This is a genomic window from Pseudomonas mandelii, assembly GCF_006438925.1.
GTDB lineage: Bacteria > Pseudomonadota > Gammaproteobacteria > Pseudomonadales > Pseudomonadaceae > Aquipseudomonas > Aquipseudomonas mandelii_C.
This window is the reverse complement of record NZ_RCZA01000018.1, coordinates 1-57,279: the sequence shown is the minus strand read 5'-3', so window position 1 is coordinate 57,279 and position 57,279 is coordinate 1. Positions and strand designations below refer to the sequence as shown.

At 58.1% G+C, this 57,279-nt stretch carries 50 protein-coding genes and 3 pseudogenes (1 of these 53 only partly in view); 19 read left to right on the top strand and 34 right to left on the bottom strand.

The window, feature by feature from the left end:
* The 13 genes from EAH74_RS30260 to yaaA all read right to left on the bottom strand — a co-directional run.
* Positions 1 to 146, bottom strand: the beginning of a protein-coding gene (locus EAH74_RS30260; protein WP_123365348.1) for a mannose-1-phosphate guanylyltransferase/mannose-6-phosphate isomerase. The gene continues 1,306 nt to the left of window position 1, outside the view; only the first 146 of its 1,452 coding nucleotides appear in the window; its start codon is at positions 144 to 146; the stop codon falls past the left edge of the window.
* Positions 147 to 251: 105 nt separating this feature from the next.
* Positions 252 to 905 (bottom strand): alginate O-acetyltransferase AlgF, encoded by a 654-nt coding sequence (locus EAH74_RS30255; protein ID WP_129438307.1) that lies wholly within the window; start codon positions 903 to 905, stop codon positions 252 to 254.
* A 17-nt stretch (positions 906 to 922) separates the two neighbouring features.
* Entirely contained in the window at positions 923 to 2,098 is a 1,176-nt protein-coding gene (locus tag EAH74_RS30250; RefSeq protein WP_140683836.1) for an alginate O-acetyltransferase, read from the bottom strand.
* A gap of 11 nt (positions 2,099 to 2,109) precedes the next feature.
* A complete protein-coding gene (locus tag EAH74_RS30245) occupies positions 2,110 to 3,675 on the bottom strand; it encodes an MBOAT family O-acyltransferase (protein ID WP_140683834.1) in 1,566 nt (521 codons plus the stop codon).
* Positions 3,676 to 3,983: 308 nt separating this feature from the next.
* On the bottom strand, positions 3,984 to 5,108 hold the full coding sequence (locus EAH74_RS30240) for a mannuronate-specific alginate lyase (RefSeq protein ID WP_140683833.1): 1,125 nt from the start codon (positions 5,106 to 5,108) through the stop codon (positions 3,984 to 3,986).
* A 7-nt stretch (positions 5,109 to 5,115) separates the two neighbouring features.
* Complete coding sequence (locus EAH74_RS30235; RefSeq protein WP_140683831.1) at positions 5,116 to 6,564, bottom strand: alginate O-acetyltransferase; 1,449 nt, start codon at positions 6,562 to 6,564, stop codon at positions 5,116 to 5,118.
* Between the two features lie 10 nt (positions 6,565 to 6,574).
* Positions 6,575 to 8,164: a mannuronan 5-epimerase AlgG gene (algG, locus tag EAH74_RS30230; protein WP_140683830.1), complete on the bottom strand. Its 1,590-nt coding sequence runs from the start codon at positions 8,162 to 8,164 to the stop codon at positions 6,575 to 6,577.
* Positions 8,165 to 8,190: 26 nt separating this feature from the next.
* On the bottom strand, positions 8,191 to 9,678 hold the full coding sequence (locus EAH74_RS30225) for an alginate export family protein (RefSeq protein WP_140683829.1): 1,488 nt from the start codon (positions 9,676 to 9,678) through the stop codon (positions 8,191 to 8,193).
* A complete protein-coding gene (gene algK / locus EAH74_RS30220) occupies positions 9,675 to 11,081 on the bottom strand; it encodes an alginate biosynthesis TPR repeat lipoprotein AlgK (RefSeq protein WP_140683827.1) in 1,407 nt (468 codons plus the stop codon). Before algK ends, EAH74_RS30225 begins: the two co-directional genes overlap by 4 nt.
* An 11-nt stretch (positions 11,082 to 11,092) precedes the next feature.
* Complete coding sequence (locus EAH74_RS30215; RefSeq protein ID WP_140683826.1) at positions 11,093 to 12,262, bottom strand: alginate biosynthesis protein Alg44; 1,170 nt, start codon at positions 12,260 to 12,262, stop codon at positions 11,093 to 11,095.
* Between the two features lie 35 nt (positions 12,263 to 12,297).
* Complete coding sequence (gene alg8 / locus EAH74_RS30210; RefSeq protein ID WP_430539809.1) at positions 12,298 to 13,779, bottom strand: mannuronan synthase; 1,482 nt, start codon at positions 13,777 to 13,779, stop codon at positions 12,298 to 12,300.
* Between the two features lie 210 nt (positions 13,780 to 13,989).
* On the bottom strand, positions 13,990 to 15,306 hold the full coding sequence (locus EAH74_RS30205; RefSeq protein ID WP_123365359.1) for a nucleotide sugar dehydrogenase: 1,317 nt from the start codon (positions 15,304 to 15,306) through the stop codon (positions 13,990 to 13,992).
* Between the two features lie 807 nt (positions 15,307 to 16,113).
* Complete coding sequence (gene yaaA / locus EAH74_RS30200; protein ID WP_140683823.1) at positions 16,114 to 16,893, bottom strand: peroxide stress protein YaaA; 780 nt, start codon at positions 16,891 to 16,893, stop codon at positions 16,114 to 16,116.
* A gap of 232 nt (positions 16,894 to 17,125) precedes the next feature.
* On the opposite strand from yaaA, the gene EAH74_RS30195 reads away from it, so the two are divergent.
* The 13 genes from EAH74_RS30195 to EAH74_RS30125 all read left to right on the top strand — a co-directional run bounded on the left by EAH74_RS30195 (position 17,126) and on the right by EAH74_RS30125 (position 29,813).
* On the top strand, positions 17,126 to 18,250 hold the full coding sequence (locus EAH74_RS30195; RefSeq protein ID WP_140683821.1) for a polysaccharide deacetylase family protein: 1,125 nt from the start codon (positions 17,126 to 17,128) through the stop codon (positions 18,248 to 18,250).
* 350 nt (positions 18,251 to 18,600) lie between these two features.
* Positions 18,601 to 19,995 (top strand): PhoH family protein, encoded by a 1,395-nt coding sequence (locus EAH74_RS30190; protein WP_140683819.1) that lies wholly within the window; start codon positions 18,601 to 18,603, stop codon positions 19,993 to 19,995.
* 258 nt (positions 19,996 to 20,253) lie between these two features.
* A complete protein-coding gene (gene moaC / locus EAH74_RS30180; protein WP_033061025.1) occupies positions 20,254 to 20,727 on the top strand; it encodes a cyclic pyranopterin monophosphate synthase MoaC in 474 nt (157 codons plus the stop codon).
* A complete protein-coding gene (moaD, locus tag EAH74_RS30175; protein WP_140683817.1) occupies positions 20,724 to 20,966 on the top strand; it encodes a molybdopterin converting factor subunit 1 in 243 nt (80 codons plus the stop codon). Before moaC ends, moaD begins: the two co-directional genes overlap by 4 nt.
* Before the next feature lie 3 nt (positions 20,967 to 20,969).
* Positions 20,970 to 21,422, top strand: coding sequence for a molybdopterin synthase catalytic subunit MoaE (gene moaE / locus EAH74_RS30170; RefSeq protein ID WP_046045949.1), 453 nt, complete (start codon positions 20,970 to 20,972; stop codon positions 21,420 to 21,422).
* Between the two features lie 309 nt (positions 21,423 to 21,731).
* Positions 21,732 to 22,508 carry an ABC transporter substrate-binding protein gene (locus tag EAH74_RS30165; protein ID WP_123365366.1) on the top strand — a complete coding sequence of 259 codons (777 nt, stop codon included), beginning with the start codon at positions 21,732 to 21,734 and terminating at the stop codon, positions 22,506 to 22,508.
* 234 nt (positions 22,509 to 22,742) lie between these two features.
* Positions 22,743 to 23,252, top strand: a complete 510-nt coding sequence (locus EAH74_RS30160) for a disulfide bond formation protein B (protein WP_140683815.1) — start codon at positions 22,743 to 22,745, stop codon at positions 23,250 to 23,252.
* Between the two features lie 816 nt (positions 23,253 to 24,068).
* Entirely contained in the window at positions 24,069 to 25,013 is a 945-nt protein-coding gene (cyoA, locus tag EAH74_RS30150) for a ubiquinol oxidase subunit II (protein WP_008147621.1), read from the top strand.
* 3 nt (positions 25,014 to 25,016) lie between these two features.
* On the top strand, positions 25,017 to 27,047 hold the full coding sequence (gene cyoB / locus EAH74_RS30145; RefSeq protein WP_123365368.1) for a cytochrome o ubiquinol oxidase subunit I: 2,031 nt from the start codon (positions 25,017 to 25,019) through the stop codon (positions 27,045 to 27,047).
* Between the two features lie 3 nt (positions 27,048 to 27,050).
* Positions 27,051 to 27,677, top strand: coding sequence for a cytochrome o ubiquinol oxidase subunit III (locus EAH74_RS30140; RefSeq protein ID WP_140683813.1), 627 nt, complete (start codon positions 27,051 to 27,053; stop codon positions 27,675 to 27,677).
* Positions 27,677 to 28,018 carry a cytochrome o ubiquinol oxidase subunit IV gene (gene cyoD / locus EAH74_RS30135; RefSeq protein ID WP_123365370.1) on the top strand — a complete coding sequence of 114 codons (342 nt, stop codon included), beginning with the start codon at positions 27,677 to 27,679 and terminating at the stop codon, positions 28,016 to 28,018. Before EAH74_RS30140 ends, cyoD begins: the two co-directional genes overlap by 1 nt.
* 11 nt (positions 28,019 to 28,029) lie before the next feature.
* On the top strand, positions 28,030 to 28,917 hold the full coding sequence (cyoE, locus tag EAH74_RS30130; RefSeq protein WP_095132943.1) for a heme o synthase: 888 nt from the start codon (positions 28,030 to 28,032) through the stop codon (positions 28,915 to 28,917).
* Positions 28,918 to 29,318: 401 nt separating this feature from the next.
* A complete protein-coding gene (locus EAH74_RS30125) occupies positions 29,319 to 29,813 on the top strand; it encodes a RidA family protein (protein WP_140683811.1) in 495 nt (164 codons plus the stop codon).
* 74 nt (positions 29,814 to 29,887) lie between these two features.
* On the opposite strand, the gene EAH74_RS30120 is transcribed toward EAH74_RS30125, so the two are convergent.
* From EAH74_RS30120 to EAH74_RS30105, 4 genes are all read right to left on the bottom strand, one after another.
* On the bottom strand, positions 29,888 to 30,592 hold the full coding sequence (locus tag EAH74_RS30120) for a hypothetical protein (RefSeq protein ID WP_076028557.1): 705 nt from the start codon (positions 30,590 to 30,592) through the stop codon (positions 29,888 to 29,890).
* A 137-nt stretch (positions 30,593 to 30,729) separates the two neighbouring features.
* Positions 30,730 to 31,245 carry a hypothetical protein gene (locus tag EAH74_RS30115; protein ID WP_140683809.1) on the bottom strand — a complete coding sequence of 172 codons (516 nt, stop codon included), beginning with the start codon at positions 31,243 to 31,245 and terminating at the stop codon, positions 30,730 to 30,732.
* A 64-nt stretch (positions 31,246 to 31,309) separates the two neighbouring features.
* A complete protein-coding gene (locus EAH74_RS30110; protein WP_140683808.1) occupies positions 31,310 to 32,827 on the bottom strand; it encodes a sensor histidine kinase in 1,518 nt (505 codons plus the stop codon).
* Positions 32,824 to 33,540, bottom strand: coding sequence for a response regulator transcription factor (locus EAH74_RS30105; RefSeq protein WP_140683806.1), 717 nt, complete (start codon positions 33,538 to 33,540; stop codon positions 32,824 to 32,826). The genes EAH74_RS30110 and EAH74_RS30105 overlap by 4 nt, the downstream gene beginning before the upstream one ends.
* Positions 33,541 to 33,691: 151 nt before the next feature.
* Here EAH74_RS30105 and msrB point away from each other — a divergent pair, with 151 nt between their 5' ends.
* From msrB to msrA, 3 genes are read left to right on the top strand one after another with little or no spacing between them, the layout of a single operon-like run.
* Positions 33,692 to 34,210 (top strand): peptide-methionine (R)-S-oxide reductase MsrB, encoded by a 519-nt coding sequence (gene msrB, locus EAH74_RS30100; RefSeq protein ID WP_140683804.1) that lies wholly within the window; start codon positions 33,692 to 33,694, stop codon positions 34,208 to 34,210.
* A gap of 42 nt (positions 34,211 to 34,252) precedes the next feature.
* Positions 34,253 to 36,028 carry a cytochrome c biogenesis protein DipZ gene (locus tag EAH74_RS30095; protein WP_140683802.1) on the top strand — a complete coding sequence of 592 codons (1,776 nt, stop codon included), beginning with the start codon at positions 34,253 to 34,255 and terminating at the stop codon, positions 36,026 to 36,028.
* Positions 36,029 to 36,059: 31 nt separating this feature from the next.
* The gene (gene msrA, locus EAH74_RS30090; RefSeq protein WP_140683800.1) at positions 36,060 to 36,767 is read left to right on the top strand and encodes a peptide-methionine (S)-S-oxide reductase MsrA; all 708 of its coding nucleotides are present in this window, start codon (positions 36,060 to 36,062) and stop codon (positions 36,765 to 36,767) included.
* A gap of 28 nt (positions 36,768 to 36,795) precedes the next feature.
* Here msrA and EAH74_RS30085 read toward each other — a convergent pair whose 3' ends face one another.
* The 4 genes from EAH74_RS30085 to EAH74_RS30070 form a co-directional block, all read right to left on the bottom strand.
* Positions 36,796 to 37,290, bottom strand: coding sequence for a GNAT family N-acetyltransferase (locus tag EAH74_RS30085; RefSeq protein WP_140683798.1), 495 nt, complete (start codon positions 37,288 to 37,290; stop codon positions 36,796 to 36,798).
* A gap of 43 nt (positions 37,291 to 37,333) precedes the next feature.
* Positions 37,334 to 37,738, bottom strand: a complete 405-nt coding sequence (locus tag EAH74_RS30080; RefSeq protein WP_140683797.1) for a GNAT family N-acetyltransferase — start codon at positions 37,736 to 37,738, stop codon at positions 37,334 to 37,336.
* The gene (locus EAH74_RS30075; protein WP_140683795.1) at positions 37,735 to 38,748 is read right to left on the bottom strand and encodes a sensor domain-containing diguanylate cyclase; all 1,014 of its coding nucleotides are present in this window, start codon (positions 38,746 to 38,748) and stop codon (positions 37,735 to 37,737) included. Before EAH74_RS30075 ends, EAH74_RS30080 begins: the two co-directional genes overlap by 4 nt.
* 75 nt (positions 38,749 to 38,823) lie before the next feature.
* A complete protein-coding gene (locus EAH74_RS30070) occupies positions 38,824 to 39,729 on the bottom strand; it encodes a LysR family transcriptional regulator (protein WP_123365378.1) in 906 nt (301 codons plus the stop codon).
* Positions 39,730 to 39,831: 102 nt separating this feature from the next.
* Here EAH74_RS30070 and EAH74_RS30065 point away from each other — a divergent pair, with 102 nt between their 5' ends.
* A complete protein-coding gene (locus EAH74_RS30065) occupies positions 39,832 to 41,007 on the top strand; it encodes an aspartate aminotransferase family protein (RefSeq protein ID WP_140683794.1) in 1,176 nt (391 codons plus the stop codon).
* An 8-nt stretch (positions 41,008 to 41,015) separates the two neighbouring features.
* Here EAH74_RS30065 and EAH74_RS30060 read toward each other — a convergent pair whose 3' ends face one another.
* The 12 genes and pseudogenes from EAH74_RS30060 to EAH74_RS30000 all read right to left on the bottom strand — a co-directional run bounded on the left by EAH74_RS30060 (position 41,016) and on the right by EAH74_RS30000 (position 53,679).
* Positions 41,016 to 41,270 (bottom strand): Txe/YoeB family addiction module toxin, encoded by a 255-nt coding sequence (locus tag EAH74_RS30060; RefSeq protein ID WP_140683793.1) that lies wholly within the window; start codon positions 41,268 to 41,270, stop codon positions 41,016 to 41,018.
* Positions 41,267 to 41,521 (bottom strand): type II toxin-antitoxin system prevent-host-death family antitoxin, encoded by a 255-nt coding sequence (locus EAH74_RS30055; RefSeq protein WP_134096615.1) that lies wholly within the window; start codon positions 41,519 to 41,521, stop codon positions 41,267 to 41,269. The genes EAH74_RS30060 and EAH74_RS30055 overlap by 4 nt, the downstream gene beginning before the upstream one ends.
* A 124-nt stretch (positions 41,522 to 41,645) precedes the next feature.
* A pseudogene (locus EAH74_RS30050) lies at positions 41,646 to 42,130 on the bottom strand (bleomycin resistance protein).
* A 25-nt stretch (positions 42,131 to 42,155) separates the two neighbouring features.
* The gene (locus EAH74_RS30045; RefSeq protein WP_140683791.1) at positions 42,156 to 42,659 is read right to left on the bottom strand and encodes an adenylate kinase; all 504 of its coding nucleotides are present in this window, start codon (positions 42,657 to 42,659) and stop codon (positions 42,156 to 42,158) included.
* 171 nt (positions 42,660 to 42,830) lie between these two features.
* Positions 42,831 to 44,753 carry an alkaline phosphatase D family protein gene (locus tag EAH74_RS30040; RefSeq protein WP_140683789.1) on the bottom strand — a complete coding sequence of 641 codons (1,923 nt, stop codon included), beginning with the start codon at positions 44,751 to 44,753 and terminating at the stop codon, positions 42,831 to 42,833.
* 309 nt (positions 44,754 to 45,062) lie between these two features.
* A complete protein-coding gene (locus tag EAH74_RS30035) occupies positions 45,063 to 45,284 on the bottom strand; it encodes a formate dehydrogenase subunit delta (RefSeq protein ID WP_140683787.1) in 222 nt (73 codons plus the stop codon).
* On the bottom strand, positions 45,281 to 48,169 hold the full coding sequence (gene fdhF / locus EAH74_RS30030; RefSeq protein ID WP_140683785.1) for a formate dehydrogenase subunit alpha: 2,889 nt from the start codon (positions 48,167 to 48,169) through the stop codon (positions 45,281 to 45,283). The genes EAH74_RS30035 and fdhF overlap by 4 nt, the downstream gene beginning before the upstream one ends.
* Positions 48,166 to 49,725, bottom strand: a complete 1,560-nt coding sequence (locus tag EAH74_RS30025) for a formate dehydrogenase beta subunit (protein ID WP_140683783.1) — start codon at positions 49,723 to 49,725, stop codon at positions 48,166 to 48,168. The genes fdhF and EAH74_RS30025 overlap by 4 nt, the downstream gene beginning before the upstream one ends.
* Positions 49,725 to 50,201, bottom strand: a complete 477-nt coding sequence (locus EAH74_RS30020; RefSeq protein ID WP_123365388.1) for a formate dehydrogenase subunit gamma — start codon at positions 50,199 to 50,201, stop codon at positions 49,725 to 49,727. The genes EAH74_RS30025 and EAH74_RS30020 overlap by 1 nt, the downstream gene beginning before the upstream one ends.
* A 729-nt stretch (positions 50,202 to 50,930) precedes the next feature.
* Complete coding sequence (locus EAH74_RS30015) at positions 50,931 to 51,242, bottom strand: DUF3077 domain-containing protein (protein ID WP_140683781.1); 312 nt, start codon at positions 51,240 to 51,242, stop codon at positions 50,931 to 50,933.
* Positions 51,243 to 52,162: 920 nt separating this feature from the next.
* A complete protein-coding gene (locus tag EAH74_RS30005; RefSeq protein WP_140683779.1) occupies positions 52,163 to 52,492 on the bottom strand; it encodes a hypothetical protein in 330 nt (109 codons plus the stop codon).
* Between the two features lie 278 nt (positions 52,493 to 52,770).
* Positions 52,771 to 53,679 carry a hypothetical protein gene (locus tag EAH74_RS30000; protein ID WP_140683778.1) on the bottom strand — a complete coding sequence of 303 codons (909 nt, stop codon included), beginning with the start codon at positions 53,677 to 53,679 and terminating at the stop codon, positions 52,771 to 52,773.
* A 254-nt stretch (positions 53,680 to 53,933) separates the two neighbouring features.
* Between EAH74_RS30000 and EAH74_RS29995 the strand changes: the two are divergent.
* A pseudogene (locus EAH74_RS29995) lies at positions 53,934 to 54,806 on the top strand (hypothetical protein).
* Positions 54,807 to 54,921: 115 nt separating this feature from the next.
* Positions 54,922 to 55,938, top strand: a complete 1,017-nt coding sequence (locus EAH74_RS29990; protein ID WP_140683776.1) for a DUF2971 domain-containing protein — start codon at positions 54,922 to 54,924, stop codon at positions 55,936 to 55,938.
* A 33-nt stretch (positions 55,939 to 55,971) separates the two neighbouring features.
* Here the strand turns inward: EAH74_RS29990 and EAH74_RS29985 are convergent.
* Positions 55,972 to 56,266 (bottom strand): annotated as a pseudogene (locus tag EAH74_RS29985) (hypothetical protein).
* Positions 56,267 to 57,279 lie beyond the last annotated feature (1,013 nt).

Below are 57,279 nucleotides of genomic sequence, written 5' to 3'. Positions count from 1 at the left end.
TCCATACCTTCGAACACCAGGCGTTCCAGGGTTTGCTGGAACAGTGTTTGTTCGCCGGTCAGGGCGAGGAATTGCTTGGGGAATTGCTTACGCGAAAGCGGCCAAAGACGTGAGCCACTACCACCTGACAAGATCACCGGAATCATGTTGTTACTCCTTGAAAATCGTATGGGTCAGAGCTACTGCGTTCTGTCGTTTCACTCTTGTTCTTATTCCGTGTCCGGGTAGCCCGTGGGCTACCGACAAAATGATTAGCGCGTCGAAACCGGGCGTTTTACCCAGACTGGCGCCAGGCTGCTGCCGGTGCCGGTCACATACAGCACGGCGGCTTCACCGCGTTCCAGGGCAACCGGTTTTACGTCGCCGACTTTCTTGTCGCCATCGTATAGCGCCAGGCTGACTTTGACCGGGTTGATTTCACGTTCGCCACGGCCCTTGGCGGCCACGGTCGGGACCACTTCGGTCTTGCCGTCAGCGGTTTTCAGGGTCAGGGCCTTGTCGCTGAGGTTCTGCACGCGGACCAGGGATTTCTGCTTGTTCTTGAACGGCGGCTCTTCGATCAGTTGTGGTGCGCCGCTGGCGTTGTTGACCAGGGTGTAATAGTGATCACCGGCCAGTTTCACCGGCAGGGACTGGCTACCGACCTTGGCGCTGTAGTCGCCGCCCGGCATGAAGCTGAAGTCAGTGCTCGACAGCGGCGCGACTTCGGCCAGGTTGGTGGTGCCGACGGTGGCGCTGACTTCAGCGTTACCGGCGTTGTAGACACGTACAAAGCTCGAACCTTTCGGTGCAGTCGGGCCGTAGAGTGCGGCGTCGCCAGCGAAGGCGGACATCGACAATACGCTCATGCCAGCAACGAGTGCGAAGGTCTTGGCGAGACGGCGAGGAGTAGTAGTGAAAGTCATGGTAGTACCTCTCTCTTTCAGTTTTGCGCCCGGTCGGGCGTCTCGGATTTAGTGTTTGCTGCTACGTTTTGTTGGCGAGCGCCGGCTTCTTTGAGCTCTGCGACCCACTGCGGGTCGGCGTCACCGATTTCGTTGTTCACAGGCAGATAACGTTCAGGAAACTCCCAGATCAGCACCTGTGGCGGGCTGTTCTTGAAAGCATCACTTTTCAGATAGCTGAGCATCGGCAGAATCGGGCCATGGCCGTCTTCGGCGTAATTGACCACGTCGCTGTTCAGCGCTTGTTTCAGCGCACCGACGAAGTTCCAGTTGGGGTTGGCGCTGTAGCTGGTGCCGATCAGGGCCACCGGCACTTCAGCGTTGGCGAACAGGGCGTCATCACCGGCAGGCTGGTCTTGCGCCGCGACGGTGTTGCGCTTCTGTAACGGCTCAGGCTTAGGCATCAGGTTTTCGAACAGCGGGTCCAGCGGCAGGAACAACCGCAGGTCGCCCTTGTGAGTTACCTTCTCCGCAGGTTCAGTGATGAAGTGTTGCGGCTCGCCGCTCAGCGGGGTTTTTTCGGCGATGGTTTTGGCCAGGGTTTCAGCAGCGATTTGCGCGCCTTCCGGGGTCCAGTGAGTGTCGGTGCGCAGGAACACTTGCTGACCATCCAGCTTGGCCTTCAGCATCGGGCCGAACAGGTCGGGAGCGAGGATCTTGTTGGCCGCCACATGAGCGTGGAAGTCTTCATAGAGGTTGGCGTGGATGCTCGAAGGCTTCACTTCACCCAGGTGTTCCGGGTACAGGCGAGTCTTGGCCGGCACGATCGCCATGACCAGTTTCACGCCTTTCGCCTTCAGTTCCTGGCGCACGCCTTCAACCAGCGCGTAGTTGCCTTGCAGGTTCAGCTCTTCGTTGACGATCGGGTTGAATTCCTCATCGCTGTACAACCACTGATCGCGGCCGAGCACGACGCCCGGACGACCTTCGTTGAACAGTTTGAAATCCAGCGCAGCCCAAAGGTTGGTGCCCAGGCGCTTGATCGGAAACTCGTCGTCGTAGTGCGTCTCCACGGCTTTGGTCCAGCGGCCGTTGAGTACCGTCGTTTCGGCAGAGGTGCTGAAGCCCAGGAAACTGCGCGTGGACCACAGGCCCAGGACCAACAGCGTCACCATGAACAGGCTGATGTAGAGGATGCGTAATGAGCGGGTCATAGTCAGATCCCTCAGAACTGGAAGTAAAGGAACGGCGAGAAGCTTTGCGCCGAGAGTTTGAAAATCGAGGCGATGAACAGCACCAGTACCAGCGTGCGCATCACGTAACGAGACCAGTCCGCCGTCCAGTAGGCCGGTTGCACAGTCGCTTCAACGCCGACGGTGTAGCCAGGCTCGTGGATGCTGCCCGGGTTGTCGCCCGGTACGGCTTTGATCATTCCAGGCGTCGCGGTGGCCGGGCCATCGGCCTCGACGTTCACAACAGGCTTGGTCTTCTCAGGCGGCAGGTTGGTGTAGAAGTCACGGATGCCGAAGAACGCCAGGGTCATGTAAGCCACTACCAGAGTCGCCACTTGCAGACCGGTGAGACTGGCCGCGTTGAGTTCCGACAGTGACCATTCGCCGAAGCTGAACATCGCGCCGTACATACGACCGGCGACGTGCAGGTTTTCCGAGCGGAAGATTACCCAGCCCATGACCACGAGCAGGAAGGTCAGTGCCCAGCGGATCGGGTTGATGCTGCGCGGCGAGGTGTTCAGGCCGAGGGCTTTTTCGATCGCCAGCCACATACCGTGCCACGCACCCCAGACGATGTAGGTGATGTTCGCGCCGTGCCACAGACCACCGAGCAACATGGTCAGGAACAGGTTGCGATAGGTCATCAGCGTACCTTTACGGTTACCGCCCAGCGTGATGTACAGGTAGTCACGCAACCAGGTGGACAGGCTGATGTGCCAGCGACGCCAGAACTCGGTGATCGACTGGCTGATGTACGGCTGTTTGAAGTTTTCCATGAAGCGGAAACCCATCATCAAGCCCAGACCGATTGCCATGTCGCTGTAACCGGAGAAGTCGAAATACAGCTGCGCGGTGTAGGCCAGCGCGCCGAGCCAGGCATCGCCCGTGGTCGGGTTCTGCAAGGCGAAGCAATGGTCGGCCACCACCGCGAGGGTGTCGGCGATGAAGACCTTCTTGATGAAACCCTGCATGAATCGCGTCGCACCTTCGGAGAACTTGTCGAGGGTGTGGGTGCGATTGTTGAACTGGTCGGCGAGATCGCGGAAGCGCAACACCGGACCGGCGATCAGGTGCGGGAAGATCGCCACGAAAGCGGCAAAGTCGATCAGGTTGCGGGTCGCCGGGGTATCACCACGGTAGACGTCGATGATGTAGCTGATGGACTCGAAGATGTAGAACGAGATCCCGATCGGCAACAGCACGTGGGTCAGTATGAACGGCGACAGACCGACGGAGGTCATCATCGCGTTGATGCTGTCGACGCCGAAGTTGGCGTACTTGAAGTAGCCGAGAATGCACAGGTCGACGGCCACGCCCAGGAGCAACCAGCGTTGTGCCGGTTTGGTCCGAACGCCTGCGGCACCCACTTTGAGGCCGATCCAGTAGTTCCACAGGGTGACGGCTGCGAACAGCGCAAGGAAGTCCACACGCCACCAGGCATAGAACACGTAGCTGGCGATCAGCAGCAGCAGGTTGCGATAGCGTATTCCGCTTAAGTAGTACATGCCGAGAAAGATCGGCAAGAACAAAAACAGGAACACGTTGGATGAAAATACCATCCCGGTCTCTCCATGTTTAACCAACAGTCAAGGGCCAACGGCCCCCCCAAACCCCCCACGGAATTCGGGGGGCAATACGGTGTTTCCTTGAGGGTTGTGGCTGGTCGCAAGACCGACCCTCACCCCCCGCCCTCTCCCCGGAGGGGAGAGGGAGCCTGATCTCAGTCGTTTCGGAACTTGAGATCGGCTCGATATCGCAGGTCGCCGAAGTTCGAACCGCCACCTCGGTCAGTCCCCTCGCCCCTCCGGGGCGGTACGGCGCTCCGGGAGGGTTAGGGTGAGGGGCTGGTTTTCAGCCCCACCACAACTCACGAACCTTTTTTGCCTTTTTCGTTGGCCGGGTCGTAGACCTTGGTCAAATCACCACCCAATCGAAAAGTCTTGAACGGCTGCATCTCGTGTTTTTTCTCAAGCACATCCGGCGAGCAGGTGTAGAGCGAGCAGAACGGTTCGAGCCAGGCGAATTTCGAGTCGACTTTCAGGTCGGTCATGTCCTGTTCCTTACCGTTCTTCTTCTCGAATTCGTCCGGGTCTTTAACCCCGGCCAACACTCGATCACCCAGGCGTTTCAGCGCGCCGTTGTTTTCCTGACGCAAGTCCACACCGTTGACCTGAGCGAAACTGGCGATCATCGCCAGTGGCGGCAGGGCATAGTTGTGGTAGGAGAGGGCGCGTTGCTGGCGCTTGAGTTCGTTGGGCAGGAAGCCTTGGGCGTCGATTTGATTGACGCCGACCTTGTATTCCTTCACGGACCAATCGAACAGATCGCGGCGATTGGTGGCGACCGAAGTGGCCATCACCGACCAGGCGGCCCAGTACGAGTGGTTGTTGGTCTTGTCGAGCGGAAGGTTGTCCCAATCGCTGACTACCTGATCGGCCATTTTGCTGAACCAGGCCTCAATCAGTTGCGACTCTTGCTGATGGTTCGCCAACGGATGGGAGTCAGAGAACTTCAGGCGGATGTACGCCGACGCCATGCTGCCCAACGCCCATTTGCGCATGGACTTGCCGGTGTGGTTGAAGTCCTTGGACATCAACGCATCGGACTTGGCCCAGGCGGTCAACCAGTTCAGGGTGCATTCGAGTTGTTCCGGACGACCGTCACGCATGAACTGCATTACACGCTTGCTGGTGCCGCGTTCCATCTTGGTGATGTCGGCCGTGGTGTCGCGGAAGGCTTTTTCCGAGGCCTCGTTCAGGGTCGAACGGGCCTTGTCGGAACCTTCATATTTGCTGCGAAATTGCAGCGAGCCGGTGTACGGCGTCGGCATCGCGTCGCAGCCTTCGCTCTTGTCGCCGGTTTTGACTTTTTCAATCGGCGCGAAGTACCCCTGTGGCGGGCGCAGTGGCGCGGCGGCCTGAGTCGCACCGGCAAACATGGCCAGGCTCAACAGGGACGGTGCGATCAATCTTTTCAAAGTTCGGGTTTGCATAGTTGCCTCATTGCCCGGTCTGGGCGGTACGCTGCCCAGCGCCAGGGAACACATTGCGTTTGCAGATTTTCGCTTCGACTTTCTGTCCCGCGGCACCTGCTTCAGGGCCCTGGATTTCGACGGCCAGCAGATTCTGCGAGGCCCAGTCTTCGTCCGTGCGCAACTCAAAGGCGAAACGCCCGTCGGTGTCGGAAGTTTCCGGTTTTTCGATTTTGATGTCCTCGTGGCGACCGTTCATGTACCAGAGGGTGGCTTGCAGAGTTTTCACCGACGGATCGGCGAAGCGGATATCAACCTGGTGGCTGCTGTTTTGCAGGTTCAGGTTCTTGCTGTTGACCATCAATTCGTTCTTGCCCGGTTTCAACGTGGTGCTGCCGGTCATCTGTGCATCCTTTCCTTCGCAACCGTTGTCCAGCAGCGCCATCATCTGGCGGTAGATGGTTTCCTGGTCGAGGCGATAGAGCGGCGAGAATTCCCAGATCAGAATCTTCGGCGGCTTCTTCTGGAACTCTTCGCTGCCCAGGTACTGCAGCATCGAACCTTCCAGGCCACCGCCGGGGAACGCCACGTTGAGGATGTCGGCGCCGATGGCCTCTTCGAGGAAACCGGCGAAGTTGTAGTTCTTGCCACTGTGGCTGGTACCGACCAGGGTGACTTCCGGATTGCCGGAATCACTGAACAGATCGCCATCAGCTGCTTCGCCTTTCGGCTCGGTGGTGAACTGATCCATGTACTGGATCGCGTAGCTAGTGCCACAGAGTTGACCGGCCATATTGTGTAACGTTCCGGTCTTGCCCATACGACCCGACTTATGGCTCTCGAATTCACGCTTCGGCACGTCGGCAAAGGCCGGCATTTTCTTGATTTGCTCACCGACGATTTTCGCCGTGCGCTGGGCGCCATACGGCGTCCAGTGTTGGTCGCCCTGGAAGTAGAAATCGTGGGCCGGCAGGGTGTCAGGCAGCGACTCGTTGGTCAGCGGCGACAGGTCCGGCACGGTGTAACCCATGGCGGCGAAACGCCCGAGCATGGTCTTGTAGTTCTTCAAGGCCTTGTCGAAATCGTACTTGGCCTTGTCTTCCGGGTTGAGCTTGTTGCGGTTCACCAGACCACGGGTCGGCTGGTAAACGATGACCAGTTCAATGCCTTTGCTCTTGAACGCATCGTGCAGTTCTTTCATGCGTTTGTAGCCGCCGGGGGTGGTGTCGAACTCGGTGCGCAAGTCTTCTTGCGTACGGAACAACCAGTCGCCCTGGGCCTGCACCAGCGTGGTGAAGTTCTGCTGGTAACGCGTGGTGTAGTTCTTCGCGTCGTGGGCTTCCGGACACAGGTTGCAGCACGGTTCGGCACTGAAGGCTGGTGCTTTGGCTTCATCGGCACGAGCGCCGGCGCTGGCCGCGAGAATGCCGGCGGTCAGGGCCGACAGGCTGAGTAATTTGATCAAGTGTGGGTGCATAAAATTATCCTCAGTCCCGCAGTTTGGTCTGGCGTTCGACAGGGTCGATCAGCACGGCTTTCTGCTGGCGCACCAGCAGGTCGAGAATTTCATCCTGGCGTTCGCCGAGAATCCCCGAGAAGCTGATGCCGCTGGATTTGGTCGGCGCGAGCATGGACACGCGATACAACTCCACGCTCAACGGCGAGTCGATGGACAGCGGGCCGCTGCCGTTGCCGGCCAGTTCGCCGCCGACCACGATCAGGGACACCTGGGCATCGAATGGGTCGAGCTTGATGTCCCGGTCGGTGTCGCTCAGGTCCTTGATGTGCCCGTAGACGCCGGTCAGGCCGTTGGCCATGGACAGGTTTTCGTAGAGGCGGATGTTCACGCTGTTACGAATCCGGATGCCGTGGCGTCGGTTGCTGATCACCTTGTTACCCCACAGCAGATTGTCGGCACTCTCGTAGAGGGTGATGCCGTCAGTGTGGTTCTTGTAGATCTCGTTGTAGGCGATCAGGTTGTTGACGCTGTTACGGTCGATCACCAGGCCCGACAATTTGTTGTCGTAGCTGCGGTTGTTGAAGATGAAGCTGTCGTTTACTTCACGGGAAATAATGATCCCGTGCTTCTTCTTGGTCCCGAACACTGTGTTGTCGGCAATGATCAGACCGTGGGAACGGTCATGCGGGTCAATGCCGTAGACGATGTTGTCTTTGTAGGTGTTGCCCTTGACCACAAAGTCGCGGGTTTCGTAGCAGTAGAAGCCGTACCACATGTCCGAGAACTCGGAGCCGACGATCCAGCCGCTCGGTTCAGGGCGCTTGAGCACCTTGGCCATGTTCGGCGTGTATTGGGAAATACTCACGCCATAGGACTTACTGTTGGCGTAGCCGAAACTGGCGATCTTGCTGTTGGCGATGTAGGTCTGGGTGCCGCCCCAGGACAGCAGGAACGGACGGAATTCCTTCGGCGACTTGAAGGCCGCCGGGCCGTTTGCCTTCTCGCTCCAGCCAGTGATTTTGGTATCACGCACAAACAACTGGCCGTCGTTGACCAGGAACGACCCTCCCTCTTGGGACAGGCGCAGTTCCTGGGTCTGCTTGTCGATTTCCAGGATGCCTTTCTCACCCACCACGATCGGCAGCTTCGCCAGGAACACACCCGGCGAGGTTTCGCTGAAGTACTGCTTGGGTACTTTCTTGGCCAGATCCTTGAGGTTCATGTAGCCGTCGTCGATGAAAATCGCCTGTGGGATACCGTGCTGACGCACGACCCATTCGGCCATCTTGTTATCGCCGCCGATGAAGTCCTTCAGGGCGTTTTCCTGCATCATCCGGCGCACGCTGATTTTGCCGGGCTTGGTGCGCACGACTTTCGCGGCGATGGCTTCGGCGGTGTAGCCGGAGGTGTCCGGCAGTTTCGGCTTGGCCAGCTCCAGCGGCGCAGTCGGGGCGCTGCTGACGGTGTAGGTCTTGGCCTGTTGCAACCCTTTTGCAATGGTCGCCGGTTGCCCTTTTTGAACGGGCGAGGCCGGCTCCACTGTGGCGAAGGCTGCCGTGCTGGCCAGCAACATCGCGCCGGCCAGCAAGGTTATTGAGCCTCTCTTCGGACTGTTCATGTCAGGAACTCCCTTAGCGGTTCGCATCAGAAGCGCCAGATCACGTCGATAAACGCGCGGTGCATGTACGAGTCGACGCCTTTGCCATACGCATCGCCGGGCTTGAACACACCGCCACGCAACCGCACCAGGGCCGAAGGCTCATCGATCGACTGGCTCAAGGAGGCGGGCAGCAGGCCTTGCTTGAAGTACTTGGTGACGACCACGTCCATTTCCTGGCCGAGGTCCTTGCTACCGTCTTCCAGCGGCAGGGACGTGCTGGAAAGAATCGCGCCGGTCGCGTCGTCGGTGTTGTTCTCGACGGCGTTGATGCCATTGCTGCCGACTGGCTTGTTACCGTCGACACGCCAGAATTTGTGGTAGATCACACTGGCGTCGTATTCATCGTTGAGCATCCACGAACCGAACAGAGTGGCGGACTGCATGTTTTGCATTTCGCCGCGGAAAGCCTCGCCGAAACGGTGAACACGCGAGCGCGTACCGGTGTAGTTTGAACGGTTGCTTTCCAGGCCGTTCTGTTCGTAATTGGCGCTGGCGCGGGCATACGCTGCACCGACTTGCCATTGCGGATCCAGGCGCAGACGCACGCCCAGGTCAGTGGCCCAGCCGTCGACGTCGCCGCTGGTCTTGGCTTGGGCCGGCGCGGTGCCGTCGGCGTTCAGCGGGTTGACCTTGTCGCGGTCGCCGCTCATGCCGGTGACGCTGCCCCAGTAGTTGACGGTGTTGGTGTTGCGCCAGTTGTAGGCATCGCTGTCGGCGGTAAGGCCGAGCCAGCTGATGTCGCCATTCTGTTTCTTGTCCAGGGAATCGGCGGGAACACCTGGCTGCGCGTAGTCGAGCTTGCCGTCATCGTGGGTGTGATGACCGCGAATGCCGACCCAGTTGCCCGGGGTCCACTGATACGACGCATCGGCGTAGGCGTGCAGGCGATCCTTGTCTTTTGGGGCCAGCTCGGTGAGGTCGGTACGGTATTCGCTGAAGCGTTCGGCGACACCGGCGTTGGCGCGCAACAGGGTGGTGTCGAAGGTCCAGTTCAGCGCTTCGATGTTGGTGTCGCGCCATTGACCGTCGTCGTTGTGCAGGCGCTGGCGCCCGAGCTTGAGCATCTCGCCGGGGTAGGGCGTCAGGCCGCGGTAGCCGACCCAGAACTCACGCATCGCCAGGTAGTTTTTCTTGGTTTTGCGATCACCGCTATCGGTGGACTGGGTGCCGTTGCTGTCGGACTGTTGCAGGGTGTCCGTCTCGATGATGTCGGTGGCCGTCACGGCCTGCCCCATGGCATAGGCGCTCCATGCACCGCTCTCGCCATAAATCCATGGACGCAAATCGAGGCCGACGCCGTTGACGTCGCCGCCGCTCGCCGTACCGAGGTCAGTGTCGTCTTCGGACTGTGCGGTGACTTTCACGTCAAGGCCGTAGTTCTTGCTTTCCGTCAGGGCCGCCAGGGTCGGGCACGACCACAGCAGGGCGAATGACAGGCCAATACCGGCCTTAACGAATGGATTCAACTTCATAGGGATTCCTCGCCGTCTTCTTCTTCCAGGGCATGCAGTTCCAGCGTGTTCTGACTCAAGGCACCACGAACGGCCTGTTCTTGTTTCAACAGGCGTTGGGCCTCGGCGAGCTGGGCAGGCGGCAGTTGGGCTTCAAGTGTTTGTGCAAGCTCGGTGGCTTGCGGGGTGTTCTGGGCTTTGGCCAATTGGCTGAAGACATAAGCGTTAAGCGGGTCGGGCCGGGTGCCCTTGCCTTGGGAGAACAGTTGGGCAATGGCGAAGTCGGCGCTGTTCTGGCCGTTACGCGCAGCCTTGAGCAGGTGGTCCAGCGCTTTCTGCGAATAGACCTTGCCCAGGTAACCGCGACGGTAGATCTGGCCGAGGTAGTAATCGGCGGCCACTTCTCTGTCGACGGCTTTCTTGAAGTGTTCTTCGGCGACCTTCGCGTCGGCCGGCACCATTTTGCCTTCGTAGTAGAGCTTGCCCAGCAACAGTTCAGCGCGCGGCTGGTCGGCGGCGCGGCCGTTGTCCAGGTACTTCATCATCAAGTCGACGTCACCCAGTTCCGGGAAGTCGTAGAGCAGCTGCGCCAGGCTGACCCAGGAAGCGGGGTAGCCGGGTGCGATGCCTTCGAGCAGCGACTGGGCGGTTTTCTCGTCGGTCGTGCCCAGGGATGCATCGCCCAGTACGCGGGCCACGCTGTCCACCCGCTGGGCGGAAACCGCGCCGCGAGCCTGAGCGGCTTGCATTTGCTTGATCAGCTCGGCCTGTTTCTCTGGCTGGGCTTTTTTCTGATAGACCGTGGCCAGTTCGACGTAGCAGATGTCGGTGGTGTTCAACGCGGCTTTGCAGATCGTCTCCACTTCGTCCAGGTGCTGGTCGTAAGTGCCCTGGGTGCGATAGAGCAGCACTTGGGCCAGACCCGCTTCCGGCTTGCCTTCGGCGCGCCATTGGCTGATCTGCTGTTGCGCGTTGACGTTCGGGAAACTGTGCGGGTATTGCAGGTACAGCATCGCCAGCGGGATCAGGGTGTTGCCTTCACCATTGGCCGAGGCTTTTTTCAACAGGCCTTCGGCTTCGTGCTGTTCGGCTTCGGTGGAGCCGGGTTTGGCCACCAGCAGACGACCCAGGCGAGCCTGAGCTCGCGGCGAGACACTGGCCGCAGCGCGATAAGTCGCCTCGGCTTTCTTGATCTGCGCCGGGTCACGGCTGTCGACCTGGATATCGGCGAGGCCAACCTGTGCTTCGCTGTAGCCCAGGTCTGCCAGTTGCTGGTAATTCTGCGCCGCCAGCGTGGTATCACCGCGCTTGAGGGCTTCGTTGGCCAGACGCTGGTCGGGCAGGCCGGCGCATCCGGCCAGGGCAATTGCCATGGCCAGAGTCAGCGGGACTGGCAGGATTCTGAGTGGGCTAGTCACGGGCATGTCCTCTTTTTTTAACGACCGGCGGCCATGGCTTTGTCGATCAGCCAGTTCAGGTTCGGACCACGGGTGGCGTTGACTTCAACCGGGCGACCGGCGAATTTGCTGTCCAGCGGCTCGTCAGGCTTGATCATCACGCGGATGTCGGACGACAGGTCGGCGCTTTTCAGGCTGGTGCTGCTGACGATCGTGCCGGAGCGGGTTTTGTCTTCGCCGGCGATCTGGAAGCTGACCGAGCTGCCCGGCAGCACGTCGCCGAACTGGCGATAGGTGAAGCGCGCTTCAACGTTGGCTTCGCTGTTACGCGGCACCAGTTGGAAGATCACGTCGCCCTTGCTGGCGTACTGACCGTTGGCGACCATTTGCTGCGCTACGGTGCAATCGCACGGCGACGTCAGGGTGCCGGTCATTTGCTTGCCGAACAGTTCTTCAACCTTGGCCGGTTGTAGTTGATTGTCGTCAAGATGGCCCTTGAGCACATCGAGCATGCTGGTGCTGAAGGTTGCCAGCGGCGCGCCTTTGGCGGCAACGCCGTCGGCCTTGATCAGGCTCTGCACCGTGCCGTCGCGCGGCATGGTGATGTTCATGCCCGCTACGCTGACCAGACCGGCCTGGGCGTGGCTGACGAAGTACATGCCGTACACCGACTTGAAGATGAAGCCGAATGCCGTCAGACCGACGAGGAAAATCGCGAGGCTGAAGGTCACTGCACGCAGGCGACCGAACGGGGTCATGCCGTGGCCGCCATCCTTGTCCTTGCGCGCTTTGGTGAAGTTGTCGCGTTGCAGGGTGGCCAGCACTTCACCCATGGTGACGATGTCGCCGGCCAGGTGCGAAGTGATCAGGTGGCGCAGGGTGGAAATATCCTGGGATTCGAGGTTCTGGAACTGGCAACCGGTACGACCGGTTTCGCGGTCGTGGGAGCGCACCAGTAACTCGACGTCCATGGCCAGGCCGAGGTTATCGATGACGAACTGCAGGCGAGCCTTGTACACGTCGCCGACTTTCAGAGGCAGCTGACCGGCATTGAAAGCCAGGCCGCCAGCGGAAAGGTCGATGACCCGAGCTTCTACCGGGGTCCGGTCAGGACCGTAGAAGCGCAGCTTGGCCGGGATTTTTACCCGGGCGTGCTGACGCTGGGCTTCTGATTCATGCACTACGTTGGCGTTGACGGCGGTATTCATATGGACGATTTCCTAGTTAATTCAGGCGAGTTCGGTCAGACCATCATCAGCAGCACAGCAACAAAAATGCTGCCGGCGGAGAAGGTCATGGTCCGAGACGACCAAGTGTTGAACCAACCTTGAAAGCTGGCGAGATCACGGGTCAGGGAAGTGGGCTGGCGACTCCAGGACTGTCGGTCGAGGCGGAAGAACACGTAGATTTTCACCAGCGCGCCGACGATCTGGTTGTAATAGAGAATCGCAGGGTAGGCCGGGCCGATCGTGTGACCGGACAAAGACAGCAGCACGGTCAGGATCAGGCGGGTAATGCCGATCCACAGCAGGTAAACCAGGATGAACGCAACGCCGTACTTGAAGGTGGCGATGAGCGCGACGGTCAGGCCCAGCAGCGACGTCCACATCGACACACGCTGGTCGAACAGCACCACCGAAGTGAACAGGCCGAGACGTTTCATCCCCAGGCCCAAGGCGCGGGAGTTCTGCCGCAGGTTGTTGCCGTACCAGCGGAACATCAATTTGCGACTGGCCTTGATGAAGCTTTTTTCCGGTGGGTGTTCCACGGTGTGAATGGCGGCGTCCGGCACATAAAACGTGTCGTAGCCCAGGCGCATCAAGCTGAACCAGCTCGACTTGTCATCACCGGTGAGGAACTTGAAGCGACCCAGGCGCCAGTGTTGCAGCGAGTCGCTTTCCACGTCGGCGATGAAGTCCGGGTTGGTCACCACAGTGGCGCGGAATACCGACATCCGTCCGGTCATGGTCAGCACGCGCTTGGACAGGGCCATCGAGCACATGTTGATGTGGCGCTGGGCGAATCGCAGTTTGTGCCACTCGCTCATGATGTAGCCGCCGCGCACTTCGCAGAACTCGTTGGTGGTCAGGCCGCCGACATTGCCGAACAGCTGGAACCACGGCACGGTCTTGAGCACGACGCCTTCGGCGAGCACGGTGTCGCCATCGATCACTGCAACCACTGCGCGATCGTCCGGCAGGTGGCGGGAGATGGCGCGGAAACCGTAGGCCAGGCCGTCACGCTTGCCGGTGCCGGGAATGCGCACGAAGTCGAGCTTGACGCGAGCCGGTGGATTCATTTTGGTCCAGAGGCTTTTCACCAGCTTCTCATCGGACATTTCCACGATGGAGCAGACCATGGTGGTCGGCAGTCCGCAGTCGATCGCTTCGCGAATCACCGAGGCGTAGACCTGGGCGGTGGTCAGCGCGTCGATACGAAAACTGGTGACCATCAGAAACACATGGGACGGGTCTGCCGTTTTACCCAGCTTGCGCACTTTGCGCCGCAGGTGCGGGTAGACCACGTACAGAAACAGCATGCCGCGCAGAAAGTGCGTAGCACCCATCGAGTAGCGCCAGATACCGACGATACCGATCAGGAAGATGAAGTCCTTCGACTCGGAGTCGAACGTGGACGCAGGCAACGCCATGGCGATGCCCATCAATAAACTTAGGTAAAACAGCCAACCGGCGACCTGAAGTAGGCCGTGCTTTAGCCTGTGCATAATCTGCATCCGTCTCTATCTCGGGCGAGCCTGTGGGGTGGCCCGATGGGGTTAAGGCAGGCTTACGAAAACTGGCGACATCCGGTCTGGATGACGCCAGAAATCCTGTAGGAGCTGGCGAAGCCTGCGATCTTTTGATCTTTCGCTTGAAACTCAAGTGGACCTGGAAAGATCGCAGCCTCGTTTCACTCGACAGCTCCTACGACCGCATTACCAGCAGATGCCTTCAGTCCGGCCACTCACGCTGGTGGCTTGGGACATGAAACCGACCAGGTCGATCACTTGCTTGCCGTGTGGAGCGTTCTGCGCCAGGGCGCGGAATTTCTCGTCACGGTTACCAAGGATGATCACGTCGGAGTTGTTGATCACGTCGTCGAAATCGGCGTTGAGCAAGGACGAGACGTGAGGGATCTTCGACTCGATGTAATCCTTGTTCGCACCGTGGACACGGGCGTATTCGACGTTGGTGTCGTAGATGCTCAGGTCGTAGCCCTTGCCGATCAGCATTTCCGCCAGATCAACCAGCGGGCTTTCGCGCAGGTCGTCAGTACCGGCCTTGAAGCTCAGACCCAGCAGGGCGACTTTGCGTTTGCCGTGGCTGGAGACGATGTCGAAGGCGTTCTGCACCTGGGACTCGTTACTGCGCATCAGCGAGTTGAGCAGCGGTGCTTCCACGTCCAGGGAGCCGGCGCGGTAGGTCAGGGCGCGAACGTCCTTCGGCAGGCAGGAACCGCCGAACGCGAAACCAGGGCGCATGTAGTACTGGGACAGGTTCAGCGTCTTGTCCTGGCAGACCACTTCCATCACTTCGCGACCATCGACGCCGACAGCCTTGGCGATGTTGCCGATCTCGTTGGCGAAGGTCACCTTGGTGGCGTGCCACACGTTGCAGGTGTACTTGATCATCTCGGCGACGGCGATGTCCTTGCGGATGATCGGCGCGTCGAGTTCTTCGTACAGCGATTGCAGAACGTCGCCCGAAGCCTTGTCGAACTCGCCGATAACGGTCATTGGCGGCAGGTCGTAGTCGGCGATCGCGGTGCTTTCACGCAGGAACTCAGGGTTCACTGCAACACCGAAGTCGACACCGGCTTTCTTGCCGGAGCAGTCTTCGAGGATCGGGATCACTACGTTTGCCACAGTGCCTGGCAGTACGGTGCTGCGAACCACGATGGTGTGACGGGTGGTCTTGTCACGCAGGACAAAACCGATCTCGCGGCACACAGCTTCGATGTAGTTCAGTTCCAGGTCGCCGTTCTTCTTGCTCGGCGTGCCGACGCAGATCATCGACAGGTCGGTGTCGCGAATCGCTTCGGCGAAGTTGGTCGTGCCGCGCAATTTGCCCGTCTCGATACCCTTCTGCAGAAGCTCGCCCAGACCCGGTTCAACGATCGGCGATTTACCGGCGTTGATCATATCGATTTTGTCTTTGGCAACATCGACGCCAACGACGTCATGGCCCCGTGCAGACAGGCAACCGGCACATACTGCGCCGACGTAACCCAAACCAAATATGCTGATGCGCATCGCAATTACCTCTGTGTTTATCAAGCCATTACATGGCCGGAGTTAATGGTGTTCAGCGGTGATAGTGCACTCGGAAGTGCGCCTTAAAGGCGTCACAATGCCGCGTGCAGGCATATAAGTTCCGAGTGTCTAAATAAATGCACTCAAGATGTGCGCAACTAGGCTTTTATTGTTATGGCGTGCCCTGTTATGCAGCAGGTCTTCTAATCAGAAAACATTCGTGCAAAGGTCTTGCGCGCTCAATGCCAGGCCAGAAGCCCGTAAATCAAGCGGTTGGGTGCTCAGGTGAGCACGTTTATAGGGGCGCTGCCTTGGCCTTGTAGGGGATATTTATGATGTTTATCTCCTATCCTTCATGTGTTGCCCAAATCAGGGTCCAGTAAGCAGAAGTTAATGTGACAACTTTGCTACGTGAATCTCTTCTCTGCGTAAGTTATCTCGTACAAGCTCAGAGAGAATGGTTACCGGTGGTATGAGCGACGCATTTGGACATAGTTCCAGCCCGCCCATCGCGAATTCTGAAATTTCTTGAAATATTGAAAAAGATGGCACTGCTTTCATATTGATAGCAACGCCTGTTTGGCCCTTGATACATAGGGTTATTGTTGGATTAGATAGTTATGTGCCACTACCGATAAAAAAATTCAGTGCCACTACTGAAAAAAATCAGCAAAGTCGAGTGAAACTAAAGTTAGAAAACCGGGTGATTGATTTTTGACGTCAGTAAAGTGACGAATGGGGCGGGGGATTGTCGGACGATTGGACGTGGCGCACGCCCCGTTAATGAGGCGTGCGCCAATCGGGTGCTTACTCGGGTGCGTGATCGCGCAGGAACACCAGATTGTCCGGTTTAGACTGCTCGGCGCTGTAACGATAACCTTGTACGTCGAACTGCTTGAGGGCTTGCAGGTCGTTGATGCGCTCTTCAATGACGAAGCGACTCATCATGCCGCGGGCCTTTTTCGCGTAGAAGCTGATGATCTTGTACTGCCCGTTCTTCAGATCCTTGAATTCGGTATTGATGATGCGCGCGTTCAGGGCGCTGCGTTTGACCGCCGAGAAGTACTCGTTGGACGCCAGGTTCAGCAGCACGTCGTCGCCTTGATCGGCCAGGGCTTCGTTCAGCCATTCGCTGATCCGCGTGCCCCAGAAGGCATACAAGTCCTTGCCACGGGCATTCGCCAGTTTGGTGCCCATCTCCAGTCGATACGGCTGCATCAGGTCCAGTGGGCGCAGCAGGCCGTACAGGCCGGACAACATGCGCAAGTGCTGCTGGGCGTAATCGAAATCGGCCTCGCTGAAGGTTTGAGCATTCAACCCGGTGTAGACGTCGCCCTTGAAGGCGAGCAGTGCCTGCTTGGCGTTTTGCGGAGTGAACGCGGGCGTCCAGCTGCCGAAACGCGCGGCGTTGAGCCCGCCGATCTTGTCGGAGACGTGCATCAACTCGCTGATCTGCGCAGGGGCCAGCTCGCGCAATTGCAGGATCAGCTCCTGGGAATGGTCGAGGTATTGTGGCTGGGTGAAGCGCTGGGTCGCCGGCGGTGTTTCGTAATCGAGGGTCTTGGCGGGGGAAATCACCATCAGCATGAAGTCGTCTCCTTTAATCGTGGGGGCGATTCTAGGGGGTTGTCCTTGTTGACTCCAGCTATGGGTGTCATAGGTGATCGGTGGTGTCATGGAACAAGATCGCAGCCTCGCTTCGCTCGACAGCTCCTACGGTGCGCGTACATCTGTAGGAGCTGTCGAGCGAAGCGAGGCTGCGATCTTTTGACCTTCCCGGTTTATAGTGCCGCGCGGGTTTTGTTATGGAGACATCCCATTGCGTATCGTTTTTCTATTCTCGGCCTGGCTCTTGAGCTTCGGTGCCATGGCGGCGCCGGGCGATGTGGCGACGCTTGATCGCAGCACCTGGCCTGAACAGCTCAACAGCCCGACCCTGTTTGATGTGGCATCACGGGCCGAGATCCTCATGTTTTCTCGCGTCCTGTTGGCCCGCGAATCCCTGGATGAAGTGAGCCTGGCCCAGCGCCTGGGGTTGCGCACGGTCAATCTGGAATCGATCAACAACCTGCGCCAGCGCATGTGGCAGCGGCTGCTGACCAACTACAACTACGCCCAGCAGAGCTGCGATCAGGATGCTTCCTTCTGCTTCCTGGTCGAGGACATGGACACCCTGCGCCAGCAAGCCGCCAAGTTTCAGGTCAGCGATGAGAGCTACTACGTAAAGTGGGCCGAGCCGAGCCGACTGTTCCACGCCCAGTACCTGGACGAGCAATTGCGCAAGGCAGCGCTGTTTCCGCAAACCAGCAGCGAAGTCGATCGTTTTGGCGACTATGAGCGCAACGGCGATCAGATGCATGACCGGCTGTTTTTGCTGACCTTCGACAGTGCCGCCAATGCCACGCCGGATAACACCGCCTGGGCCACGGAATACCTGCGCAAATCGAACATGAGTGGCACGTTCTTCGTCCTCGGCAAGGACATCCAGGCCCGTCTGGCCGATCGTTCGGTAGCCAACCTGCAAGCGACGTACTCGAAGCAGTGCATTGGCGCGCAAGGCTGGGAATTTCGCTCCCACAGCCACTGGCAGGACTGGCAGGACTCGGTGCGACGCAGCGTCGAGCTGGTCAAAAGCAAACTGCCCGAGAACTACGTGCCATTGTTTCGGCCGCCCGATGGCCAGCGTCGGTCTGACGCTGAAGGATTTTTCAAATCCCAGGGCTTGCAGGTGGCGCTGTGGGATATCGATGCCCAGGATGGTGCCGGCAAGCTAAAAGCCAATCAGAGCGCGCAACGGGTGTTGAGCCTGATGTTGTTGTGGCGCCACGGGGTGATCAACTTCAACGTGAAGCAGGATGCGCTGAAAACGGCGATGCCCTGGCTCATCACGCAAACGGCGCAAAGCGGAATCGGCTGGGAAGACTGTCAGGACGCGTTTCGCTGAAAACGGCGAAAGGCAGTAAACATTGGGCGGTGGGCGATTTTTGGCGAGAATTCGGTGCAGGCGGACTTCCGACTTTAACGGGGTGATGGCAATCCGCCTAGTGCTATTGGTCACTCTGAAAAATAAACATCAAAAAAACGTCAAAGTACTTTTTTCTGTCACAGGTTTTGGAGTATTACGAAGACAGACCGCCGAAACCTGCAACACAGGTGGCGTCTTCCAAGACCCAGCTTGATGCAGTTCACTTGCGTCCGCTCTTTGTCGGTAGTGCGGGGTGAATTCGGTGGCCACTTCGAGGCGCAGCACTGTCACGGTATTGCGTCGACTGGCTCCCACAAAGGTGACCGAGTATGGATGATCACGGACGTAGCTTTTCCTCCAACCAGCCAATCCTTTATGTACTCGATACCAACGTATTGATTCACGATCCAAACGCCCTGCTTAACTTCGAAGAACACCACGTCGCCATCCCGATGACCGTGCTTGAGGAGCTCGACAAGCTCAAGAGCGGGCATCACAGCGTGGCTGCGGAATGCCGTCAGGCGATTCGCCTGATCGACAAGACCCTGGGCGATGCCAGTCCTGAAGACGTCGAGCTCGGTGTGCCGATCCAGCGCGGCAAGAGTGGGCCCAAGGGTTTGCTGTCAATTCTGATGAGCAAGCGTGCAGAACCGAACATCATTCTGCCCGAGCACCTGAACGACAACATCATCATCAACCAGTTGATCGACCTGCACGCGCGCGAACCAAAGCTGCCCGTGGTGCTGGTCACCAAAGACATCAACATGCGCCTCAAGGCCCGGGCTTGCGGGATTGCGGCCGAGGATTACAGCACCGACCAACTGGTTGACGATGTGTCGCTGCTGCCCAACGGTTATCACAACATGACCGGCTCCTTCTGGGACCGTGTGAGGAATGTCGACACCCGTCAGGACCATGGCCGCACTTGGCACCAGGTGCAACTGATCGACAACCTGCCGGCGGTACACGTCAACGAGTTCATCATCGATGAACAGGGCTTTGTCGGCTGGATCAAGGAGATCGAGGAAGACAAGCTGCTGATTCTCGACCTGCATCAGGAACCCCTGTTGCATCAGGAAGCCTGGGGCCTGAAACCGCGTGACATCTATCAAAGCCTGGCGCTGTACGCCTTGCTCGACCCGGATATCCACCTGGTCAACCTGACTGGGGCAGCCGGTTCCGGTAAAACCATCCTCGCACTGGCGGCGGCGATCGAGCAGACCATGGTCAGCAAACGCTATCGCCGGATCATCGCGACCCGCAGCGTGCAGGGCCTGGACCAGGAGATCGGTTTCCTTCCCGGCACTGAAGCGGAAAAAATGGAGCCTTGGCTGGGCGCCATCACCGACAACCTCGAAGCCTTGCACATGGATGACGAAAACACCCATGGCAGTGTCGATTACATCCTCAGCAAAGTGCCGTTGCAGTTTAAATCCCTCAACTACATTCGAGGCCGCAGCTTCCAGCAGAGTCTGATCCTGATCGATGAATGCCAGAACCTCACGCCGCACCAGATGAAAACCATCATCACCCGTGCCGGCGCCGGTTCGAAAGTGGTGTGCCTGGGCAACCTGGCACAGATCGACACCCCTTACCTGTCCGCGACCAGTTCCGGGCTGACTTACCTGACAGAACGCTTCAAGGATTTCCCCAACGGTGTGCACATCACCCTGCAAGGGGTGCCACGTTCGATTCTGGCCGAATACGCCGAATCGCATTTGTAACTGCTTCATCCGAACCGGGCGGCCTAAAAGCCGCCCGGTTTTTTATGCCCCACACAAATCCCCATTTTCATGCCGGACGAAAATCTCTGTAGGAGCTGCCGAAGGCTGCGATCTTTTGATTTTGCTTTTAATGGCAAAAATCAAAAGATCGCAGCCTTCGGCAGCTCCTACATGAGATCGACGGTGGACCTGATAATCAAACGTGCGGAATTTTGACCCGCAGGTTTACAATCGGTGCTCCTGATCAGGAGTATCCCTGTGCTGACTCATCTCGATTCCCAAGGTCGCGCCAATATGGTCGACGTCACTGAAAAAGCCGTGACGTTCCGTGAAGCGACGGCCCAAGCGCTGGTGCGCATGCTGCCCGAAACCCTGCAGATGATCGTCAGCGGCGGTCACCCCAAGGGTGATGTGTTCGCCGTGGCGCGTATCGCCGGCATTCAAGCGGCGAAGAAAACCAGCGATCTGATCCCTCTGTGCCATCCACTGCTGCTCACCGGCGTCAAGGTCGAGCTCAGTGCCGAAGGCGACGACACCGTGCGCATCGTCGCGCGCTGCAAGTTGTCCGGGCAGACCGGCGTAGAGATGGAAGCCCTGACCGCCGCCAGCGTCGCGGCGCTGACTATCTACGACATGTGCAAAGCCGTGGATCGCGGCATGACTATTGAAAGCGTGCGGCTGCTGGAGAAGCTCGGCGGCAAGAGCGGCCATTTCCAGGCGGATCAGCCATGAACGTCACCGTGAAGTTTTTTGCCCGTTACCGTGAGGCGCTCGGCGTGGACTCGGTGAAGGTTGAAGGTGATTTCGCCACGGTCGACGATGTGCGTGCGCTGCTGTCCCAGCGTGACGGTGCCGAAGTGTTGAGCGAGCAAAACTTGATGTGCGCCCGCAACGAAGACCTGTGCCAGCTCGATGAGCCGGTGAGCGATGGCGATGAAGTGGCCTTTTTTCCGACCGTGACCGGAGGCTGAGCCATGGCGATTCGCGTGCAATCCACGGCGTTCGATCCGGGTGCTGAAGTCAATGCCATGCACGCCGCCAATGTGGGCGTTGGTGCGGTGGTGAGTTTTGTCGGCTATGTTCGCGACTTCAATGACGGTCTCGACGTCGCCGGGATGTTCCTTGAGCACTACCCGGGCATGACCGAAAAAGCCCTCGCCAAGATCGCCACAGAGGCCGAGCAGCGCTGGCCGCTGCTCAAACTCGAAGTGCTGCATCGCATCGGCGCCCTGGAACCGGGGGAGCCGATCGTCTTCGTTGGCGCTGCCAGCGCCCATCGCCAGGCCGCATTCGATGCCTGCGCCTTTGTCATGGACTACCTGAAAACCCGCGCACCGTTCTGGAAGAAAGAAAACACCCCTGACGGGTCGCGTTGGGTTGAAGGGCGTGACAGCGATCATGCGGCGGCGGATCGCTGGAAGCAGTAGTTCCTGCGGTTTCTGCAATTACGCCTTCGCGAGCAGGCTCGCTCCCACAGGGAATCTATGTCGTACACAGAATTTGTGTAAATGGAGATCAAATGTGGGAGCGAGCCTGCTCGCGAAGAGGCCATCAGCAACACCAAAAATCCCGATGACTCACCGCCCGACCACCGCCCCGTACTTCCTCGATCGCCCTGATTGACGGCCAATACATAAAAGTCCAGTATGGAATTATAAGTACAAAAAAAGGCGTTCCCCTGTTTCTGCTCTTTCTTCTGTCTTGCCAAACCAACAACAACCCGCGAGAGAACGAACATGAAGAAATTCCCCCTCATCACCGGTCTGGCTCTGAGCCTGTTGGCGTGCAGCAGCCTGTTCGCCGCCGATAAAACCCTGCGCATCGGCATCGAAGCGGCTTATCCACCGTTCGCGTCCAAAACCGATAAAGGTGAGATTGTCGGGTTCGACTACGACATCGGCAATGCCCTGTGCGCGCAGATGAAGGTCAAGTGCGTTTGGGTCGAAGGTGAGTTCGACGGTCTGATTCCTTCCCTTAAAGTGAAGAAAATCGACATGGCGCTGTCGTCCATGACCATCAACGAAGACCGTAAGAAGTCCGTGGATTTCACCCACAAGTATTACTTCACTTCATCGCGTCTGGTGATGAAGGACGGAGCGGTCGTGGATGACCAGTACGCCAGCCTCAAGGGCAAGACGGTTGGCGTGCAGCGCGCAACCACCACTGACCGTTACGCCACTGAGGTTTTCGAGCCGAAGGGTATCAACGTCAAGCGTTACGGCAACAACGAAGAGATCTACATGGATCTGGCTGCCGGTCGCCTCGATGCCATTTTTGCCGATACCATCCCGCTGAATGACTTCCTGACGATGCCGCGTGGCAAGGGTTATGCCTTTGTCGGGCCGGAGCTCAAGGATCCGAAATACGTGGGCGAGGGCGCCGGGATTGCGGTGCGCAAGGGCAACACTGAGTTGGTCTCCGAGCTGAACACGGCCATCGACGGTATTCGCGCCAGTGGCGAATACCAGAAGATTTCAGAGAAGTACTTCAAATCCGATATTTACGGCGACTGATCAAACGCATCGCCAGCAGGCTGGCTCCCACAGTTGGATGCATTCCAAAGTGGGAGCCAGCCTGCTGGCGATGCGGTCGTGGGATCATGCAAATCTCTGGAAATAGCCCGAAGTTAATCCCTTCTTAACCGGCCCGTCGTCTATTCCCCGATACCCCGCTGCGCGCACCGGACTCTCAAAGGTCAGGGCCAGCGTGTAGACTTCTGGGCAATCGATATTTAGAAGGGAAACGCAATGAGCGAGGAAACGATGCGGTTGAGCCGTGAACGGCGCTATCTGGTGTTGCTGGGCATCATCTGCCTGGCACTGATCGGTGGCGCGCTGTACATGCAAATTGTTCTGGGCGAGGCGCCATGCCCGCTGTGCATCCTGCAACGTTATGCGTTGCTGCTGATCGCGCTCTTCGCGTTCATCGGCGCGGCCATGCGCACCCGCCGCAGCATCACGGTATTTGAAACGCTGGTGGTGATCTGCGCCCTGGCAGGCGTCGGGGTGGCCGGGCATCACGTCTATACCCAGTTCTATCCGGCGGTGAGCTGCGGCATCGATGTACTGCAACCGATAGTCGACGGTTTGCCACTGGCGAAGATCTTCCCGCTGGGCTTCCAGGTCGACGGCTTCTGCTCCACGCCGTACCCGCCGATCCTCGGTCTGTCGCTTGCACAGTGGGCGCTGCTAGCCTTTGTGCTGGTCGTGGTGCTGGTGCCGCTGCTCACATTGCGTAACCGTAAAGCGCTGCGCTGAGGTCATTCGCCGCATCGCTTCGTCACACAAAAAACGCCCCGGTCCTCGTTGAGAGGAACGGGGCGTTTTGCATTTCAGGGCATCAGTGAAATGACCTTGATGCGCGACAAGTCTGGGCGCGACACATGTGCGACATGTTGTCACAGCGCGAGTGTCGCAAGGCATTTCAAGGCGCCGAATTGGTACATGGATTCGCAACAAAATTGGCCTTTTTTAGCGTCTGGCGGCTTCAGCCTCAAAAATCCGGAACAGGCAGTTTTAACAGGCCTTGGCGAATTGCCAGAGCCCTTGTCATATGGGGGCTTGGGCAGGGTCGAAGGAGGGCGAAGAGCCTTCGATACTGTCTGAACTGCCTGAGGTAGACCTACAATTTTTGGTGTTTTTGTTGAGAATGAATTTCGATACCATGGCGCACTTTTGCAAATACCGTTAATGATTGTTGCTGGAATGGATAAAAATTATTTCGGGATGAGACATGGTTTATAAAACGTTACATATCTACAATCGCCCGCACTGAATTCCCGGCACTGCTCATCCCTGAGCAGGAATAGGGCGTCGAGAGGCTCTTTGGCTTCATGCGACTCCCAGGTGTCGGTGCCTTCCCATTATCCGCACCAAATGGAATTGGTCTGTAACAAGGCCTTTGACCACGAATTCGAATAAGAACTCAACGCTAGCCCAGGATTTGTCGAACAGCGTCTGACGCGCGACGGGCAGCCACTTATTCAATCCAAGAAAAATGCCAACCCTTGGCAGGGTGAAGTGTTGGCGATCAAAACCCAACTGCATTGCGCAAGCTGCTTTAGAGGTCGTGAGATGAGTAAAAACAGGTACCCCAGACTACTAGGCTTATTGCCGCTGATCGGCACGTTGTTGCTGTCAGGCTGCAACATGACCTTGCTCGATCCCAAGGGCCAGGTCGGCCTGGACGAGCGAAACCTGATCATCACCGCAACGCTGCTGATGCTGTTGGTCGTGGTTCCGGTCATCGTCATGACCTTCCTGTTCGCCTGGAAATACCGCGCGTCCAACACCGACGCCGTCTACACGCCGAAGTGGTCGCACTCCACCAAGATTGAAATCGCGGTGTGGGCTGTTCCAGTGCTGATCATCATTGCCCTGGGTTATGTCACCTACAAGTCGACCCACGCGCTGGATCCATACAAGCCGCTGGAATCCGACGTCAAGCCAATCACCATTGAAGTGGTCGCGCTGGACTGGAAGTGGATGTTCATCTATCCGGAGCAAGGCATCGCCACCGTCAACAAGATCGTGTTCCCGGCGCACACGCCGATCAACTTCAAGGTGACTTCGGACTCCGTGATGAACTCGTTCTTCATCCCGGCCCTGGGCGGCCAGATCTACGCGATGGCCGGCATGCAGACCAAACTGCACCTGATCGCCAACCAGAACGCTGAAATGGACGGTATCTCCGCCAACTACAGCGGCGCTGGTTTCACCGGCATGAAATTCAAAGCTATCGCCACCTCTCAGGAAGATTTCGACGCCTGGGTCAGCGAAGTCAAAAAGGCACCTAAACAGCTTGAAAAAGCTGAATACGAAGCCCTTTCCAAGCCAAGCCAGAACAACCCAGTCGAGCTCTACTCCTCGGTCACGCCGAACCTGTTCCAGATCATCGTCGACAAGTACGAAGGTATGAATCCGGGCAAGCCGATGCACCACGAGAAGAAAGAGCACGAAATGGCCGCCATGGAAGGGATGGACATGAGTTCGCATTCAGCTGCCGGGGCAGAGGAGTAAACGATGTTTGGTAAATTAAGTTGGGAAGCGGTCCCGTTCCACGAACCGATCGTGATGATAACCATCGCCATGATCGCGCTCGGTGGTCTGGCGCTGTTCGCTGCAATCACCTATTTCAAGAAGTGGACCTACCTGTGGTCCGAGTGGCTGACCTCGGTCGACCACAAGAAAATCGGCGTGATGTACATCGTCGTCGCCATGGTCATGCTGCTGCGCGGTTTTGCCGACGCCATCATGATGCGTACCCAGTTGGCCATGGCCACCGAGGGTTCGCCTGGCTACCTGCCGCCTGAACACTATGACCAGATCTTCACCGCTCACGGTGTGATCATGATCATCTTCATGGCGATGCCATTCTTCACCGGCCTGATGAACCTTGCAGTGCCGCTGCAGATCGGCGCGCGTGACGTTGCCTTCCCGTTCCTGAACTCCTTGAGCTTCTGGCTGCTGGTGTCGGGCGTGGTGCTGATCAACCTGTCCCTGGGCGTCGGCGAATTCGCCAAGACCGGTTGGGTTGCCTATCCGCCGCTGTCGGGCCTGCAATACAGCCCTGGCGTGGGGATGGATTACTACATCTGGGCGCTACAGCTATCCGGGTTGGGTACGACGCTGACGGGGGTCAACTTCCTGGCCACCGTACTGAAAATGCGTACCCCGGGCATGAAGATGATGGACATGCCGATCTTCACCTGGACCTGCACCTGGGCCAACGTCCTGATCGTGGCTTCGTTCCCGATCCTGACCGCTACCCTGGCACTGCTGACGCTTGACCGTTACATGGATTTCCACATTTTCACCAATGAACTTGGTGGCAATCCGATGATGTACGTCAACCTGTTCTGGGCCTGGGGTCACCCCGAGGTTTACATCCTGATTCTGCCGGCGTTCGGGATCTTCTCCGAAGTCATTTCGACCTTCACCGGCAAGCGTCTGTTCGGCCACCACTCGATGGTCTACGCATCGGGCGCGATCTCGATCCTGGGCTTCATGGTCTGGCTGCACCACTTCTTCACCATGGGTTCGGGTGCCAGCGTCAACGCCTTCTTCGGTCTGGCGACGATGCTGATTTCGATCCCGACGGGGGTGAAGCTGTTCAACTGGCTGTTCACCATCTACCAGGGGCGTCTGCGTTTCACCAGCCAGGTTCTGTGGACCCTGGGCTTCATGGTGACCTTCGCCATCGGCGGCATGACCGGCGTACTGCTGGCCATCCCGGGTGCTGACTTCGTACTGCACAACAGCCTGTTCGTGATCGCGCACTTCCACAACGTGATCATCGGCGGCGCGGTATTCGGCTACATCGCAGGCTTCGGCTTCTACTTCCCTAAAGCGTTCGGCTTCAAGCTGCACGAAGGTTGGGGCAAGGCAGCGTTCTGGTTCTGGATTACCGGCTTCTTCGTCGCGTTCATGCCGCTCTATGTACTGGGTTTCATGGGCATGACCCGTCGTCTGAACGCCACCACCAACCCTGAGTGGGTGCCGTATCTGTACGTCGCCATGTTCGGTGCGGTGATGATCGCGGTCGGTATCGCCTGCCAGCTGATCCAGCTGTATGTCAGCGTGCGTGATCGCAACAAGCCAGAAAACATGTGCGAACACGGCGACCCGTGGAATGCGCACACCCTGGAATGGTCGACCTCGTCGCCACCACCGTTCTACAACTTTGCCGTGCTGCCAAAAGCGGAAACCATCGATCCGTTCACCGAAGCCAAGGAAAACGGCACCGCGTACAAGGCTCCGGCCAAGTACGAGCCGATCCACATGCCAAACAACACCGCGACCGGTGTGGTCATGGGTGCTCTGTTGACCGTGTTCGGTTTTGCGATGATCTGGCACATCTGGTGGCTGGCCATCGTTGGCCTGGTCGGCACCGTGGGCTACTTCGTGATCCACGCTGCACGTGATGACCAAGGCTACATGGTGCCGGTCGAGACAATCGAGCGCATCGAAGCCGAGCAGCACAAGCGTCTGGTAGCGGCCGGGAAAGTTCCAGCCACCGCCACCCGTGTTGAAACCTCGTTGGAACAGGCTTAAACCATGTCGAACTTAGTGACCACTGCTGGACACGCCCATGGCACGGACCATGGGCACGACGACCATCACCACGACTCGGGCGAGATGACCGTATTCGGTTTCTGGCTCTACCTGATGACCGACTGCATTCTGTTTGCGTCGATCTTCGCGGCGTACGCGGTACTGGTTAACAACGTAGCGGGTGGCCCGTCGGGCCACGACATCTTCGAACTGCCCTATGTGCTGGGCGAAACCGCCTGCCTGTTGCTCAGTTCGATCACCTATGGCTTCGCCATGCTGGCGTTGTTCAAGGGCAACAAGAAGGCAGTCTTGGGCTGGTTGGCCATCACCTTCCTGTTCGGCCTGGGCTTCATCGGCATGGAGATCAACGAGTTCCACAAGCTGATCTCCGAAGGCTTCGGCCCTAGCCGCAGCGGCTTCCTGTCCGGGTTCTTCACCCTGGTCGGCACCCACGGTCTGCACGTGACCAGCGGTCTGATCTGGATGGCGATCATGATGTATCAGGTGCAGAAAAACGGCCTGACGGCGACCAACAAGACCCGTCTGAGCTGCTTGAGCCTGTTCTGGCACTTCCTGGACGTGGTGTGGATCTGCGTATTCACCGTTGTTTACCTGATGGGGACCCTGTAATGGCTAATGCACACTCCCACGGACACGATAGCCACGACGCCGGCCACGGCAGCGTTAAGTCCTACGCCATCGGCTTCATCCTGTCGGTGATCCTGACCATCATTCCTTTCGGCCTGGTGATGTATCCATCCCTGCCGAAAGCTCTGACCCTATGGATCGTACTGGTCTTCGCAGTGATCCAGGTGCTCGTTCACCTGGTGTACTTCCTCCACCTGGACCGTTCCGCCGCCCAGCGTAACAACGTGATCGCGTTTGTCTTCGCTGCCATGGTAATCGTCCTGTTGGTAGGCCTGTCGCTGTGGATCATGTTCAGCATCCACACCAACATGATGGCGCACTGAGGAAAGTCCGGATGTCCTTTAAGCACTTTATCCAAATCACCAAACCGGGGATCATTTTCGGTAACGTGCTTTCTGTGGCGGGCGGATTTTTCCTGGCCTCGAAAGGGCATGTCGATCTGGCCATTTTCCTGGCCGCCATGATCGGCACGTCGCTGGTGGTGGCTTCCGGTTGCGTGTTCAACAACTGCATCGACCGCGACATCGACCTGAAGATGGAACGCACCAAAAACCGGGCGCTGGTCCAGGGCTTGATCTCCCTGAAACTGGCCCTGGCCTTTGCGACCGTCCTGGGTGTTTTCGGCGTTGCACTGTTGTACAAAGTGGCCAACCCGTTGGCCGCGTTGTTCGCGGTGATCGGCTTTGTCATCTACGTCGGTTTCTACAGCCTGTACCTCAAGCGCAAGTCGGTTCACGGCACGCTGGTGGGCAGTCTGTCGGGCGCCATGCCGCCGGTGATTGGCTACGTCGCTGTGACGAACAGCTTCGACATGGCCGCACTGACGTTGCTGGTGATGTTCAGCCTGTGGCAGATGCCGCATTCCTACGCCATCGCGATCTTCCGCTTCAACGATTACCTGGCTGCATCGATTCCGGTGTTGCCGGTGAAGCGCGGGATTCAAGTGGCCAAGAAGCACATCCTGCTCTACATCCTGGCGTTCCTCGTGGCGACCTTGATGCTGACCTTCAGCGGCTACGCCGGCATGAGCTACCTCGCCGTCGCCGCGGCCATGGGCATGTACTGGTTGTACATGGCCTGGACCGGTTACAAGGCAGTGGATGACACGGTCTGGGCACGCAAGCTGTTCGTGTTCTCGATCTTCACCATTACCGCGTTGAGCGTGATGATGTCGCTGGACTTTAAAGTGCCGAGTGAGCTGTTGCTGACTTACGCGCCTTAAGCGTCGGATGCTGTAAAGAAAAACCCCGCCTTCGAGAGAAGCGCGGGGTTTTTTGTTGGGGGGCTCTGGTGGACCGAGTTGCCCATTCGCGAGCAGGCTCGCTCCCCACACTGGATCTGCGTTGCCGCGAGTTATGGGTGGGAGCGAGCCTGCTCGCGAAGGCCGCACCGCGGTCTATCAGGAAAACTCAACTATCGAGCAACCGAAAAACCCGTTCCCGCACCTGGCTGTTATCGCTGTGCGCCACGTTGAAACGCAGGAAGTGGCTAGCGTCCGGCGCTTCGCTGAATCTAAGGGACATCAATTTGATCCAGGCTGATTTTCATAGGCGAGCCCCCGAATCGAGATCTTTGGGCTAATCTGTCAAAAAAATGGATCCAATTTTTGATAGAGGGGGAGAGATGACTGAACACATGACCTGTGATGAACGATTCATCGCGCTGGCAAAAGAGCTCGGTTACGACATCTACGGTGAGAATACGGCCGGCGGGCATTACGCGCTGTTGGTGCGGCATCACGATGAGCTTTACGTCAGCGGTCTGGTGCCGCGGATGAATGGTGAAATTAAGTATCCGGGCAGGGTAGGCCTGGATCTGACGCTGGCGGATGCACAGAGCGCTGCCAGCATCAGTGCGTTGCGCGGTTTGGCATTGATTGTTGATTCCATCGGTTCGCTGGACAAGATCAAGTCGCTATTGCGCGTCACGGTTTACATAAAGTCCACCGCGGATTTTGTCGATTTGAGCGAAGTGGCCAACGGTGCGTCGGACGTTTTCAGTCATGTACTGGGCGATGCCGGTAAACATACCCGAACCACGATCGGCGTTTATCAACTGCCGAAAGACGCAGCCATTGAAGTTGACATGATCGTGGCGATACGGCCATCAACGCTCTAACGATGAACCTGCAGGCAATAGAAAGGCCCGCGCTGAATCCCAGTGCGGGCCTTTTCAGTCATCGATGACGTGTGTTACTGCGCGGCGATGCTGTAGCCATCGAACGCGGTTTGCTGCTGAAGTGCGGTGATGATGTTCTTGCGGTTAACCGCTTGTTCGGCCCCGGCATTGTCCAGGAATGTTTCGCTTTCCAGCTCCGCTTCTTCGCCTTCGCCGACGAAGGTGAAGCCCAGGAACTCTAGTGCTTCACGGTCAACGTTCAGTCGCGAACGCGGGGTGCGCAGCGGCAGCGTCACGCTGATACCGTCTTTGCTGATGGTGAACACTTCGACATCTTTCTTGGCGCGAGCAGCCTTGCTTTTGCCACTGCTCGGGTTGCTGATGGCCTGGTGGGTCTGGTTCAGCACTTTCAGTGCGAGGCCATAGACCAATTCCTGAAATGCCGGGTCGTCCTTGAAACTGGAGAGAATCCGGCTGATCGGGAATTTGCTGCTCAAGTCTTCCAGGGCTGCAATGTCGGCAGCCTCTGCGTCCTTGAGCTGCTTGAGTTCACCCATCAATTCGTAGGCTTTGTCGTCGTCGAAGCTGTCGTGAGCCTGGCGAATCGCGGCGCGCAGCTCGCGGATCTGGTCGCTTTCCCGGGTGGACTGGAAAGCGTCCAGGACCATCTCGCTGATGGTCTTGGCCTGGGGCACGTGCTGTGAAAGATTGATGGAGTTTTCGTATTCCGCTTTGGACGACAAGGTGACTACGGATTCAGCGGTATTGGAATCGGACATTGAAATTTCACTACTTCTTTTAACTTGGATTGAGGCGAGAAAGCACAGGGCCTTTTCAGGCCGCCTAATCTATTGGACCGAGGCGGCGTTGTCACGGATGAACAGGCGGCTGGTCATCATTTTTGGCACAGCGGCTTTTAACCGGTGGCTATCTGGGGGCGTTTTGCCTGAAGTGTCAGCAGCAGCCGATAAAACTTCAACGCCCGACCGCTGATCAGTCCACAGACAAAGCCCGAAGCTGACGCCTTGAGCAGCAACATCTCAAGGGTGGCGGCCATTTCCGGGTGAACGTCATCCTGGTAGCCGAAGTAATAGTTCACCGCAAAAAACAGCAGATAGAGCATCAGGGTTTTTGCTGTACCTGGCACGATCAGGCCGGTTTGCGGATCATCCAGCTCAACGCCCTTTCGCGGAAAAATCAGCAGCGCCGCGAGGCTGCCCAGGATGACGGCGGCCAGCCAGCAACTGACCGATAGCTGCGGATTCAGCGTCAGGTTCAGCGAATACAGTGACCAGCCCAGCAAGATCGGCGCTGTGACGAGCAATGAAGTTTTGCTTTCACGGGTCGGGGACAGGGCTTTGACACCGTAGTAGCACAGCAGCAGAAATATCGCGTAAACCCACAGCGGGGTGTTTTGCAGGGTGTTGAGCATCGCGCAGCGTCCTTGCCGAAATGGGAGCCGGGATATTAGCCATTGCTGTGCTCCAGTCTGTCGACTATTTCCCCAGCGTATTCAGATTCATCGACCGAACCGCCAATTGCTCAGCCGTTTGCTGGTCCACCGCCAACGAAAAGCGGAAGGTCGCGCCGCGGCCGGGAACATCAATCAGCTGGATCTCGCGGCCATGCAATTGGAGGATCCGGTGCACGATCCGCAACCCCAGTCCGCCGTCACGCCGTGCGCCGCCAATGTTGAACGGGCGCAGGAACAGACCTTCGCGCAATTCGGCAGTGATGCCGGGACCGGTGTCGCTGACGGTCACTTCGATAAAAGGTCCTTGAGGGCGCAGGCTGAGCTCGATTTCTCCTCCTTGCGGGGTGTGGCGCAGGGCGTTGTCGAACAGGTTGGTGAGCACCCGCTCGATCAATCCAAGGTCGGCGCAGGCCGCCGAAACATTGGGTGCGAAGGTGGCCTTCAGCTCGACCTGGCGCGCCTCGGCCGTCAGTTCGAATTTCTGGAAAATGTCCTGCACCAGATCGGTCAGCGAGAAACGCTCCAGTACCGGTTGCACGAAGCCATGTTCCAGACGCACCAGTTCCAGCAGCGATTGCGCCAGCCCACCCACCTTGCGGCTTTGATCCAGCGCGATGCCCAGGTAACGGCGGCGGTCGGCGGGTGACAACGTGGCGTCCTTGAGCGACAGGGTTTCCAGGTAACCGTGCAGCGAGGCCAGAGGCGTGCGCAGGTCGTGGGAGATGTTGGCTACCAGTTCACGGCGTTCCTGATCCTGGCGGGTCAACGAACGCCATTGCTCGCCGAGGCGCGCCTGCATCTGCCGGAAGGTCGCGTCGAGTATGGCAATTTCATCGTGGCTGGCGGCTTTTTCCACCGGGACGGATGCAGGCGGCGTTACCGGAGCGCCATCAATGTCGAACCGGTTGACGGTTTCGGTCAAACGGCGCAAAGGTCGGGTGATGAGGGCGAATGCCGTGAGACCGGCAATCAGGCACAGCAACGCCACCAGTCCGATGGACAACAGCGCGGTATTCAGGGCGGCGCTGGTGGCGCCGCGTTCGGCGAAGCGGTCGTGCTCTTCGCTCAGCAGCACCACATAGAGATAACCCACCGGTTTGCCATCGACCTGTAATGGCGCGGCGCTGAACACTTTGCGGCCATCGACGCTGCGCGGATCGTCACCGAGAACCGGCAGGGCATCGCCATTGAGCAGACGCTTGATCGGCGCCAGATCGACCCGCTCCCGGCGTATCCGACCCTCGGGCGCAGCACTGCCGACAATCCGGCCCTCGGGGTCGAGCAGATAGACCTCGACACTGGGATTGACCAGCATCAGTTGGCTGAACAGGTCGCGCACGGCGTCGGGCATCAGGCCTTTGGTGTCCATCAGCACGGTGTCGTGGGCGATGTGCCGGGCCAGATCCCGCGACAACCCTTGCACCACTTCCAGCTCATGCATTTTGTTGGACCGCACCTGCATCCAGGCCGACGTGCCGCAGCACACCAACAGCAACACGGCGAACACCAGCGACAGGCGCTGAGTCAGGGTCAGTCTCACGGTTGCTCCTCCCTGGCCGCGAACTTGTAGCCTCGTCCCCACACTGTGAGGATGCGCGCCGGTTGCGCCGGATCGGCTTCGATCTTTGCCCGCAGGCGGTTGATGTGAGTGTTGACCGTGTGCTCGTAGCCTTCATGGCTGTAGCCCCAGACCGCGTTGAGCAGGTCCATGCGCGAGAACACTTTGCCGGGCTGGCGAGCGAAGAAATACAGCAGGTCGAACTCCCGTGGCGTGAGGTCGAGGCGGCGACCGTCAAGGGCCACATCGCGCGTGATCGGGTCGATGGAGAGGCCATCCGTGATCAGGCTGCCGGCGTCCATTTTCAGGTTGCGGGCCATGGCGTCGACCCGTCGCAACAGCGCTTTGACCCGGGCCACCAGTTCCAACATCGAAAAGGGTTTGGCCAGGTAATCGTCGGCGCCGAGTTCGAGGCCGAGAATCCGGTGCACTTCGCTGGAGCGCGCACTGGTAATGATGATCGGTGTGTAGCGGGCCATGGCGCGGGCGCGGCGGCAGATTTCCAGGCCATCGACGCCGGGCAGCATCAGGTCGAGGATCAGTGCGTCCCAGCTTCCTTGCTGCAGCAGGCGCATGCCTTCATCGCCGTCGGCGCAGTGCACCGCCTCGAACTGCTCATCGCGTAGATGCAGGCAGATAAGGTCGGCGATATGCAGGTCGTCCTCGACCACGAGGACGCGTTTGGTCTGTTCCATCAAGCTCAATCCTTCGGCGCAATGAGCGCATTGTGCGGGTTTTCCGGGGCCTGAGTTATCACGAATTGTTTAACTTCTCGTGAGGATTTGGCGATCAACCCAAGCCTAGGCTGTGTTCCATGACAGGCACCTGGAATTTTCGGAGACGACCATGTTTTCACGGCGACAGTTTCTCGTAGCAAGCGGCGGGCTAGGCGCTGCAGCCCTGGTCATCGGTGTATTGCCAAAATTTTCCGCCAGTTCTGCGCTGGTCAGTGACGCCAGCGCGGCGGAGGTGTTCGAGGTGACTCACAGCGACAGCGAATGGCGCGCCATGCTCAGCGCCGAGCTGTACGAAATCCTGCGCGAAGAGGGCACCGAACGGGCCTACAGCAGCCCGCTGAACAACGAGCACCGTGAAGGTACGTTTGCCTGTGCCGGTTGCGATCTGCCGCTGTTTTCTTCCGCGACCAAGTTCGACAGCCGCACCGGTTGGCCGAGCTTCTGGGCACCGCTGGACAAGGCTGTGGCCACTCGTCAGGACCGTTCCTTCGGGGTGCTGCGTGAAGAAGTCCACTGTCGGCGTTGTGGCGGTCATCTGGGCCATGTCTTTGACGATGGGCCCAAACCCACCGGCCTGCGCTACTGCATGAACGGCCTGGCGATGACTTTTGTGCCGAAGACGGCTTGATCCGCGGGTACTCCCTTTCACTCATTTTTGCAGGTCGACGTTATGTGGCTTCTGGTCCTCGCTTATCTCGGTGGTGTGCTGACGATTGTCAGCCCGTGCATCCTGCCGGTGCTGCCCTTTGTCTTCGCTCGCACCGGGCAGCCGTTCATGAAGAGCGGGTTGCCGCTATTGGCGGGCATGGCGCTGACCTTCGCACTCGTCGCCTCGCTGGCAGCGGTGGGCGGCGGTTGGGTGGTGCAAGTCAATCAGTACGGTCGCTGGCTCGCGTTGCTGTTCGTTGCACTGTTCGGGCTGACGCTGTTGCTGCCTCGATTGGCCGAACGTCTGACCCGGCCGCTGGTGGCTGCGGGCAGCCGGTTGTCGGAAGCCGCGGGCGCCGATGCACGGCCGCGTCCCGGCGCTTCGTTCCTGATCGGCGTCGCCACAGGCCTTCTCTGGGCTCCGTGCGCCGGGCCGATTCTGGGACTGTTGCTGACTGGCGCCGCGCTGCAAGGGGCAAGCATCGCAACCACCCTGTTGTTGCTGGCCTACGCCGCGGGTGCCGCAACTTCCCTCGCAGTGGCGCTGCTGCTGGGCGGTAAAGTCTTCGCGGCGATGAAGCGTTCCATCGGCGCTGGCGAGTGGCTGCGTCGAGGTCTGGGCGCCGCGATGCTGGCCGGTGTCGCGGCGATCGCCCTGGGGCTCGACACCGGGATTCTGGCGCGGATGTCGACGGCGTCCACCGGCGGTATCGAGCAGGCGTTGGTGGGACGGCTGGCCGGAAAATCACCGAACGTTAGCGGGGCAATGATGGCGCAGGTTCCGAGCTCGGGAAATGCAATGAAAGCGGCTGACAAAGCGCCGGGTACACTGCCGATTGAAGGCAACCTTCCACCGCTGGACGGCGCGGTGCAATGGCTAAACTCGCCACCCCTTACAGCGCAGGCCTTGAAAGGCAAAGTCGTGCTGGTGGATTTCTGGACTTACTCCTGCATCAACTGCCTGCGCTCGCTGCCGTATGTGAAGGCTTGGGCCGAGAAGTACCGCGATCAGGGATTGGTGGTGATTGGCGTCCATGCGCCCGAGTTTGCTTTCGAACGAGACGTAGGCAATGTCACCAAAGCGATGAAGGACTTGGGCATCAACTACCCGGTGGCCATCGATAATGACTTCAAGGTCTGGCGAGCTTTCAACAACCAATACTGGCCGGCCCACTATTTTGCCGATGCTCAAGGTCGCATCCGTTATCACCATTTTGGTGAGGGCGAGTACGCCGAATCGGAACGGGTGATCCAGCAACTGCTGCGCGAAGCAGGTGCCGCGAAGGTCGCGGACGGTCTGATCAATGCCAGCGCCGAGGGTGTTCAACTGGCCCCGGACATGAACGAAGTGCAATCGCCGGAAACCTATGTCGGCTACCAGCGTGCCGAGCATTTCGTGCCTGAAACCAGCCTGGTGCCGGACAAGGTCTCGGCCTATGGCGCTCCATCGCAATTAGCACTCAACGACTGGAGCCTGGACGGTCAATGGAGTGTCGGCCCGGAACGGGCGACTTCAAGCGCGCCAGCCAGTCGCATCGTCTACCGCTTCCATGCCCGCGATCTGCACCTGGTGCTGGGGCCTGGCGCTGACGGTAAACCGGTGCGTTTCAAAGTGTTGGTTGACGGAAAAGTCCCCGGCGATGCCCACGGTACCAACGTGGCGCCCGACGGTAGCGGCAGCGTGACTGAACAACGCTTGTACCAATTGGTGCGCCAATCGGGCGGCGTGACGGATCGGACCTTCAGCATCGAGTTTCTCGATCCCGGAGTGTCGGCGTATGCGTTTACGTTCGGTTGATCGTCATTTCAGTCATTCAGGAGTCAGCCTCATGAAAACCCTATTCACCTGGCGCCGCACCCTGTTGGGCCTGGCCGCTGCTGGCGTCATCGGCCAATGCCTGGCGTTTTCCTTCGGTGCGGCGGAAGACGCGGTCATCATTCCTCCACCCACCCTCGACGAAACCACCCAGGCCGACAGCGAAAGGGCGGTCTTTGCCGGCGGTTGCTTCTGGGGCGTCCAGGGTGTGTTCCAACATGTGAAAGGGGTGAAAAAAGCGGTCTCCGGTTACGCCGGCGGTGCAGCCAACACTGCTCAGTACGAGCGGGTCAGCAGTGGCGATACCGGTCATGCGGAATCCGTCGAAGTCACCTTCGACCCCCGTCAGGTCAGCTACGGCACCTTGCTGCAAATCTACTTCTCGGTGGCTCACAACCCTACCGAACTCAACCGTCAGGGACCTGACAGCGGCACTCAATATCGCTCGGCGCTTTTCCCGGAAAACACCGAACAGCAACGTATCGCCAAGGCCTACATCGTCCAGCTGGACGCTGCTCGTTCGTTCAACAAACCCATTGTCACCAAGCTGGAGACCTACAACGGTTTCTACCCGGCCGAGGAGGAACATCAGGACTTTCTGACCGAGCACCCGACTTATCCGTACATTGTGATCAACGATCTACCGAAGGTCGCGCAATTGAAGCAGCTGTATCCGGATCGGTATCAGGAGAAACCGATATTGGTGAAGACCGGGTCATAAACGCAACAGGACACGGCAGGCGACTTGATCAGGAATTTTCCTCCAGTCGTTTGCCCATCTCGAAGGCTCGTACTTCATAACCCAACTCTTCGTACAGTCGAAGTGCCGGTGCATTGAATGCCCAAACGGTTAGCCGTAGATCCACAGCGTTTTGTTCGGCTGCCCAGGTTTGAGCGCACTGCATCAATGCTCGTCCAATGCCTTGGCCCCGAACACTTTCATCAACGCAGACTGAACCGACCCTGCCGACTCGCTGAGGTTGCATCAGCGGGCTGCTGAGCTGAGTGACTTGCACGGTGATGAATCCAATTGGTCTGCCTGCTTGTTCGGCGATAAAGGTCGCCTGATTTTCACCGTCGATGTACGGCCGCCAATGGGGGCTGTCGCGCGCGAAATTTTCGGTTGCTGGCGCATAAATATCCGGCTGCTGTTGATGGTGAAGACTGTTGAGTTGCTGGCCCAATTCGCAAATGGCAAGTAGATCGTCCGGTATCGCCCGGCGATAGAGGAGAGGGGAAGTCATTGGCTTTCCTTGGCACTTCTTGTTTCAGTTAAGGAATGTTTGGCTATTTGCCACGCGGGCGCTCCATCGCAATGGTCGACGTTTCAAAACCCAGGCTTGAAAAGAAATCCGCAGCGCCTTCCCGGCCTGCTCGCAGAACCCAGGTCATGTCGGGGTTCTCGCCCATCACATGTTCAACCAGCGCGCGTCCGACACCTTCACGTCGATGCTGTCCACAGACAACGACCATCGACAGATAACCGTTTGATAGGCCGTCAGTGATGCCTCGGGCAAAACCGAGGATTTGGGAGTCCTTCACAGCAAGGGCTGTGCGTTGGGAGTGAGCAATCAACTGCGCAAAATGTTCAGTGGAACCTGTGCGGTGCGCCCATCCGTTTTGCCCCAGAAAAAGGCGTACGGACTCTACTTCCGCGGGCAGTACATCGCGGACATGCAAGGCGTTGTTCATCCGGAAATCACATTCTTGCCCGCGATCTTCGACCGATACAGTGCCTGATCGGCCCTGGCCAGCAGTCCGGTCTGTTGTTCTTCTTCAAAGCGCTGAACCACGCCAAAACTCATGGTCACTTGAAAGTCCCCCACTGGCAGCAGGCTTGCGAGGCCATGGCGGATACGTTCGGCGAGGGTCCGGGCGTCGGCAAGTGGTGTATTGGGAAGGATCATGATGAACTCATCGCCGCCCCAACGCGCAAGCAGATCGCCTTCACGCACACAGTGCTTCACGCTCTCGACCACCTGCACCAATGCCGCATCGCCTAGTGCATGGCCATAGTGATCGTTGATGTTCTTGAAGTCGTCGATGTCCATGGCGATCAGCGACAGCGGTTGTCGAAAGCGCTGGGCGCGTTCGCATTCCTGGGGCAGGGCCTTTTCCAGAAGATAGCGATTGGCGATTGAGGTCAGTGCGTCGGTTTCCGCCAGTTTGCGGTTTTCTTCGAGTTGGATTTGCAGTTGCTGATTGACGCGAGACAACTCTCGGGTGCGTTCTTCAACGATCGCTTCAAGGGATTGGTTGCGCCGCTCAAGCGCTTCGTACAGGCGCTTCTTGTCGTCGATGCTGCGGTGTGCGCCGACCATCCGCGCCACCGAGCCGTCGGCATTGCGTGCCAAAACGTAACCACGGTCTTCGATCCAGATATAGCTGCCATCCAGCATGCGGCAGCGATACTCGGCCTGATAGCCAGGGGCTCGTTGATTCAGGTAGTCATCGAACTGCGCCATGACCTGCAGGTAATCGTCGGGATGGATCACGTTTTCCCAGGTCAACACGTTGTTATTCAGGGAATGAGGCGGGTAGCCGAGCATCTCGTACCACCCGGGGTTGCGATAGACGAACCCGGTGTTGGCGTTCCAGTCCCAGATGCCGTCGCTGACCAGTTCCAGAATGGTGTGCAGCATGTCTTCGTTCAAATCCGACAGATTGAACTTCAACGGCTCGATATTCGACGCTTCACCCATCTCCGCACTCCCTGCCGCCCTGATATCTAAGTGACCCGCCTGTCGAGGAGATTAGTGCATGGGGTATTCGGTCGGCTAGTGCTTGCCCCATCTCTGCAAGGCAAAGTCGACAAAACTACGCAGTTTTGGCAAACGGTAGCGATCCTGGGCATACATCAGGTTCATCGGTCGGCTTGGCGGCAGGTAATTCTGCATCAATGCCACCAGTTTCCCGTCCTTGAGATCTTGCTCCATCAACGCATCAGGCAACACCACGATGCCCATGCCGGTTCGCGCCGCTTGATGCAGTCCTGCCGAACTGTTGATCAACATCGGTCCATTGACCGCTACCGCCACTTCGCCCTCGGGACCGGTCAGGCGCCAATGTTTCTCCACCGACTGCCAGTCATCCCCGGCCGGATAGGCAAAGGACAGACAGTCGTGGTGTTGCAGATCATCAGGTTTCTGCGGTGTGCCTTTGCGCGCCAAGTACTCCGGTGATGCACACATGGTCAGGCTGTAGTCGAGGAGTGGACGGGCGATCAGGTGGGTCTCCTCGGTGTTGCCCAGGCGAAACGCCACGTCGAAACCGTTTTCGAGCAGGTCCGGACGGCGATTGGTGAGGACTACATCCAATTTGACGCGTGGACACAGCAGGGCAAATTCACTCAGGGCGGGTGCCAGTTTTTCGCTGCCGAACGTCAGCGGTGCGGTGATGCGCAAGGTGCCACTTGGCTCGTCGAGGGCCTGCTCGGCCAACCGTTCGGAATCGGCCACCAGCCCCAGCACTTCGAGGCAACGCTGGTAATAAGCGGTGCCGAATTCCGTTAACCGCTGGCGTCGCGTCGTACGGTTGAGCAGACGCACACCCAGTCGTTGCTCCAACGCCCGCAAGTGATTGCCGACCATGGTGGTGGACATTTCGCACTGCAACGCGGCGGCGGTCATGCTGCCGGTTTCCACCACCCGCACGTAAACAGTCATTGCCTGGAACAAATCCATTATCAAGCCCAGCTTTAAAATGATTGAAGTGTTGCAGCGTTTATCTAGCTCAGGTGGCTAACCATACTGCAAAAACACCGACCATTGATGGAGCTTGATGTCATGACCGCCGCCTGCCTGATGAGCACTTACCAACCCTTGGCCTTGAGTTTCACCAAGGGTCTGGGCACGCGCCTGTGGGATCAGGCCGGTCGTGAATACCTGGACGCGGTGGCGGGCGTGGCAGTGACCAACGTCGGTCACTCCCATCCGAAAATCGTCTCGGCCATCAGCGAACAGGCCGGGTTGCTTTTGCACACTTCCAACCTCTACAGCATCGACTGGCAACAACGGCTGGCGCAGAAACTGACGCAATTGGCGGGCATGGAGCGAGCGTTCTTTAACAACTCCGGTGCCGAAGCCAATGAGACCGCGCTGAAACTGGCGCGGCTGTATGGCTGGCAAAAAGGCATCGACCAACCGCTGGTGGTGGTCATGGAGAATGCCTTTCACGGCCGGACCCTCGGCACTTTGTCCGCCAGTGATGGCCCGGCCGTGCGCCTGGGCTTCAACGAGTTGCCGGGGGATTTCGTCAAAGTGCCATTTGGTGACCTCAAGGCGCTGGACAAGGTGCAGCAAGCCCACGGCCCGCGCATCGTGGCGATCCTGATGGAGCCGATTCAGGGCGAAAGCGGTGTCCAAATGGCCCCGCCCGGTTACCTGAAAGCCATTCGCGAACGCTGCACTCGGCGCGCGTGGCTGCTGATGCTCGACGAAATCCAGACGGGCATCGGCCGCACCGGCCAGTGGTTTGCCTTTCAGCACGAAGACATCGTTCCAGACGTCATGACCCTGGCCAAAGGCCTGGGCAATGGCATTCCCATCGGCGCCTGCCTGGCCCGAGGCAAAGCCGCCGATCTCTTCACCCCTGGAAGTCACGGCAGCACCTTCGGCGGCAATCCACTGGCCTGTCGCGTGGGTTGCACCGTGCTGGAGATCATCGAAGAACAAGGACTGCTGGAAAACGCCAAACTTCAGGGCGAGCGTTTGCTGGCCAGATTGCGCATTGAATTGGCGGACGACCCGAACGTATTGGCGATCCGCGGCCAGGGTTTAATGATCGGCATCGAACTCAAACAGCCGATTCGCGACCTGACCCTGATCGCCGCGCGGGATCACGGCTTGCTGATCAACGTGACACGGGGTAAGACCATTCGCCTGCTGCCGCCGCTGACGATTGATGAGCGGGAGGTGGAGATGATTGTGAGAGGGGTTTGCCGGGCGGTGAGCGCGGCCTGAGACTTATCTCAGTAGTGGTATCTACACATCACGATGCGTATTTCACCGTCCTCGACTGCATAGACCAAGCGATGCTCGGCTGTAATCCGCCGCGACCAGAAGCCGCTCAAATTGTATTTGAGCGGTTCAGGTTTTCCGAGTCCATCGAACGGCTCGCGCTGGATTGATTTGATCAGCAGGTTGATTCGCTTGAGTCCTGCCTTATCGTTTTGTTGGAACCACAGATAGTCTTCCCAACCTTCAGGAGTGAACTCAATATTCATTCTTCGATGAGTTGCCTGGTTTTAGTTTTCCCTGCCCGCAGGTTGCCGATCGATTTGATCAGGCGTTCAGCATTAGCAGGGGAGCGAAGTAGATAGGCTGTCTCTTCGAGGGCGTTGTACTCCGCCAGAGACATCATCACCACGGGTTCGCCTTTCTGGCGAGTGACCAACAGTGGAGCGCGGTCTTCATTGACCCGATCCATGGTTTCGGCCAGATGTGCACGTGCGGTGGTGTAGTTGATGGTTTGCATGTTGTAGTCCTCGCTCGATGCAAAGAACGTACAGAAATGAGTACAGGATGACAAGGTGATACCTACGAGTGGTCGTTGCGCAGACGATGCATCCGCGCTTGTCCTGAGTATCGCCGAAGATTCTTCAAGACGTTTCCGTGATCGATGTAATCCCGATCCGATTTACTCGACATCCCTCGGCACCCAAGTTTTTTGATCGCTCCCCCAAACTCTCCACCAGGCGAACCAGATAACCATCCGGATCCTGCACCAGAAATTCACGCTGGCCGACTTCCACCGCATCGGCGCGATACCAGACATCGGTGCTTGGGCGAAACAGCGGCCATTCAACGTCGGCCAGGCGCTGGAGTATCGGCTCGACGACATCGACCGTGATTTGAAAGTTTATGCCTCGACCGAACGGTGCTTGCAGTGCGCCGGTCATCCACTGGCCTTCGGTCGGGTCGTATTGCTCCAACATGATCTGAACGCCGTTTTGATCGAGGTAGGCAAAACCGACTTCGGGACGTTCATAGGCGATTTGAAAACCGATCAGGGATGTCCAGAAGTGAAGGCTTTTCTTGATGTCCGTGCCATTAATTCGGGGACTAATTTGCTCCGTGCAAACATACGTATCCTTGGTAAACAGTGTGAGTTAGTTGGCTTGTATCACGGTGTTCGTGAATGTTGTGATTTCGGTTCGATCCCTGAGTTTGAGTTTCGAACCGCTAAATCCTTCGAACAGTTGCTGATGCGCGGCGAATCCACTGGACTCTTCGCGCGTACGATAGCTGCTGGCCCAGTCGAGCAACGCAATCAACAACTCGTCATTCTTGTCCCGCTGCGCCTCTCGCTGACGGATATTGGCAACACATTCCTCATCTTCAACACACAGCCAGATCAGTGCTGTAGCCCGGGGCAAGAGTTCGCTGATGATCCAGCCGTAAACGCCTTCGATCACCCAGCGCTCTTTACTGGCAAGCACCCGTGCCATGCCCAACGCCTCGGCACGGGGGCGGGGGATGCTGTGTTCATCGGACAACCAGTGAATCGTATCGAGATCGACCCACGGCACTTGCAGGTGCTTGGCCAGTCGTTCGGCCAGCCAGCTTTTGCCGGAACCGGAGTTGCCAATGATCAGGGTTCGGGTGAGGTTCATGAGCGACACCGATCAAATAATGAAATGGCTACCCCCACCGATCGTTCCCACGCTCTGCGTGGGAATGCAGCCCGGGACGCTCCGCGTCCCTTTCGAGAGCTGGAACGCGGAGCGTCCCTTGAGGCATTCCCACGCAGAGCGTGGGAACGATCAGCCTTCAGCCTTCAGCCTTCAGTCGTCATTCTCAGGCGCAACCATCCGCGTCTTCGGCGAACCGTTTGAGTTGTGCTGATAGATCTCCTGCGGCTGTCCCTTTTCATTAAAGAACACTTGCCCGATCCCCGCCGAATTCCACAGCCGTTCACCCGCTTCAGCATGTTCCGGGACATGGGGAACAATGCGCATGCGCCGGCGTTTGGTCAGCCAGTTCAGTGGCGAGCGGGGCGAGTAGAGCCAGCGGTTGAGGCGGTCGAACCACTCGAGCAGCGCGGGAGGGAATTCGTTTTTGATGCCACTGCTGGTGATCTGCCAGATTCGCGGGCCGGCTTTGCGGTGTCGGATCAGTACTTCGTAGACGAAGGAATAATGCACATCGCCCGACAGCACCACGTAATTACCGGGTGTACGCGAGTGTCGGAAAATGTTCAGGATCACCTGGGCCGCACCGCGATGAGCCATCCAGTTTTCGGCGTCCACCAGCAGGGGATAACCGCACCAGCTGAAGACGCGCTGCACGGTTTCGATCAGTTTGACGCCGAAGATCGGTGCCGGCGAAACGATGATGGCCGAAGGGTGATCGAGCAGTTCCTGTTGCAGTTCGCTGAGGGCTTCCCAGTCCAGCAAACCCGAAGGCTGCTTGAGGTTCATCTCGCTGCGCCAGCGCCGGGTGCGGGTGTCGAGCACCACGATGGCCGGGCGGGTGGGCAGCACGTAATGCCAGTTCTGAAATCTCAGCAGTTGGTCAATCAACTCGTCCTGAATGTCACTGTCGAGGTAGCGGTCATGCCCGGTCGCGCTCAATCCGCTGGCCTTCTCCAGCACAGCGCCGAACGCATCCGGGTTGTTGCCCCAGCCTTGGCACAGCATATAAGCAATCAGTGCGTTGCCGATGATGCGCCTGGAGAACGGATGGCCGTAGGCCGTTTCCTCCCATTGCGCGGAAAGATTCCAGTCATCGGTAATATCGTGATCGTCGAAAATCATCAGGCACGGCAGGTGCGCGAGTGCTCGGGCGACGCCTCCCAGACCGGCCTTGAAACCATCGATGCGCGTCTGCTCAAGCGCATAACGCTCGCGTCGTTCAGGTGTCAGTGCCGGCGGTTGCGGGGCGATCAATGTCCAGGGTGTTGGCGACCAGACCAGCAGGTACATGGCCATGACTTCGGCAAACGTCACTAGATGGTTGTCGGCACTGCTGCTGGTGAAAATCGGCTTACGCGCCCCACCGAAAAATCGCTCGCGCAGGGTTTCGTTGCTCTCCAGCGCCGGTAACAAATCCGCACGATGGTAGTAGCTGGCGGGGTGCTCGTAGAGCTTGGCGCTGTCGCTGACCACTGCGCCTTCGAGGTGCTCTTCGAACAGCCCAAGTCGCTTGATCAAGGCATGGATGGCTCGCAGCATCGGCCCCGCGACATCGTCGGCATAAACCTGATCACCACTCATCATCAACAGCGCCGGACGTTTGTGTGCGTCCGGCTCCGCCTCCAACAAACGATCGACGCACAGCAAACCGTCCGGGGCCGGGTGGTGAGGTTTGCGGCAAGAACCATGCAGCAGATGATCGGCCCGTTTACGCAGGACGAAGTTTGGGCAACGGGCGTCCCCGTACAGCAAGTGCGGGGCCCAATCGGCGATGCCTGCGCCAGCGTCGTCAATCAACAGGTCGTATTCGATTAACGTGTCGCAGGGCAGGGCGGCGTCCAGCGACACATCGATCAAATGAACAAAGGCCTGGGTGCCCACCGCAATGACCGTGCACTGACTCGCGTCGAGGTGAATAGCGTCGCGATCTTGCAGACGCAACGTCAGCGACAGCGCCCGCGACCCCACCAGCCACATCACCAACCGCGTGGGCTCCAGACGCCGCAACAGCGGCCCGACCAGGACAGGTGGCAGGGATTGATGATCGTCAGGCAGTGGCAAAGACATGGACATCCGGTTTTTTGGAACAGAGAAGCGAGGAATGATAACGCAGCTGGCGCGAACGTATGGCTCCCGGTTTATCGACGGTGGACGGCAAAATAGCCCTTGGCTAATGCCGGTCAGTTAAGGTGCAAAACCTGTGGGAGCGAGCTTGCTCGCGATAGCGGCAGGTCAGTCAGCATTGATGTTGAATGTTGCGCCGCCATCGCGAGCAAGCTCGCTCCCACAGAGGTTGCGGTGTTCACGCCCTTAATTGACCGGCATTAGCCCTTTGGCCTGTTTACACAGGCCAAGGGGCAATTCCCAAGGGGGCGTGTGAGCTTAAGCCTCCCAGCCCGCCCCACTGACCGCCGCCTGCGCCAGCGGGTGCAAGTCTGCTCCCTGATGCTCCATCTGCCAGGCCAGCAATTCCTTGCGCATGCCAGGCGTCCAGTACATCTGCAGATGATTACGCACGCCGAGCACGGCCTGTTGCTGGTCCGGTTCACTGGCGAAGTACTGGGCGATTTGGTTGACCATTTTGATCAGGTTTTCAGTGCTCATCGGCGTACCTCGGCTTTTGCTCCGGCGGTGCGTGCCTGGCGGCGTTCGTCGAGCAGGCGTTGTTGGTTGTCACTGAATTCCTGATAGCGTTTTTGCCACTCGGAAGGGTGGTAAACGCGGCTGACTTCCACGGCGGTGACCTTGTACTCCGGACAGTTGGTGGCCCAGTCGGAGTTGTCGGTGGTGATGACGTTGGCCCCCGATTCAGGGAAGTGGAACGTGGTGTACACCACACCCGGGGCGACCCGTTCGGTGACCCGCGCACGCAGTACGGTCTGGCCGGCGCGGCTGCCGATGCCGACCCAGTCACCTTCGTTGATGCCACGGCTCTCGGCGTCGGTTGGGTGGATTTCCAGGCGATCTTCGTCATGCCAGGCAACGTTTTCGGTGCGTCGGGTCTGAGCGCCGACGTTGTACTGGCTGAGGATGCGCCCGGTGGTCAGCAGCAGTGGATAGCGATTGTTGACCTTTTCCTCGGTGGGCACGTAGCCGGTGAGCATGAAACGCCCCTTGCCGCGTACGAATTCCTCGATGTGCATGGTCGGCGTGCCGTCCGGTGCCGCGGCGTTGCATGGCCATTGCAGGCTGCCGTGGCGATCCAGTTCGGCGTAGCTGACGTTGGTGAAGGTCGGCGTCAGGCTGGCGATTTCATCCATGATTTCTGACGGGTGCTGGTAGTTCATCGGGTAACCCAGTGCGTTGGCCAGGGCCACGGTGCCTTCCCAGTCGGCCTTGCCGCCCAGCGGTTCCATGACTTTGCGCACCCGGGAAATGCGCCGCTCGGCGTTGGTGAAGGTGCCGTCTTTTTCCAGGAACGAGCAGCCCGGCAGGAACACGTGGGCGAACTTGGCGGTTTCGTTGAGGAAAATGTCCTGCACCACGATGCATTCCATGGCCGACAGGGCTGCGGTGACGTGTTGGGTATTCGGGTCGCTCTGGGCGATGTCCTCGCCCTGGCAATACAGGCCCTTGAAGCTGCCGCTGAGGGCGGCTTCGAACATGTTGGGAATGCGCAGGCCCGGATCGGGTTGCAGCGTGACATTCCAGGCCTGTTCGAATTGTGCGCGAACGACCTCGTTGGAGATGTGGCGGTAGCCGGGCAGCTCATGGGGGAAGGAACCCATGTCGCAGGAGCCCTGAACGTTGTTCTGCCCACGCAGCGGGTTCACGCCCACGCCTTCGCGGCCGATGTTGCCAGTGGCCATGGCCAGGTTGGCGATGCCCATGACCGCGGTGCTGCCCTGGCTGTGTTCGGTGACGCCCAGGCCGTAGTAGATCGCCGCGTTGCCGCCGGTGGCATACAGGCGAGCGGCGGCGCGGATGTCGGCTGGGGCCACGCCGCAGATCTCACCAAGCACTTCCGGCGAGTTTTCCGCGCGGCTGACGAACTCGCGCCAGTGAGCGAATTCGTTGTCCTCGCAACGGGCGTCGATAAAGGCTTGGTTCAACAGGCCTTCGGTGACGATGACGTGGGCCAGGGCGTTGAGCATGGCGACGTTGGTGCCTGGGCGCAGGGCCAGGTGCAGTTCGGCGCGGGCATGCACCGAATCCACCAGATCAATGCGTCGTGGGTCGATGACGATCAGTCGCGCGCCTTCACGCAGGCGGCGTTTGAGCTGGGAGGCGAACACCGGGTGGGCGTCGCTGGGGTTGGCGCCCATCACCAGGATCACGTCGGCCTGCATCACCGAGTCGAAGCTCTGGGTGCCGGCGGACTCGCCCAGGGTTTGTTTCAGGCCATAGCCGGTCGGCGAGTGGCAGACCCGCGCGCAGGTGTCGACGTTGTTGTTGCCGAAGGCGGCGCGCACCAGTTTTTGCACCAGATAGGTTTCTTCGTTGGTGCAACGGCTGGAGGTGATGCCACCAATGGAGTCGCGGCCATATTTTTGCTGCAACCGGCGGAATTCGCTGGCGGCGTAGGTCACCGCTTCATCCCAGCTGACTTCCTGCCAAGGGTCGCTGATGTTTTTACGGATCATCGGCTTGGTGATGCGATCCGGGTGAGTGGCGTAGCCCCAGGCAAAGCGCCCTTTGACGCAGGAGTGGCCGTGGTTGGCCTGGCCGTTTTTGTCCGGAACCATGCGCACCAACTGGTCGCCTTTCATCTCGGCGCGGAACGAGCAACCCACGCCGCAATAGGCGCAAGTGGTGATTACGCTGCGTTCGGGCTGGCCCAGTTCGACCACGCTTTTTTCCATCAGGGTCGCGGTCGGGCAGGCTTGCACACAGGCGCCGCAGGACACGCATTCCGAGTCGAGGAAGTTCTCGCCACCAGCGGCCGCAACCCGGGATTCGAAACCGCGCCCGGTAATGGTCAGGGCAAACGTGCCCTGGGTTTCTTCGCAGGCACGGACACAACGGTTGCAGACGATGCACTTGCTCGGGTCGAAGTCGAAGTAGGGGTTGGAGGTGTCCTTCACGTCGGCGAGATGGTTGTCGCCTTCATAGCCGTAACGCACTTCTCGCAGGCCGACCTGGCCGGCGACGGTTTGCAGCTCGCAGTTGCCATTGGCCGAGCAGGTCAGGCAGTCCAGCGGGTGATCGGAGATGTACAACTCCATGACGTTGCGCCGCAGCGTCGCGAGTTTTGGCGTCTGGGTGTGCACGGTCATGCCTTCAGTGACCGGCGTGGTGCAGGACGCGGGGTAGCCGCGCATGCCGTCGATCTCCACCAGGCACATGCGGCAAGAGCCGAAGGCTTCCAGACTGTCGGTGGCGCACAGTTTGGGAATGGTGGTGCCCATCAGCGCGGCGGCGCGCATCACCGAGGTGCCTTCGGGCACGCGGATGCTGCGGCCGTCGATGTTCAGGGTCACCTGCACGTCGCTGTCGCGGGCCGGGGTGCCTAAGTCGATATCGGTGTTCGGGTCGAAGAGAGTAATCATTGGTCGGCCTCCGAAGATTGCAGACCGAAGTCGGCGGGGAAGTGCTTGAGGGCGCTGGCTACCGGAAAGGAGACCATGCCGCCCAACGCGCACAGCGAACCGTATTGCAGGGTGTCGCACAGGTCCTTGAGGATGATCACCTGCTCATCGCGACCACTCTGGTCAGGCGCTGCCAGCAGGCGGTCGATCACCTCAACACCTCGGGTCGAGCCGATGCGGCACGGGGTGCATTTACCGCAGGATTCCTCGGCACAGAACTGCATGGCGAAGCGCGCCATGTGGGCCATGTCCAGGCTGTCGTCAGCCACCACCACACCGCCGTGACCGAGCATCGCGCCGATGCCGGCGAAGGCTTCGTAATCCAGCGGCGTGTCGAATTGCGACGGCGGCACCCAGGCGCCGAGCGGTCCGCCAACCTGCGCGGCCTTCAGCGGCCGGCCACTGGCGGTTCCGCCGCCGTAGTCTTCCACCAGTTCCCGCAGGGTCAGGCCAAAGGCCCGTTCCACTAAACCACCATGACGAATATTGCCCGCCAGTTGGAAGGGCATGGTGCCCAGAGAACGGCCCATGCCGTAATCGCGATAGAACTGCGCACCCTTGGCCAGAATCAGCGGCACCGAAGCCAGGGTCAGCACGTTGTGCACCAGCGTCGGCAAACCGAACAGGCCCTTCAACGCGGGGATCGGTGGCTTGGCGCGGACAATCCCGCGCTTGCCTTCCAACGAGTCCAGCAGCGCAGTTTCCTCACCGCAGATATAAGCGCCGGCACCGACGCGCACTTCCATATCGAAGGCCTGGCCGCTGCCACCGACATTGGCGCCGAGGTAACCGGCGGACCGGGCGATGTCCAACGCCTCGCGCAAGGTGGCCACGGATTGTGGATATTCCGAGCGCACATAGATGTAGCCGTAACTGGCGCCGACAGTGATGCCGGCAATGGCCATGCCTTCGATCAGCAGAAAGGGGTCGCCTTCCATCAACATGCGATCCGCGAAGGTGCCGGAGTCGCCTTCGTCGGCGTTGCACACAATGTACTTCTGCGCAGCCTGGGTGGCGCGAACCGTGCGCCATTTGATCCCAGCGGGGAAAGCCGCGCCGCCACGGCCACGCAGGCCTGAGTCGAACACTTCCGTCGCGGTCTGCTCGCCGCCCACTGCGATGGCGCGGGTCAAGCCCTCGAAGCCGCCGTGGGCCCGGTAATCATCCAGGGACAGCGGCCGAGTAATACCGGCGCGGGCGAACAGCAGGCGTTGTTGAGTCTTCAGATAAGGCAATTCTTCCACCAGGCCCAAGGCCAGTGGATGGGTGGACGGCTCGCTTTGCAGGGCTTCGAGCACGGAGGGCACATCGGCAGCAGTCAGCGGGCCAAAGCCGATACGGCCTTGAGGGGTGTCCACTTCCAGCAGCGGTTCCAGCCAATACAGGCCGCGCGAGCTGGTGCGTTGCAGGTCCAACGGCAGATTGTGTTCCTGGGCCTTCGCGGCAAGGGCGACCGCCACTTCGTCGGCACCCACGGCACGGGCCAGAGAATCACTGGGCAGATAGAGGCGCGACATCATGCGTCCTCCCGGCAAGCATCAAGCAAGGCATCCAGACGCTCGGCACTAAGCCGCGCATGCACCTGACCATCCAGCTCCAGCGCGGGCGAACAGGCACAGGCGCCGAGGCAATACACCGGGCGCAAACTGATGCTGCCGTCGGCGCTACTGCCGTGATCGTCCAGTTGCAGGCGTTCGCGCAACTGCGCCGCAAGCTGCTCGGCACCGCGACTCTTGCAGGACTCGGCGCGGCACAGCCGCAGGATATGCCGAGCCGGCGGCGCGGTACGGAAGTCATGGTAAAAACTGATCACCCCGCGAACCTCGGCCTGACTCAGGTTAAGCGCATGGGCAATCTCGGGGATGGCGGCATCGGGGATATAACCGATGCCCTCCTGAATCTCATGAAGAATCGGCAACAGTGCGCCCGCAGAGCCCTTGTGGCGCTCCAGCACGCTGTTGACCATAGGCAATTGCAACATCTCATCAGGCATTCAGCATTCCTCACGGTCACGGACAAACCAGAGGGTTGTCGGTCGTCCGAAAGTGTCGGCTGCGGCACTCACACCACGTCACGGAATCGTGGCAATTTCAGGCCGTCGGCCAGGGCACCCTGAGCGGGCATCTTGTTGCGCCCGGCACGGTCTTCGCCGCACCTCTACTGGGCATAAAGGGCAGCTTGCCACGCCGCTATTGATTGAACTGCACCAAAGCGACGTGTTCGGTTCTGCCTACGACTATCCATTAAGTCTAGATGAGTGGGGTGCGGGCGTTCACTCACCGGCCTAATGCCCTGAGGGCCTGTCGATGGCTGATATATAACAAGCATTTCAGGTGGGAAGAAGCATCAGAACCATGGGCAATTCTACGGAGCAGATGCGTTGACGTATTCCCCTGTGGTGCCAACGCACAACCCCTGTGGGAGTGAGCCTGCTCGCGATAGCGCCAGATCAGCCAACAACAATGCTAAAGGTGCACCGAATCCCTGTGGGAGCGAGCTTGCTCCGGGCGGCGTTCCGACGAAAGCGCCAGCCCAGCCACCCTCAATGCTGAAGATGCCCCGCAATGACAACCCAGCCACCTGGTCGGGCCAAATAATCCCTGTCAGCTCACTGCAACCCCTGTGGGAGCGAGCCTGCTCGCGATAGCGCCAGCCCAACCAACATAAATGCTGAATCAGCTGCCACCCTCGCAAGCCACCCACACCCCACAGGCCTCAAACACTAAGCTTCAGCCTTCGCCCCCGCCCGCTTGGACGCCAGCTCATTATCCCGATCCCGATTCAGCACCTTCACCGCATCATCCACCACCGCCTTACTCATCGCCGTCAAATAATGCGCGGCCCAGGCGTGGCGGTCGGTGTCTGTGGCGTAGGCAGCATCTTCGGTCAGCTTCTTGGCGAGGAACAGAAAATCAGAAGCCATGGCTAACGCATCACCGAGGGGGACGCCGCGAGTGACATGGAACAGGGCTTGATCCGCGCAGTAGATGGCGGGTGTTAGGCCGATGGTTTTCAGCTCTGATTGTTCGGTCATTTGCCACCTCCGATGAGGGAGAGGCGGTCGGGGAGGGCGTTACGCGATTGGGAATTGCGTAGAGGGAAAAGCCAAATTTTGTACGGATTTGTTCTAGTCATGGTCAACATCCTTGATTTGAGGAGCTGCCACGAGCCTTCTCACAGGCTTGGGTGACAGCCGTGCGCGGGGTGAGAAACCGGCAATCAAGGCAACCGGTAGACCCGAAGGTCTCCCACGCACAGCCGCCATAAAGCCATATCGCAGACGAAAAAAAACGCCACGATAGGTTTTGGGGCGCTTTGCGCCTTGATTGTTGCGGGCTCTCACACCCGGTCGCTGAATTGGCAGCGACGGTTGGAGGGTATCGTGCAGGTCTCATTACTGCAACGTTCATAAGCTCTTTGCTCAGCGCTTTCTTTGGAAAAACTAGCATCGGGTATGGAAGAGAATATCCCTACCGCACTCTCGGAATGGCCCGACAACAATCCGCAGCGCACTGTTTTAGGCTGCGCATAAGCGCGCTGCCTCGTCTGTCGAAAATCCGCATAAACCGTAGTGTTTGCCGCGTTTTATGCGACTTACAGATTTGACATGGTCATTAGGCTACGGCAGCGATTGACCCCAATCGCGCCCGATCCTCTGGTGCTGGCTCAGTCCGGCATTACGTTCGGGCCTTCTTGTTTCTGGAACATGGAAGTTGTCTACCCCAGCCCCTCCGAAGCCGTTCCGTACATACTCTGATTTGGTCGCGATTCTGGCCAGTAGGGGTATGCAGATCCATGACCCCTCACGTGCAGAGCGCAAGCTTGCGCAGTTAGGGTATTACCGTCTCAGCGGTTATTGGTACCCGGCTCGAGAGTTCAAAATGAACGGCCTGCAGCAAGACGTTTGCCCGGTAACGGGCAAGCCTCTGCGTCTGGACACTTTCCAGGCATCAATCACAGAATGTGTTTCAGATAATCCTTGAGCGCGATAAGCGGCGCATTGAGTTGCTCTATCGTCCGTGCAGCGCTGAAATCTTCCGCCAACCTATTCAATTCGCGGCCTAAGACTGTGTCCACACCGCCGATAGCGTTCAGGACCAACTTCAGGCATTCATCCACTTTACTGTGGATCACCTCGACATCCCCCCGCCGCACCAGCAACCCAAAAACCTCGCGCTCATAATCACTCATCATCAGATCATCCCGCAGAATCGGGCTTGAATCTTCAGTCTCATAAGCGAGCTTGAGGCAGAACAGGGCGACGGTTTCCAGCAGCAGTTCCATGGGGTGAATCCTTGGGAGGTGTCGGGCCGGCCTAGGGTGCGAAGATCAAAAGATCGCTGGCAAGCCAGCTCCTACAGGACGGCGGTGGGGTGAGGGCACTTTTCTACAGACGAAAAAAAAGGCCTTGCAAAGCAAGACCTTTCTTAATTTTTGGTGCCCGAGGGCGACTGTAGGCATCCATATAATCCGTGGCTTGTAGCTAAATTATGCAGTTAGGGATACAAGCAGGGATACAAGTTCAGTTTTGCTGGCCAGATGATGCCCGATCAGTGCGGTGCTTACCAGCTGAGTTCACCGACCAGACCACAGATGAGGCGATGATCGGTGACATTGAAATATGTCGGATCTTGTTCGTCCTGCTCTCCGATGAAAAATACATAGGCGCGTTTTTTGGATTTGCTTTTTTTCTCCTTGATACCTTCTTCGCGCACGACCTCCATCTCATTCTGTACCTTCGTCCGTTTGTAATTGGACCATTGGGACCAACAGATACGAAGCATGTATTTGCGTACCAGCTGACGCTCGGCGTTCCACTCACCAGCCGAAAGCTGGATAACCAACGAATCATCTGTTGCTTGAGTCTTGGCCCAGGCCACCTCCGCATAGAAAACTTTTGAACGGGAAAAATGCTCGATTCCGGCGTTTGCGGCCCCCAATTTTTTAAAGGCCGTCAGGTAGGTCTTATCCTCGATCCCCGGAATATCTAATGACATATTTCGGTCGAAGGGGAAATTGATGAATGCGCGACATATCGGCCGGATCGTGTTGGACGGTCTTCGCCCGGCAGGCCTCGTGGCACCATCATTCGAGTTGGTGCGGGTGGTACTCTTGCTACCGGTCTGTGCGGATGACTTTGGCAGGGTAGGGTCAACCGCAATACGTTCGTCCTTGAGGATCAGTCTCGAAGGGGACAAACCTGGGCTCGTTTCCAATTCATTGCGAACGCTGCCTTTACGGCCACTATCAACGGTCTTCCTTTCCCCATCTACGTCACAATCCCCTAGATGATCAGTTTTAGGGAACAGGCTGAAGTGCGGCCGCTTTAGGTTGGTTTTGAGATACGACGCCGGGTAGACGGGTTGCTCGCAACCGCTACATTCATAGCCATCCCTGTCAACGTGTGGAAGCATCCATAAGTCTTCAGCCTCTACGATTTCCTTTGTGTTTTTATCCCGAGCTGACTCCATCCTGCCTCTCCAAAAACCATAGTCTTTCCGTAACTTAACACGCTTCAGCGCTACAAAAGCTGCCGGGGCCCCTGAGACTTTGTCTCAACACGGGGTCGGAAACCCGCGACATCGTGGTAGCGACAGATTCCCCAACTTACTGAAATTTCAACGTTGAAATTGAAAGGATCTTGAAGAAAAAGGGGCATCGTTGCCGTGTTGGTAAAGATGCCCCTTTGTGTTGCTGATAACGCACGCATGGCGTTCGTCATCCGATGGAAGACGCAATCCGCCGCGCAGTAGATCGGCAATTCCCTGAACTGAGCGGTGGTTACCACTTGCCGCGCTTCGGCCGTGTAGTGGCCATTCCTGCCGCACCTGGTCTGTGCGATGACTTCCGGCCGCGCTTTGGCGTCGACGTTGAAGTACTCCTGCCCGATGGTGAGCCGGATCCGGACCTGCCGATTCTGACCAGCCTGCCGTTGCCGGCACCCATGGGGGGGCAAGAAGCGGGCATGTTCGGCTTTCCGGAGGAGGGCACCACCGTGGTGGTCAGCTTCGCCTATGGCCTGCCGAACAAACCCTTTATCACGCAGATCCTGCCCCACGGCCTGAGTCTGCCCCGGGTGCCGAAGGGGGACCAGGTGTGGCAGCAGAGCGAGGCCTGTCAGCAGCGCGTCGACGCCGATGGCAACTGGCTGCGCAAGACGGATGGCAAGATCCAGGACAAGGCGAACGAGCGCGAAATTGAAGCCCTGGACAACACCGAGAGCTTCCAGAATCACACCAGGACGGTGGACGATCATTCGACCGAGTCAGTGGGTGGTATCAAGACGATTGAGGCGCTGGGCGCGCTGAAACTGCTGTCGGGCGGATCCGCGAGCCTGGCGGCCGTTGACGATCTGCAGGAACGGATTGAAGGCTTGCGCCGAAGCGTTGCGGGGGTGAGTCAGCGGATGTAGGCGCCGAAAAATTGGATCGGTTCTGATGCGGTGAATCTGTTCAAGATCGTGTGCGATACGCTCGATCTGCTGCAAAAAATGAATATTCAACTGTCAGTACATACACATGGAGCGACACCGACTCCCTCTAATGCAGCTGTTTTCGCAGCAAAGGGAGTAGCGATAGCGGCGTTCGCGGCCCAGTAGAAACCCATCACCTTATAAAAATCTGAGTTCAAGCGATTCCTCTATCCATAAGTCGTATGCTTTTTACATAGCATTGAGCTACGCTCTGAGCTTTCATATAGAAATGGAGGCTACTATGGTTTTATATAAATACTATGGATTTAACAGCGGACTATCTGCACTAAAAAGTTCCCTGCTCGGGTTCCGAACACCCGGCTACTTTAACGACCCTTTCGAATTATCCTACCTTGACAATGCCGAGGGAAGCGACTTAAAGCTTACCCACATGCAAACCCGATTAAAAAACTTTCGAGAGTCCGTAGTTATACTTTCACTAACTAGAACCCCCTTAAATCCGCTGATGTGGGCGCATTACGCGGAGGAACACAAAGGATTTGTAATCGGTTATCAGGTAGACACGCCTTTTTTAAAAAGCAGAGACTTCAACTTGATTCCGATCGATGGAGGCGACGTTATGTATACGAATACAAAAACATTGCATGCATTAACTCTAGAAAACAAAGAGCTACTCGACCACCTAGAACTTACAACTATGTTCCCGGGTGATTACAGGGAGGCTTTTCCAGAGCTTGAAAACTTAGCGAGAAAGGTGTTTTTAGTAAAGCATGCCTGCTGGGTCTACGAGGAAGAGGTTAGAGTTGTCAAGCAATCGATTAATTTCACAGAGGAGTCAGGTCAAAGCCCCATGTGGTGTTCTAGTAGCATATACTGTGAACTAGCGCCCGGTTATGGCATAAACGTGATACCCGGATTGTCTATATTTCAAACCCCAGTAGCGATTAAGGAAGTTTATCTCGGGCTACGAAATCCCTTATTAGGGACTTATGAAGGCCAAAGTTTTGAAGGTTCCATCGATCACGCTTTGAGAGAAAAGTCGGAGCAAGAACAATGGGAGGTAAATGCTATAGAGATGACGTCTGGCTCATGGGAACTAAAATCAAAACCGTTGAAATCTAGAGCGTTAAGCATATGCAAAAGCCACTACGGGTTGCGCGATGGCGTTAAGTTGACTGGAAGGGATGTTGAACTGTTAAAAGCCAAGTCCGGCACGGTTAAACCGTCAGACGAATTTTATATCAGCGAATGGCGAGGTGAACTGTACTTAAAGAAAAACAATAATTGGGTAAAGTAAATAACGCTTTGAGATGGGGCTTATTGCCCCAACCTAACCCAAACGGCACCACCAAGACTGTGCGTAAGCGCAGCCGTCGATGAACTCAATACCACTCAACACAAACCCGGTCACAGCCATCCCTGCCAGTGGCATCCAGCAAAGGTGGCAGCGGATCTGGATCAAGCGGCATTCCCACCTCAACGCGAGCTACGTTGGCTGCTCGGCCTAATTCATTGCACACGGTAGAGTTGACCATGACGTTGCCTCGGATCGCCGGATAGTGGCGCCGCTCCTTGGGATCGAGCGCAAAACCCATTAAACGCATAGGAGTGACCAGTACGTGCATGGTGCCTCCTACTCGTCAGCATCAAGGTCAAGTAGCGATTCGACCGCGTAGGCAAGCGCCGCGTCCGCTAACTCCAAAAAATTGCTGAGTTCGTCAGCATCGATCACATGGCCCTGGTGCAGTGCGTGTGCTTGCTTGAGCAATGCTTTGTGATGGGGCACCGGGCATTGCGAGCAACGCCACCTCATCTCGCAGCAGGACGCGCCATCGCGCTATCTCGCATGAATCCGGGGTTACGACTCCCACAGGTTCTCTATTCATTGGGCGTGCCCATCTTGTCAGGATACTGTATATGCGAACGCCTATATCGATAGGCGTATTTCCCCACATCAGCAGGGCGACTGACGGCAACTGACCCATGTCGCCGATCGCTAAGTCGCCCTGGGAAAATTCTTTCGCCACAAAAAAACAGCTGAAAAAACACTTATCCCCGTCCCGTCGACGGGCCTTGTGTCCTTTTTTTATGCAAATCCAGATGTAGTGCAAACGCACCTGCAGCCCAGGCGGGCTATGGATCTCTGTAGGGAATCGGTCATTTCACAAAGTGCAAAGTTTTGAAGGGAAATGCAGCGCGGTTGCACAGCGGTACACGGGGCGGTCACGGAGGGGGAACGCTGGAATGCCTGGTTTCATTGGTCGAAAAGTTTTAAAGCGTTGGTTTCAGTGTGTTCTTGAAAACGCGCACATTCTTTTTGAGATCGGGATTGGCAGTTACGGGAGAGGGGGTAAATTCCCTCTACGCCACGGCTGTCACGGGCTACGGCGGGATTAATGGATTTCACAGAAATGAAGGCGATGGATGATTAGGTTCACCTTCTGCCGCCAACAGGGCTCTGGTGAAAAGCATCGATTTTTTTGAGATTCATTCTCAGAGACAGAGAGGTCATTTCAAAAAAGAGCGATATGAGGAATACGGGTTAGGTGATGGGGCTGGAGCCCCCCGTTTTGCTGGGTGTGCCGGTATTACATAGCAAAGTAATATTAAGCGATATGAAAAGTAATAAAACCGTCAA

Excerpts from the sequence above, each read along its gene's own strand:
- EAH74_RS30225 (WP_140683829.1), bottom strand. The coding sequence starts at position 9,678 with ATGAAGTTGAATCCATTCGTTAAGGCCGGTATTGGCCTGTCATTCGCC.
- EAH74_RS30055 (WP_134096615.1), bottom strand. The coding sequence starts at position 41,521 with ATGCAAACCATCAACTACACCACCGCACGTGCACATCTGGCCGAAACC.
- moaE (WP_046045949.1), top strand. The coding sequence starts at position 20,970 with ATGGCGATTCGCGTGCAATCCACGGCGTTCGATCCGGGTGCTGAAGTC.
- EAH74_RS30160 (WP_140683815.1), top strand. The coding sequence starts at position 22,743 with ATGAGCGAGGAAACGATGCGGTTGAGCCGTGAACGGCGCTATCTGGTG.
- EAH74_RS30060 (WP_140683793.1), bottom strand. The coding sequence starts at position 41,270 with ATGAATATTGAGTTCACTCCTGAAGGTTGGGAAGACTATCTGTGGTTC.
- EAH74_RS30065 (WP_140683794.1), top strand. The coding sequence starts at position 39,832 with ATGACCGCCGCCTGCCTGATGAGCACTTACCAACCCTTGGCCTTGAGT.
- EAH74_RS30075 (WP_140683795.1), bottom strand. The coding sequence starts at position 38,748 with ATGGGTGAAGCGTCGAATATCGAGCCGTTGAAGTTCAATCTGTCGGAT.
- EAH74_RS30205 (WP_123365359.1), bottom strand. The coding sequence starts at position 15,306 with ATGCGCATCAGCATATTTGGTTTGGGTTACGTCGGCGCAGTATGTGCC.
- yaaA (WP_140683823.1), bottom strand. The coding sequence starts at position 16,893 with ATGCTGATGGTGATTTCCCCCGCCAAGACCCTCGATTACGAAACACCG.
- cyoE (WP_095132943.1), top strand. The coding sequence starts at position 28,030 with ATGTCCTTTAAGCACTTTATCCAAATCACCAAACCGGGGATCATTTTC.
- msrB (WP_140683804.1), top strand. The coding sequence starts at position 33,692 with ATGTTTTCACGGCGACAGTTTCTCGTAGCAAGCGGCGGGCTAGGCGCT.
- EAH74_RS30045 (WP_140683791.1), bottom strand. The coding sequence starts at position 42,659 with ATGAACCTCACCCGAACCCTGATCATTGGCAACTCCGGTTCCGGCAAA.
- msrA (WP_140683800.1), top strand. The coding sequence starts at position 36,060 with ATGAAAACCCTATTCACCTGGCGCCGCACCCTGTTGGGCCTGGCCGCT.
- EAH74_RS30140 (WP_140683813.1), top strand. The coding sequence starts at position 27,051 with ATGTCGAACTTAGTGACCACTGCTGGACACGCCCATGGCACGGACCAT.
- EAH74_RS30080 (WP_140683797.1), bottom strand. The coding sequence starts at position 37,738 with ATGAACAACGCCTTGCATGTCCGCGATGTACTGCCCGCGGAAGTAGAG.
- EAH74_RS30240 (WP_140683833.1), bottom strand. The coding sequence starts at position 5,108 with ATGCAAACCCGAACTTTGAAAAGATTGATCGCACCGTCCCTGTTGAGC.
- cyoA (WP_008147621.1), top strand. The coding sequence starts at position 24,069 with ATGAGTAAAAACAGGTACCCCAGACTACTAGGCTTATTGCCGCTGATC.
- EAH74_RS30105 (WP_140683806.1), bottom strand. The coding sequence starts at position 33,540 with ATGGAACAGACCAAACGCGTCCTCGTGGTCGAGGACGACCTGCATATC.
- EAH74_RS30115 (WP_140683809.1), bottom strand. The coding sequence starts at position 31,245 with ATGCTCAACACCCTGCAAAACACCCCGCTGTGGGTTTACGCGATATTT.
- cyoB (WP_123365368.1), top strand. The coding sequence starts at position 25,017 with ATGTTTGGTAAATTAAGTTGGGAAGCGGTCCCGTTCCACGAACCGATC.
- fdhF (WP_140683785.1), bottom strand. The coding sequence starts at position 48,169 with ATGATTACTCTCTTCGACCCGAACACCGATATCGACTTAGGCACCCCG.
- EAH74_RS29990 (WP_140683776.1), top strand. The coding sequence starts at position 54,922 with ATGGTTTTATATAAATACTATGGATTTAACAGCGGACTATCTGCACTA.
- cyoD (WP_123365370.1), top strand. The coding sequence starts at position 27,677 with ATGGCTAATGCACACTCCCACGGACACGATAGCCACGACGCCGGCCAC.
- EAH74_RS30215 (WP_140683826.1), bottom strand. The coding sequence starts at position 12,262 with ATGAATACCGCCGTCAACGCCAACGTAGTGCATGAATCAGAAGCCCAG.
- EAH74_RS30245 (WP_140683834.1), bottom strand. The coding sequence starts at position 3,675 with ATGGTATTTTCATCCAACGTGTTCCTGTTTTTGTTCTTGCCGATCTTT.
- moaD (WP_140683817.1), top strand. The coding sequence starts at position 20,724 with ATGAACGTCACCGTGAAGTTTTTTGCCCGTTACCGTGAGGCGCTCGGC.
- EAH74_RS30025 (WP_140683783.1), bottom strand. The coding sequence starts at position 49,725 with ATGTCGCGCCTCTATCTGCCCAGTGATTCTCTGGCCCGTGCCGTGGGT.
- EAH74_RS30255 (WP_129438307.1), bottom strand. The coding sequence starts at position 905 with ATGACTTTCACTACTACTCCTCGCCGTCTCGCCAAGACCTTCGCACTC.
- EAH74_RS30085 (WP_140683798.1), bottom strand. The coding sequence starts at position 37,290 with ATGACTTCCCCTCTCCTCTATCGCCGGGCGATACCGGACGATCTACTT.
- EAH74_RS30125 (WP_140683811.1), top strand. The coding sequence starts at position 29,319 with ATGACTGAACACATGACCTGTGATGAACGATTCATCGCGCTGGCAAAA.
- EAH74_RS30015 (WP_140683781.1), bottom strand. The coding sequence starts at position 51,242 with ATGACCGAACAATCAGAGCTGAAAACCATCGGCCTAACACCCGCCATC.
- alg8 (WP_430539809.1), bottom strand. The coding sequence starts at position 13,779 with ATGCACAGGCTAAAGCACGGCCTACTTCAGGTCGCCGGTTGGCTGTTT.
- algK (WP_140683827.1), bottom strand. The coding sequence starts at position 11,081 with ATGCCCGTGACTAGCCCACTCAGAATCCTGCCAGTCCCGCTGACTCTG.
- EAH74_RS30250 (WP_140683836.1), bottom strand. The coding sequence starts at position 2,098 with ATGACCCGCTCATTACGCATCCTCTACATCAGCCTGTTCATGGTGACG.
- algG (WP_140683830.1), bottom strand. The coding sequence starts at position 8,164 with ATGAACAGTCCGAAGAGAGGCTCAATAACCTTGCTGGCCGGCGCGATG.
- EAH74_RS30235 (WP_140683831.1), bottom strand. The coding sequence starts at position 6,564 with ATGCACCCACACTTGATCAAATTACTCAGCCTGTCGGCCCTGACCGCC.
- EAH74_RS30000 (WP_140683778.1), bottom strand. The coding sequence starts at position 53,679 with ATGGAGTCAGCTCGGGATAAAAACACAAAGGAAATCGTAGAGGCTGAA.
- EAH74_RS30095 (WP_140683802.1), top strand. The coding sequence starts at position 34,253 with ATGTGGCTTCTGGTCCTCGCTTATCTCGGTGGTGTGCTGACGATTGTC.
- EAH74_RS30070 (WP_123365378.1), bottom strand. The coding sequence starts at position 39,729 with ATGGATTTGTTCCAGGCAATGACTGTTTACGTGCGGGTGGTGGAAACC.
- EAH74_RS30040 (WP_140683789.1), bottom strand. The coding sequence starts at position 44,753 with ATGTCCATGTCTTTGCCACTGCCTGACGATCATCAATCCCTGCCACCT.
- EAH74_RS30005 (WP_140683779.1), bottom strand. The coding sequence starts at position 52,492 with ATGGAACTGCTGCTGGAAACCGTCGCCCTGTTCTGCCTCAAGCTCGCT.
- EAH74_RS30020 (WP_123365388.1), bottom strand. The coding sequence starts at position 50,201 with ATGCCTGATGAGATGTTGCAATTGCCTATGGTCAACAGCGTGCTGGAG.
- EAH74_RS30190 (WP_140683819.1), top strand. The coding sequence starts at position 18,601 with ATGGATGATCACGGACGTAGCTTTTCCTCCAACCAGCCAATCCTTTAT.
- EAH74_RS30035 (WP_140683787.1), bottom strand. The coding sequence starts at position 45,284 with ATGAGCACTGAAAACCTGATCAAAATGGTCAACCAAATCGCCCAGTAC.
- EAH74_RS30165 (WP_123365366.1), top strand. The coding sequence starts at position 21,732 with ATGAAGAAATTCCCCCTCATCACCGGTCTGGCTCTGAGCCTGTTGGCG.
- EAH74_RS30120 (WP_076028557.1), bottom strand. The coding sequence starts at position 30,592 with ATGTCCGATTCCAATACCGCTGAATCCGTAGTCACCTTGTCGTCCAAA.